Annotated in this window: 52 protein-coding genes and 1 pseudogene (1 of these 53 running past the window's edge); 8 read left to right on the top strand and 45 right to left on the bottom strand. The window is 60.9% G+C overall.

The features are described 5' to 3' along the window. The 3 genes from IFT60_RS08720 to IFT60_RS08710 all read left to right on the top strand — a co-directional run. Positions 1-144: the final stretch of a flagellar protein FlgN gene (locus IFT60_RS08720; protein WP_192051568.1), read on the top strand. 324 nt of this gene lie to the left of the window's left edge; 144 of the gene's 468 nt are visible here — the last part of the coding sequence; its start codon lies beyond the left edge, outside the window; the stop codon is at positions 142-144. A 529-nt stretch (positions 145-673) separates the two neighbouring features. Next, positions 674-1687, top strand: coding sequence for a M35 family metalloendopeptidase (locus IFT60_RS08715; RefSeq protein WP_192051567.1), 1014 nt, complete (start codon positions 674-676; stop codon positions 1685-1687). Between the two features lie 251 nt (positions 1688-1938). Further along, positions 1939-3051, top strand: a complete 1113-nt coding sequence (locus IFT60_RS08710; RefSeq protein WP_192051566.1) for a M35 family metalloendopeptidase — start codon at positions 1939-1941, stop codon at positions 3049-3051. Between the two features lie 37 nt (positions 3052-3088). On the opposite strand, the gene IFT60_RS08705 is transcribed toward IFT60_RS08710, so the two are convergent. The 12 genes from IFT60_RS08705 to rfbB all read right to left on the bottom strand — a co-directional run bounded on the left by IFT60_RS08705 (position 3089) and on the right by rfbB (position 15506). After that, complete coding sequence (locus IFT60_RS08705; RefSeq protein ID WP_192051565.1) at positions 3089-3580, bottom strand: hypothetical protein; 492 nt, start codon at positions 3578-3580, stop codon at positions 3089-3091. Between the two features lie 282 nt (positions 3581-3862). After that, complete coding sequence (gene motD, locus IFT60_RS08700; protein ID WP_192051564.1) at positions 3863-4603, bottom strand: flagellar motor protein MotD; 741 nt, start codon at positions 4601-4603, stop codon at positions 3863-3865. A gap of 1 nt (position 4604) precedes the next feature. Beyond that, complete coding sequence (locus IFT60_RS08695) at positions 4605-5348, bottom strand: flagellar motor protein (protein ID WP_192051563.1); 744 nt, start codon at positions 5346-5348, stop codon at positions 4605-4607. Next, positions 5330-6058 carry an RNA polymerase sigma factor FliA gene (locus IFT60_RS08690; RefSeq protein WP_192051562.1) on the bottom strand — a complete coding sequence of 243 codons (729 nt, stop codon included), beginning with the start codon at positions 6056-6058 and terminating at the stop codon, positions 5330-5332. Before IFT60_RS08690 ends, IFT60_RS08695 begins: the two co-directional genes overlap by 19 nt. 15 nt (positions 6059-6073) lie before the next feature. Then, positions 6074-6895 carry a MinD/ParA family ATP-binding protein gene (locus tag IFT60_RS08685; protein WP_192051561.1) on the bottom strand — a complete coding sequence of 274 codons (822 nt, stop codon included), beginning with the start codon at positions 6893-6895 and terminating at the stop codon, positions 6074-6076. Next, a complete protein-coding gene (flhF, locus tag IFT60_RS08680) occupies positions 6888-8348 on the bottom strand; it encodes a flagellar biosynthesis GTPase FlhF (protein WP_192051560.1) in 1461 nt (486 codons plus the stop codon). The genes IFT60_RS08685 and flhF overlap by 8 nt, the downstream gene beginning before the upstream one ends. A gap of 305 nt (positions 8349-8653) precedes the next feature. Continuing rightward, positions 8654-10762, bottom strand: a complete 2109-nt coding sequence (gene flhA / locus IFT60_RS08675; protein ID WP_192051559.1) for a flagellar biosynthesis protein FlhA — start codon at positions 10760-10762, stop codon at positions 8654-8656. Between the two features lie 12 nt (positions 10763-10774). After that, on the bottom strand, positions 10775-11950 hold the full coding sequence (flhB, locus tag IFT60_RS08670) for a flagellar biosynthesis protein FlhB (protein ID WP_192051558.1): 1176 nt from the start codon (positions 11948-11950) through the stop codon (positions 10775-10777). A gap of 139 nt (positions 11951-12089) precedes the next feature. After that, a complete protein-coding gene (gene rfbC, locus IFT60_RS08665) occupies positions 12090-12653 on the bottom strand; it encodes a dTDP-4-dehydrorhamnose 3,5-epimerase (RefSeq protein ID WP_192051557.1) in 564 nt (187 codons plus the stop codon). After that, positions 12653-13534: a glucose-1-phosphate thymidylyltransferase RfbA gene (gene rfbA / locus IFT60_RS08660; protein WP_192051556.1), complete on the bottom strand. Its 882-nt coding sequence runs from the start codon at positions 13532-13534 to the stop codon at positions 12653-12655. Before rfbA ends, rfbC (IFT60_RS08665) begins: the two co-directional genes overlap by 1 nt. Continuing rightward, a complete protein-coding gene (rfbD, locus tag IFT60_RS08655; RefSeq protein ID WP_192051555.1) occupies positions 13531-14448 on the bottom strand; it encodes a dTDP-4-dehydrorhamnose reductase in 918 nt (305 codons plus the stop codon). The genes rfbA and rfbD overlap by 4 nt, the downstream gene beginning before the upstream one ends. Next, positions 14445-15506, bottom strand: coding sequence for a dTDP-glucose 4,6-dehydratase (gene rfbB / locus IFT60_RS08650; RefSeq protein ID WP_192051554.1), 1062 nt, complete (start codon positions 15504-15506; stop codon positions 14445-14447). Before rfbB ends, rfbD begins: the two co-directional genes overlap by 4 nt. A 432-nt stretch (positions 15507-15938) precedes the next feature. Here rfbB and IFT60_RS08645 point away from each other — a divergent pair, with 432 nt between their 5' ends. Beyond that, positions 15939-16187 carry a hypothetical protein gene (locus IFT60_RS08645; protein WP_192051553.1) on the top strand — a complete coding sequence of 83 codons (249 nt, stop codon included), beginning with the start codon at positions 15939-15941 and terminating at the stop codon, positions 16185-16187. Between the two features lie 264 nt (positions 16188-16451). On the opposite strand, the gene IFT60_RS08640 is transcribed toward IFT60_RS08645, so the two are convergent. After that, a complete protein-coding gene (locus IFT60_RS08640) occupies positions 16452-17615 on the bottom strand; it encodes an MraY family glycosyltransferase (protein WP_192051552.1) in 1164 nt (387 codons plus the stop codon). A 447-nt stretch (positions 17616-18062) separates the two neighbouring features. On the opposite strand from IFT60_RS08640, the gene IFT60_RS08635 reads away from it, so the two are divergent. After that, positions 18063-18338: a hypothetical protein gene (locus IFT60_RS08635; RefSeq protein WP_192051551.1), complete on the top strand. Its 276-nt coding sequence runs from the start codon at positions 18063-18065 to the stop codon at positions 18336-18338. A gap of 108 nt (positions 18339-18446) precedes the next feature. Here the strand turns inward: IFT60_RS08635 and IFT60_RS08630 are convergent, their stop codons facing one another. The 21 genes and pseudogenes from IFT60_RS08630 to IFT60_RS26475 form a co-directional block, all read right to left on the bottom strand. Beyond that, positions 18447-21407 carry a YjbH domain-containing protein gene (locus IFT60_RS08630; protein WP_192051550.1) on the bottom strand — a complete coding sequence of 987 codons (2961 nt, stop codon included), beginning with the start codon at positions 21405-21407 and terminating at the stop codon, positions 18447-18449. Between the two features lie 54 nt (positions 21408-21461). Next, positions 21462-22628 (bottom strand): glycosyltransferase, encoded by a 1167-nt coding sequence (locus IFT60_RS08625; protein ID WP_192051549.1) that lies wholly within the window; start codon positions 22626-22628, stop codon positions 21462-21464. A 102-nt stretch (positions 22629-22730) separates the two neighbouring features. Then, entirely contained in the window at positions 22731-24167 is a 1437-nt protein-coding gene (locus IFT60_RS08620; protein WP_192051548.1) for a phosphomannomutase, read from the bottom strand. 29 nt (positions 24168-24196) lie between these two features. Beyond that, positions 24197-24748 (bottom strand): dTDP-4-dehydrorhamnose 3,5-epimerase, encoded by a 552-nt coding sequence (gene rfbC, locus IFT60_RS08615; RefSeq protein ID WP_192051547.1) that lies wholly within the window; start codon positions 24746-24748, stop codon positions 24197-24199. A 71-nt stretch (positions 24749-24819) separates the two neighbouring features. After that, positions 24820-25965: a glycosyltransferase family 4 protein gene (locus tag IFT60_RS08610; protein ID WP_192051546.1), complete on the bottom strand. Its 1146-nt coding sequence runs from the start codon at positions 25963-25965 to the stop codon at positions 24820-24822. A gap of 39 nt (positions 25966-26004) precedes the next feature. Continuing rightward, on the bottom strand, positions 26005-27450 hold the full coding sequence (locus IFT60_RS08605) for a hypothetical protein (protein ID WP_192051545.1): 1446 nt from the start codon (positions 27448-27450) through the stop codon (positions 26005-26007). A gap of 17 nt (positions 27451-27467) precedes the next feature. Next, a complete protein-coding gene (locus IFT60_RS08600; RefSeq protein WP_192051544.1) occupies positions 27468-28280 on the bottom strand; it encodes a hypothetical protein in 813 nt (270 codons plus the stop codon). A 25-nt stretch (positions 28281-28305) separates the two neighbouring features. Beyond that, positions 28306-29319 (bottom strand): glycosyltransferase, encoded by a 1014-nt coding sequence (locus IFT60_RS08595; RefSeq protein WP_192051543.1) that lies wholly within the window; start codon positions 29317-29319, stop codon positions 28306-28308. A 47-nt stretch (positions 29320-29366) separates the two neighbouring features. Further along, positions 29367-30500, bottom strand: a complete 1134-nt coding sequence (gene wecB, locus IFT60_RS08590) for a non-hydrolyzing UDP-N-acetylglucosamine 2-epimerase (RefSeq protein ID WP_192051542.1) — start codon at positions 30498-30500, stop codon at positions 29367-29369. A 4-nt stretch (positions 30501-30504) separates the two neighbouring features. Continuing rightward, positions 30505-31503 carry a glycosyltransferase family 2 protein gene (locus IFT60_RS08585; RefSeq protein WP_192051541.1) on the bottom strand — a complete coding sequence of 333 codons (999 nt, stop codon included), beginning with the start codon at positions 31501-31503 and terminating at the stop codon, positions 30505-30507. Continuing rightward, positions 31500-32750, bottom strand: a complete 1251-nt coding sequence (locus tag IFT60_RS08580; RefSeq protein WP_192051540.1) for a hypothetical protein — start codon at positions 32748-32750, stop codon at positions 31500-31502. The genes IFT60_RS08585 and IFT60_RS08580 overlap by 4 nt, the downstream gene beginning before the upstream one ends. Positions 32751-33062: 312 nt before the next feature. Next, positions 33063-34121 (bottom strand): NAD-dependent epimerase/dehydratase family protein, encoded by a 1059-nt coding sequence (locus IFT60_RS08575; RefSeq protein ID WP_197986259.1) that lies wholly within the window; start codon positions 34119-34121, stop codon positions 33063-33065. Then, positions 34118-35044 (bottom strand): transketolase family protein, encoded by a 927-nt coding sequence (locus tag IFT60_RS08570; RefSeq protein ID WP_192051539.1) that lies wholly within the window; start codon positions 35042-35044, stop codon positions 34118-34120. Before IFT60_RS08570 ends, IFT60_RS08575 begins: the two co-directional genes overlap by 4 nt. Beyond that, positions 35041-35895 (bottom strand): transketolase, encoded by an 855-nt coding sequence (locus IFT60_RS08565; protein ID WP_192051538.1) that lies wholly within the window; start codon positions 35893-35895, stop codon positions 35041-35043. The genes IFT60_RS08570 and IFT60_RS08565 overlap by 4 nt, the downstream gene beginning before the upstream one ends. Next, positions 35895-37250, bottom strand: coding sequence for a lipopolysaccharide biosynthesis protein RfbH (gene rfbH, locus IFT60_RS08560; RefSeq protein WP_192051537.1), 1356 nt, complete (start codon positions 37248-37250; stop codon positions 35895-35897). Before rfbH ends, IFT60_RS08565 begins: the two co-directional genes overlap by 1 nt. Further along, complete coding sequence (rfbG, locus tag IFT60_RS08555; RefSeq protein WP_192051716.1) at positions 37247-38317, bottom strand: CDP-glucose 4,6-dehydratase; 1071 nt, start codon at positions 38315-38317, stop codon at positions 37247-37249. Before rfbG ends, rfbH begins: the two co-directional genes overlap by 4 nt. A gap of 1 nt (position 38318) precedes the next feature. Next, on the bottom strand, positions 38319-39092 hold the full coding sequence (rfbF, locus tag IFT60_RS08550; protein ID WP_192051536.1) for a glucose-1-phosphate cytidylyltransferase: 774 nt from the start codon (positions 39090-39092) through the stop codon (positions 38319-38321). 21 nt (positions 39093-39113) lie between these two features. Continuing rightward, entirely contained in the window at positions 39114-40109 is a 996-nt protein-coding gene (locus IFT60_RS08545) for an FAD-binding oxidoreductase (RefSeq protein ID WP_192051535.1), read from the bottom strand. Positions 40110-40174: 65 nt separating this feature from the next. Continuing rightward, a pseudogene (locus IFT60_RS27040) lies at positions 40175-40276 on the bottom strand (sugar phosphate nucleotidyltransferase); the annotation flags it as partial. Between the two features lie 222 nt (positions 40277-40498). Next, positions 40499-41701, bottom strand: coding sequence for a GumC family protein (locus IFT60_RS08535; RefSeq protein ID WP_229510751.1), 1203 nt, complete (start codon positions 41699-41701; stop codon positions 40499-40501). A gap of 59 nt (positions 41702-41760) precedes the next feature. Beyond that, complete coding sequence (locus tag IFT60_RS26475; protein ID WP_229510750.1) at positions 41761-43992, bottom strand: SLBB domain-containing protein; 2232 nt, start codon at positions 43990-43992, stop codon at positions 41761-41763. 689 nt (positions 43993-44681) lie between these two features. On the opposite strand from IFT60_RS26475, the gene IFT60_RS08525 reads away from it, so the two are divergent. Continuing rightward, entirely contained in the window at positions 44682-45815 is a 1134-nt protein-coding gene (locus IFT60_RS08525; protein WP_374011016.1) for a hypothetical protein, read from the top strand. Positions 45816-45821: 6 nt separating this feature from the next. Here IFT60_RS08525 and IFT60_RS08520 read toward each other — a convergent pair whose 3' ends face one another. From IFT60_RS08520 to IFT60_RS08490, 7 genes are read right to left on the bottom strand one after another with little or no spacing between them, the layout of a single operon-like run. Next, positions 45822-46775, bottom strand: coding sequence for a fumarylacetoacetate hydrolase family protein (locus IFT60_RS08520; RefSeq protein WP_192051534.1), 954 nt, complete (start codon positions 46773-46775; stop codon positions 45822-45824). Positions 46776-46833: 58 nt separating this feature from the next. Next, positions 46834-47454, bottom strand: coding sequence for an LbetaH domain-containing protein (locus IFT60_RS08515; RefSeq protein ID WP_192051533.1), 621 nt, complete (start codon positions 47452-47454; stop codon positions 46834-46836). Then, positions 47451-48188, bottom strand: a complete 738-nt coding sequence (locus IFT60_RS08510) for an SDR family NAD(P)-dependent oxidoreductase (protein WP_192051532.1) — start codon at positions 48186-48188, stop codon at positions 47451-47453. Before IFT60_RS08510 ends, IFT60_RS08515 begins: the two co-directional genes overlap by 4 nt. After that, the gene (locus IFT60_RS08505) at positions 48185-49207 is read right to left on the bottom strand and encodes an aromatic ring-hydroxylating oxygenase subunit alpha (RefSeq protein WP_192051531.1); all 1023 of its coding nucleotides are present in this window, start codon (positions 49205-49207) and stop codon (positions 48185-48187) included. Before IFT60_RS08505 ends, IFT60_RS08510 begins: the two co-directional genes overlap by 4 nt. Beyond that, on the bottom strand, positions 49197-50261 hold the full coding sequence (locus IFT60_RS08500) for a 3-oxoacyl-ACP synthase III family protein (protein ID WP_192051530.1): 1065 nt from the start codon (positions 50259-50261) through the stop codon (positions 49197-49199). The genes IFT60_RS08505 and IFT60_RS08500 overlap by 11 nt, the downstream gene beginning before the upstream one ends. Continuing rightward, the gene (locus IFT60_RS08495) at positions 50258-50488 is read right to left on the bottom strand and encodes an acyl carrier protein (RefSeq protein WP_192051529.1); all 231 of its coding nucleotides are present in this window, start codon (positions 50486-50488) and stop codon (positions 50258-50260) included. Before IFT60_RS08495 ends, IFT60_RS08500 begins: the two co-directional genes overlap by 4 nt. Before the next feature lie 12 nt (positions 50489-50500). Next, entirely contained in the window at positions 50501-51544 is a 1044-nt protein-coding gene (locus IFT60_RS08490) for a 3-oxoacyl-ACP synthase III family protein (RefSeq protein WP_192051528.1), read from the bottom strand. Between the two features lie 520 nt (positions 51545-52064). Between IFT60_RS08490 and IFT60_RS08485 the strand changes: the two genes are divergently transcribed. Next, on the top strand, positions 52065-53192 hold the full coding sequence (locus IFT60_RS08485) for a hypothetical protein (protein ID WP_229510749.1): 1128 nt from the start codon (positions 52065-52067) through the stop codon (positions 53190-53192). Positions 53193-53322: 130 nt separating this feature from the next. Here IFT60_RS08485 and IFT60_RS08480 read toward each other — a convergent pair whose 3' ends face one another. From IFT60_RS08480 to IFT60_RS08470, 3 genes are all read right to left on the bottom strand, one after another. Continuing rightward, entirely contained in the window at positions 53323-54435 is a 1113-nt protein-coding gene (locus tag IFT60_RS08480) for a DegT/DnrJ/EryC1/StrS family aminotransferase (protein ID WP_192051527.1), read from the bottom strand. Between the two features lie 298 nt (positions 54436-54733). Beyond that, positions 54734-55804, bottom strand: coding sequence for a phospholipase A (locus tag IFT60_RS08475; protein ID WP_192051526.1), 1071 nt, complete (start codon positions 55802-55804; stop codon positions 54734-54736). Positions 55805-56036: 232 nt separating this feature from the next. Beyond that, positions 56037-56759 carry a pseudouridine synthase gene (locus IFT60_RS08470; RefSeq protein WP_192051525.1) on the bottom strand — a complete coding sequence of 241 codons (723 nt, stop codon included), beginning with the start codon at positions 56757-56759 and terminating at the stop codon, positions 56037-56039. A gap of 223 nt (positions 56760-56982) precedes the next feature. Here IFT60_RS08470 and IFT60_RS08465 point away from each other — a divergent pair, with 223 nt between their 5' ends. After that, complete coding sequence (locus tag IFT60_RS08465) at positions 56983-57267, top strand: hypothetical protein (RefSeq protein ID WP_192051524.1); 285 nt, start codon at positions 56983-56985, stop codon at positions 57265-57267. 75 nt (positions 57268-57342) lie between these two features. Here the strand turns inward: IFT60_RS08465 and IFT60_RS08460 are convergent. Beyond that, positions 57343-57671: cupin domain-containing protein (locus IFT60_RS08460; RefSeq protein ID WP_192051523.1), on the bottom strand; the 329-nt coding region annotated here is incomplete at its 5' end.

Here is a 57671-nt window from a genome sequence, read left to right as displayed (position 1 = left end):
ATGCTGCTCAACCGCCAGATGGCGCATAACCAGACGGTCTTGAATGCGCTGCGCACGCCGGCGGCGGCGCCGGAATCGACGCTGTATGGGGCGAAGGGGCAGACGTTTGGTAGCGCGCCGTCGCGGCGGTTCGTGCTGGGGTGAACCGCGTTTGCTTTCTGGATAACGGCCGCCGATGCGGCCGTTGTTGTTTCTGTCGGCTGGGGGATGCTCAAACCCGTAAGGTGGGCGGCTATACCTTGACGCGTGATTGCCCGCTGCCTGGATGCCGCCCACGCGTTCAAACGCACGCTGAAACTTCGCGACAGATCACTGGCTGGTTGAACGCGTGGGCGGCGCAGACGTGCCTGGTTCGCACCCTGAGGAGGTGGAGCCGCCCACCTTACGGGTCTGCGCATCGTTCTCGAAACTGGCTGTGTGGAGGGCAATCTGACGTAGCCCGTGTCGATTTTGTAGGGTGGGCGCCCCGTGCCCACGCGGTACGGGCGTCTGCCCTTGGCCTGCTACCGTGAATGATTACCGAGCGATGCATCCCCGCAACGGACTGTTGCATACACACGTGAACGCGTGGGCACAGGGCGCCCACCCTACGATACATTGCCGCAACGCAAGCATCATCTCTGCCACACAGCGGAAAGTATTCCTGATTGTCATCCACTGACGGAGGAATCCCATGGTCCGCACCACCCTCGCCACCCTGCTGCTCGTCTCTACCCTGCCCGCTCACGCCGACATCGCCGTCACCATCACGCCCGAGCGCGCGATGCTCGGCAAGCGCGACGAGGTCATGGTCAACGTGACGCTCACCAACACCGGCACGGCGCCGGAACGCATCCTGAAAGCCCGTACCCCCTTCGGCCCGGCCGAATTCCCGCTGTTCGAGATCACGCGCGACGGCCAGCCGGTGCGCTATCTCGGGCGCGAGGTGAAACGCCGCGTGCCGGTCGAGGCCGATTACCTAGTGCTGGCGCCGGGCGAAAGCCGCAGCGCGCGGGTCGAACTCTCGCGTTCCTACGACATGGCGGCCACCGGCGCCTATGCGGTCCGCTACCGCGGCACGGCGTCCGCGCTGAGTCTAAAAACCGGCGCCATCATGTCGAATACGGCCGCGCTCTTCATCGAAGGCCGCCTGCCGCGCGGCGCCAGCATGCCGCTGCTGGCCGCCCCCGCCGGGCCGGGACTCTCCTACGCGCAATGCTCGAACGCCCAGCAGGACACGATCGCCGAGGCGGTCGCGGCCGGCAGCGCGATGGTGGCCAACGGCCTTGGCTACCTCGGCAGCGGCAAGGAGCAAGGCCAGCGCTACACGAACTGGTTCGGCGCGCTCGACGCGGCGCGCCAGGCGACGGTCAACAAGAACTTCGCGGCGATCAGGGATGCCTTCGAGACCAAGCCGATAAAAGTCGATTGCGGCTGCGATGAGGATTATTTCGCCTATGTTTACCCGTTCCAGCCGTACACGATCTACGTCTGCAATGCCTTCTGGACCGCGCCGATGACCGGGACCGACTCGAAAGGCGGCACCATGCTGCACGAGATGAGCCATTTCGACATCGTCGCCGGCACCGACGACCACGTGTACGGCCAGCAAGGTGCGGCCGAGATGGCGCGCACGGCGCCGCAACGGGCGATCAACAATGCCGATTCGCATGAATACTTTGGCGAGAATTCGCCGCCGCTGAATTAACGGTCGATTTAACACTCGTCAATACGCGCTAGCACGAGGCGGCAAAGAAATCCAGCACTACTTGAAGAGAATGCATCATCGTGACTTTTTCGCCAAAGAAAGTCACACACGATTCGATTTGTATTGCTGAGAGCTCATGAATTCGCCAGTATGGAACGCGTTTTCCTTGGATTCAAAACAGGTTTCTTGGGAAAACGTGGAGAAAAGATGGCCAAACCGGCCACGACAAACACCATACGGAGAAGACACACATGAGCTCTAACAGCATCTGGAAGTCGGCATTCGGTATCGCAGCACTGACCCTCGCCGTCGGCGCGCAGGCAGGATCGAACGGCGTGAAGGTGGACCTGGTTCTGGACAAGGCCGCGCTCGGCCCCAGCGACGACGTGTATGTAAAAGTTACCCTTACCAACACCTCGTCGGTCCCGCAGTACGTGCTCAAGGCACGCACGCCGTTCGAGGGCTTGTCGGCCCCGCTGTTCGACGTCACCCGCGACGGCGCGCCAGTCGCCTATACCGGCGCCCTGATCAAGCGCGGCAAGCCGACCCAGGCCGACTACTACCTGCTCAAGCCGGGTGCCTCGCACACGGTGAAGGTCGAGCTGTCGTCGCTGTACGACATGAGCGTCAGCGGCGACTATGCGATTGCTTACCGCACCGCCTCGCCCGACCTGTTCCTGTCCACCGACAAAGGCGCCGCCGCGGCCCGCGCCACGTCAGCGGTACGCGACCTCGGCGAGCTGCAGTCGCAAGCGGCCCAGGTCTACATCGAAGGCCGCCTGCCGCGCGGCGCCGAATCGCCGATCATGCAGGCGCTCAAGCAGGGCAACGCCGGTGGCGGCATGGCGACCACGCAAGGCCTGAGCTATGCGTCCTGCACCGCCTCGCAGCAAAGCACGATCGCGTCGGCCATCTCGGCCGCCAAGACGATGAGCAACAGCTCGGTCACCTACATGGCCAAGACGACGATGGGACCGCGTTACACCAAGTGGTTCGGCGCCGTGAACTCGTCGCGCGTGGCGACCGTCAAGGCGAACTACAGCAAGATCAAGAACGCCTTCGACAACCAGAACGTGGTGGTCGACTGCAGCTGCAAGGACAGCTACTACGCCTACGTGTACCCGACCCAGCCGTACCGCATCTATGTGTGCAACGCGTTCTGGTCGGCGCCGATGAGCGGTACCGACTCGAAAGGCGGCACCCTGGTGCATGAGATGAGCCACTTCGACATCATCGCCAACACCGACGACAACGTGTATGGCCAGAGCGGCGCCGCCAGCCTGGCGATCAGCAATCCGGCTGCGGCGGTGAAGAATGCCGACAACCACGAGTACTTTGCCGAGAACAGCCCTGCGCTGAACTAAAACCGAAGGCCGAAGATCCCGGCGTGTCGGGATCTTCTTATTTCAGGGTGGCGATAAAGGAGACGGGCCGCGCGGGAAACTCGACCGGCTTGTCGAGCTGTTTCACGTCCGCCAGCACCGGACCGGTGTAGCCGATGTTGTAGTTGTGGCGGCCCCTGGCGAAGGCATACGTGTTGGTGATGTCGATCGTATTCGTCAGCATCTTGCCGGGTGCGAGCGGCTGGTAATCGGCGGCGGTGAGTGCGGCGCGCTTGACCATCTTGCCGGTATAGGCGATCGGCTTGCCGCCGGCGTCGCGCAGGTCGAAGCGCGCACCCGTCAATTCAGTTCCCGCCGCCATTTCGCGCGGCAGCCAGACCGTGGTCTTGCCCTGGTTGGTGAACGTCATTTCCACCAGCACCTTGCCGGGTGGCGTCTTGATGTCCATGCGGTGTTTCACGCTCACGGTCGGTTCTCCGGCAGCGCCCGCAAACGCGGGCAAGAGGCTCGCCGCGCCCAGGGCGGCCAGCAGGATGATTCTGCGCTGCATACTCAGCTCCATATGGTTGTGTCGTCCATTGTGCGGGCGGAAGCTGGAAAAACCAAGGTTTGGAGGAATATCCTACGAAAGTTGCGCCCCGTACGGGGTCATTGATGTCAATGGCATCAATGACGGGTTCACCGGACTCCCGAGTCCACGCGTTACGCACGGCTGCTGGTCGAAACGCGGTACGTAGCCTGCACACTTTGCCCCGCGTGGACTCAGGAGCGGTTCGCCGCCCGGTCCACCCTACGTGAAACTTTATTTCACTAGCACGGCCAAGATGAAATTTTATTTCACTGCGTCTGGTGTTGTGGCCAGGATCGTCACCACCACCCGCCGGTTCCGCGCCCTGCCCGCCTCATCGCTGTTCGGCGCTACCGGCTGGTTCGCCGCATGCCCGACCGCCGTCAGGCGCCCCGCCACTATCCCGCTGTCGATGAACAGCCGCACTACGCTGCTGGCGCGCACGGTCGACAATTCCCAGTTCGATGGAAACAAGGGATTGGCGATCGGCAGGTTGTCGGTATGCCCTTCGACCTGGATCGCATACGGCTCGCCGCGCAGCAAGGTGGCGACCGATCCGAGTGTGGCGCGCGCCTCGCCGCCGAGCGCGGCCTGCCCTTCCTCGAACAAGGCTTTCACATTGATCTCGACCGTCACCCCGCGCCCGGTCTGTGTCACGCGCACCTGGCCGTTCTGGACCAGCGGCGCCAGCGAAGCGCTGAGGTCGCGCGCCAAGGTGTTCAGGCGCTCGCGCTCGCGCCGCGCAGCGTCCGCGCGCTTGCGTGCGATCAGGTTCGTCAGGGGAAGTTGCTCGACGGTCGAGCTGGCCTGCGGTGTTTCCGGGCGCCCGCCAAAGGCGTCGCCCAGCGCGTCCGACAGCGTCTTGTACTTGCCGGTGTTGACCACCGAAATCGCGTACATGACGACGAAGAAGGCGAACAGCAGCGTGATGAAATCGGCGTAGGAAATCAGCCAGCGGTCGTGGCTCTCGCGGTCTTCCGCTTCTTCGTAACGCTTGCGCGCCATCTCAGCGTTTTACCAAAAGGCTGGCCACGCGCTCCTCGACCACGCGCGCATGGTTGCCGCTGGCAATGTCGTGGAACACTTCGATCAGGATGTCGTATTGCGCGACCTGGTCGGCCACGATGGTTTTCAGCTTATTCGCGACCGGCAGGAAGAACAGGTTGGCCAGCCCGACCCCGTACACGGTCGAGACAAAGGCCACGGCAATGCCGGAACCCAGGCGCGACGGATCGGACAGGTTTTCCATCACGTGGATCAAGCCCAGCACGGCGCCCAGGATGCCGATCGTCGGCGCGTAGCCGGCGGCCGATTCCCACACACGCGCGGCCTGGCGCTCGGCGAATTCGAAGGCGCTGACTTCCATCTCGAGCAGCCCGCGGATCTTTTCGGGCGCGATGCCGTCCACCACCAGGCGCAAGCCCTTTTGCACGAACAGGTCTTTCGTGCCCATGTACTGCTCCAGCGACAGCAGACCGTCGCGCCGCGCGCTATGGCTCCACAGTGCAATTTCGCGCGACAACGGCTGGCGCCGGTTCTTGGGCGGGAAAAATACCCAGCGCAGCATGCGCATGCCGCGCGTAAACGTGCGCGCTTCGGACTGCAGCAGCACGGCGCCGAAGGTGCCGACCACGACGATGGCGAATGCCGCCGGTTGCACCAGCGACGCAAACCGCCCGCCGTCGAGCGTATGCCCGACCAGCAGACCGGCCAGCGCCAGCGCCAGGCCGATCAGGCTGGCGAAGTCCACAGTTTTTCCTTGAGCGAGGCACGCATGCGCGCCACGGCTTGCGTGTGCAGTTGCGACACGCGCGATTCGGACACGCCGAGCACCGCGCCGATTTCCTTCAGGTTCAGCTCTTCTTCGTAATACAGGCCCATCAGGATTTTCTCGCGCGGCGGCAAGGCGTCGATCGCCGCGATCACGGCCGAGCGGAAGTCGGTGTCGAGCAGCGCGCGCAGCGGGTCGTCCTCGTCCACCGCATAGCGGTCGAGGAAGCTATCGTTGCCGTCTTCATCATGAAAATCTTCGTAATACACCAGCTGGTGGCCGCCGCCTTCGAACAGCATTTCCTGGTACTCGGCCAGCGGCACGTCGAGCGACTTCGCCACCTCGAGCTCGCTAGGCGGACGGCCCAGCTGCTGCTGCAGCTTCGTCATCGCCGTCTCGACCTTCTTCATGGTCGAGCGCGTGCTGCGCGGCATCCAGTCATTGCTGCGCAGCTCGTCGACCATGGCGCCGCGGATACGCAGCACGGCATAGGTCTCGAACTGGGCGCCGTGGTTGTCTTCGTAGCGGTTGATGGCGTCGAGCAGGCCCATCATGCCGGCCTGGATCAGGTCGTCCACCTCGACCGACGGCGGCAGCTTCGCCTTCATCTGGTGGGCGAGGCGCTTCACGAGCGGGGCATGCTCGGTGAGCAGGTGGTTCTTGTCGGCTTTTCCTTTGACGGTATACATGCTTGTTCTTTTTTCTCAGGAACCAAAATGCGCGCCGCCGCGCGTCATGCCGGACAGTGCGAAACGCCCAGCCAGCTGGCGGAAGGCCACCGAGGCCCCGGCCAGCGGAAAGGCATCCACCACCGAACGTCCAAGACGCGCGGCGCGCTGCAGGTATTCGTCCGCCGGCACCGAGCCCATCGAACTCAACGTTACTGCCAGGTAACGGCTTGCTGCCGCCGACATATTATCGTAAACCACTTTCGCCTCTGCCTCGCTTGCGCCGGTGACCAGCACGCCGAACGGACGGCGTCCCAGTGCCTGCGCCAGGCGTTTAATGAGGCCATAGGCGTTGGTGATCGAGGTGGCGCCGGTCGAGACCTGGATCACGATCTCGGAATCGGCCAGCAGCGGCACGGCAAAGCCGCCGTCAGGGTCGACTTCGCCATCGACGATGACGATGCCGCCCTGCTTTTTCACCAGCACATCGAAGGTTTTGGACAGACGGCGCGCTTCGTCGGCGTCAACGGCTTCCTGGCCGTCGCGCGCCAGCAGCGCCACATTAAAACCTTGCGGAGCCAGTTGCACCACCTGGTTCAGCGCGCATTCCTGGCGCGCCACCTGCAGCAGGCTGGCGTGGCGTTCCATCTCCAGGCGGCGGGCAACGCCATAATCGCGGCGGCAGGCGTCGACGATCAGCACCTCGTTGCCGGCCTGCGCCAGCGAGGCGCCCAGGTTGACCAGCATCGCACCCTTGTCGTCGCTCGGCGTGGCGGACAGAAACGTGACGATGCGTGGCTTGGGGCCGGCCAGCATGCGGCGCAGGCCTTCGGCCTGGTCGAAATCGAAACTAGACAAAGCGCACCTCGCGCAGGCTCTCGTCCTTGTGCACGTTGCCGGTGCCGGCCATCATCAGCGGCAGGTCGGCATCGTCGAACGCGTTGGCGGCGTCGCGGCGGCTGCGGAAGGCGCGGTCGACCAGCAGCGCGCGGTCGGCCAGGTGCAGGTCTTCCGGCACGCGCTGGCCGTTCGAGATGTAATGCAGGTTCAGCTTCTGACGGATGATGACGTCGAGCACGTTGCCGATCGAAGCCGCTTCGTCCATCTTGGTCATGATGCAGCCGTGCAAGCCGCTGCCCTGGTAGGCGCGCACGACTTCGGCCAGGGTTTCGTTGGTGGACGTTGCGTTCAGGCACAGCAGGCGTTTGACGTCGGCGCCGGCGCCGGTCAGCATCGCCACCTGTTCGGTGACCATCTGGTCGCGCTGCGACATGCCGATGGTATCGATCAGCACGGTGTGCTTGTTCTTGAGCTCTTTCAGGGCGATGCGCAGGTCGGCCTCGTCCTTGACCGAGTGCACCATCACGCCCAGGATCTTGCCGTAGATGCGCAGCTGTTCGTGGCCGCCGATACGGTAGGCGTCAGTGGTGATCAGCGCCAGCTTTTCCGGGCCGTGGCGCATCACGCAGCGCGCGGCCAGCTTGGCGGTGGTCGTGGTCTTGCCGACGCCGGTCGGGCCGACCAGGGCGAACACGCCGCCCTTGTCGAGCAGCGTGTCTTCATCGGCCATGGTGGTCAGGTTGCGCGCGAGCACGGTCTTGATCCAGCGCATCGCCTCGGCGGCATCCTTGTTGGCCGGCATCTTGTCGATCAGGTAGCGCGACAGCGAGGCCGAGAAACCAGCGGCCAGCATTTCGCGCAGCACGACCGCCTTTTGCGGCTCGCGCGCTTGCGTGCCGCCCCAGGACAGTTCGGCCAGTTGCGATTCCATCATGCCGCGCATGGCGCGCAGCTCGCCCATCATGCCGCTCATCTCTTGCACGGCCGATTCCTTGGCCTGGGCGATGGCGGCCGACATCATCGCGGTCATGGCGGCCATATCGAAGGCCGGCTCCGGCTGCGGCGCGCGGCGGTTGGCGTAGCTGTGTTCAGGGGCGAATTCCGGCTCGGCTTGCGGCGCGCGGCGGCTGGCGAACATCGGCTCGGGGGTGTATTCGGGTTCCGACTGCGGTGCGCGGCGGCTGGCGTAGATTTGTTCCGGCGTGGCGGCGGGCGCGGCGGCGCGGCGGTTCACGAAGGCCGGGGCTTCCGGCTCGAAGGCATTCAGGTCCAGGCGCGGCTGCGGCTGGGCCATGGCGGAATCCGGCGCAGGGGCGGCCAGGGAAGCGACGTCGTCGTTGTCGAGCGCCAGGATTTCGACGACGCCGTCGACAGGACGGTTCGAGAGGATGACGGCATCCGGCCCGAGCGCATCGCGCACCTTGCGCAAGGCTTCCCGGGATGTTGCCGCTGTAAATTTCTTCACATTCATCTTATTCTCCGCACTGCTCTATTCGATGGTGGCCGGCACGCACGAGGCCGGTCTATGGAATAGATTATTGACGATGCCGTGGAGCAAGCATCGGCGGAAAAGGATGGGGAAAATGGGTTAATTCGATTTAGATGGGGTTACGCACACATCGGCAGGCGATGTTTATCCGTTATCGGCGCATGGATACGCATGTAACGCGTGGGCACAGGTGCCCACCCTACGGTGCACCACCGTCCGTAGCAAGTTCATGGAACAGTCGTGCACCGTAGGGTGGGCTCCCCGAGCCCACTCGTTACATGCAGCGATTAACCCGCGCCAACGAGACTGGTCACGCGAATCGTCTTGGTCTCCGGAATCTCCGAATGCGACAACACCTTCAGGTTCGGCAACGCCCGGCGCAGGAAACGCGACAGCAGCACGCGCAGCGGCCCCGGCACCAGCAGCACCGGCGTGTGCCCCATCGCTTCCTGCTGCTGCGCCGCATTGTGCGCCTGCTGGGCGATGGTGTCGGCCAGGCCCGGTTCGATGCCGGTGCCGTCGCCGCCGGCGCCCAGCGCCTGCATCAGCAGCCGCTCGAGGCGGTTGTCGAGGGTCATCACCGACAACTCGTTGGTACCCGGGAACAGCTGCTGCACGATCGCGCGACCCAGCGCCACCCGTACCACCGCCGTCAGGTCGCCCGGATCCTGCGTGCCGTTCGAGTGCTCGGACAGGGTCTCGATGATGGTGCGCATGTCGCGGATGTGCACGCCTTCGATCAAGAGGTTCTGCAACACCTTCTGCAGCGTCGACAGCGAGACGACTTTCGGCACCAGGTCTTCGACCAGCTTCGGCGTGTCCTTGCCCAAGTGGTCCAGCAGCGCTTGCACTTCCATGCGGCCCAGCAATTCCGACGCATGCGTCGTGATCAGGTGGTTCAGGTGCGTCGCCACCACGGTGCCGGCGTCGACCACCGTATAGCCCAGGTTCTGCGCTTCGTCGCGCATGCTGCCTTCGATCCACACGGCCGGCAAGCCAAAGGCCGGATCGGTGGTCGCCTGGCCCGGCAGCGTGCCGCTCGCCATGCCCGGATTGATCGCCAGGAACTGGCCGTTGATCGCCTCGCCGGTGCCGACTTCCACGCCTTTCAGCGTGATGCGGTAAGCCGACGGTTTCAGTTCCAGGTTGTCGCGGATGTGCACCGGCGGCGCCAGGAAGCCGACTTCCTGGGCGAATTTCTTGCGGATGCCCTTGATGCGCTTGAGCAGTTCGCCGCCCTGGGTCTTGTCGACCAGCGGAATCAGGCGGTAGCCGACTTCCAGGCCAAGGGTGTCGACCGGCATGATGTCCTGCCAGGTCGCCTCTTCCGCCTCGCTTGATGCCGTTTGCTGCGCACCGGCTGCCGCGTCGCTGGCCGCCGCTTCCGCTTCGCGCTGCGGTGCATTTTTCGCACGCTTGGCCAGCAGGTAGCCGCTGCCGCCGAGCACGCCGCCCAGCAGCAGGAACACCAGGTTCGGCATGCCCGGGATCAGGCCCATGCCGGCGATGATGCCGCCAGTGATGTACAGCACTTCGGGTTTGGCGAACAGCTGGCCGATCATCTGGCCGCCGATGTCTTGCTCGTTGGCCACGCGCGAGACGACCATACCGGCCGCGATCGAGATGATCAACGATGGAATCTGCGCGACCAGGCCGTCACCGATGGCCAGCAGCGTATAGGTTTCGGCTGCCTTGCCAACCGCCATGTCGTGCTGCACCACGCCGACGATCAGGCCGCCGATGACGTTGATCAGCGTGACCATGATGCCGGCCACGGCGTCGCCCTTGACGTATTTCGAGGCACCGTCCATGGCGCCATAGAATTCGGCTTCCTGCGACACCTCGGTACGGCGCTTGCGCGCTTCCGGCTCGCTGATCATGCCGGCATTCAGGTCGGCGTCGATCGCCATCTGCTTACCCGGCATCGCGTCCAGCGCGAAACGGGCGCCGACTTCGGCGATACGGCCCGCGCCTTTCGTGACGACGGTGAAGTTGATGATGGTGAGGATGACGAACACGACAATACCAACCGTGTAGTTACCGCCGATCAGGAAGTGGCCGAAGGCTTCGATGACCTTGCCGGCCGCCGCGCCGCCGGTGTGGCCTTCCGTCAACACAATGCGAGTAGAAGCCACATTGAGCGCCAGACGCAACATCGTGGACACCAGCAGGATCGCCGGGAAAGCCATGAAGTCGAGCGGCCTGACCGTATACAGCGCGGTCAGCAGCACGATCACCGACAGCGCGATATTGAAGCTGAAGAACAGGTCGAGGATGAAGGCCGGCAGCGGCAGGATCATCATCGCCAGCAGCAGGATGATCAGGATCGGCGCCGCCAGAGAGTTACCCTTGGCGCCAATCGCTCCCATCCAGCCTGGCAGTCTCAAACTATTCATTCAACGGCTCCGTTATTCGTTATTCGGTTTTGCAGCAGGCTTCACTTGCGATGCCGGGTTCAGCGGGTCCATCTCCGGCGGCACCTGCAGCCTGGTCGGACGATCCGGATAATGGCCACCGGCCTTGCTGTAATTGCGCAGCTGGAAGACATACGCCAGCACTTCGGCCACCGCCGAGTACAGCTTTTCGGGGATTTCGTCGTCGATCTCGGTGTGCTTCCAGAGGGCACGGGCCAGGGCCGGCGCTTCCAGCAATGCCACCTTGTTTTCGCGCGCCAGCTCACGGATCTTGGCCGCCACTTCGTCGGCGCCCTTGGCAACCACGCGCGGCGCGCCGCCCTGCCCGTCCGTGTACTTCAGCGCCACCGCATAGTGGGTCGGGTTGGTGACCACGACGTCTGCAGTAGGGACATTTTGCATCATGCGGTTGCGCGCCATTTGCCGCTGCATCTGGCGAATCTTCCCTTTAATCTGAGGATTGCCGTCCGATTCCTTCGATTCCTGGATCATTTCCTGGCGCGTCATCTTCAGTTTGTTGTTGTAATGCCAAAGCTGGTACGGCGCGTCGATCAGGGCCACCACGCCGAGCGAACCGACGATGAAGAGAAAGGCATGCGCCATCAGGTCGGCCACGTGGCCGGTGCCCGCGCCCAGCGGCTCGACGGCCAGCCCGAGCACGGCTTCCTTCTGGCTCATGACCACGACCCAGGCGACCGCGCCGACCAGCACCGTCTTGGCAATCGCTTTCAGGAGCTCGATCAGGGCGTTTACGGAAAACATGTTGCCGATCCCGCTGATCGGGTTCAGCTTGCCGAAATTCGGCATGAAGGCCTTGGAACTGAAATTGAAGCCGCCGATGGCCAGCGGCGCGGCCAGCGCGACCAGCATGATGGCAAAGGCCAGCGGCAGGCAGGCCAGCATCACGCCGCCGACGTCGGCGGCGATGCGTTCGATCAGGACGTTCGGATTGTAGATTTGTGCGCGATCCAGCGTCAGGCCGGAGGCGAGCGCGTCCGACAGGCGGCCGGCCAGGCTGCCGCCGGTGATCCAGAGGCCGGCGCCGGCGGTCATCAGGACGGCAAAGGTGGCGAGCTCGCGCGAGCGGGGAATGTCGCCGTCTTCGCGCGCCTTTTGTAGTCTTCTGGGGCTTGCGTCTTCTGTCTTTTCCGCGTCGCTGTCTTCCGCCATGCCAATGCTCCCTCCGTGAGAGCTGACATTATCGACGGAGTTGCCGTAGAGCTATAACGCGAACAGGGAGGGAAAGCGCCGTCAGTTCGGCGCGTGGGCAGGCATGAACGACGCCGCCGGCGCCGTCCGGTTCATACCATCAAGCCAGGAACCTGGCCTCATCGAACACCTCGGCAGACGCGAACGGCGTGCCCTGGGCATCCTTTGCCGACACCGATGGTGTGCCGGTGATGGGCCAGGCGATCGCCAGCTGGGGATCGTTCCAGGCGAGGCAGCGCTCGTGCTCAGGCGCATAGTAGTCGGTCGTCTTGTAGACGAATTCGGCCGACTCGGAAAGCACGACGAAACCATGGGCGAAACCTTCAGGGACCCAAAGTTGTTTCTTGTTCTCGGCGCTGAGGATTTCGCCGACCCACTGTCCAAAGGTAGGCGAGCCGCGGCGAATGTCGACGGCGACGTCGAACACGCTGCCGGCGATCACGCGCACCAGCTTGCCCTGCGCTTGCTTGAGCTGGTAGTGCAGGCCGCGCAGGACCCCCATGGACGACTTCGAATGGTTGTCCTGGACGAATTCGACACGGCGGCCGACCGCTTCCTCGAAGCGGCGGCCATTGAAACTCTCGAAGAAAAAACCGCGCTCGTCGCCGAACACACGGGGTTCAAACAGGACAACGTCGGGAATGGCAAGGCGAATTGCGTTCATCAAAAAACAGTTTCATTAAGGATATGGAACAAATACTGGCCGTAGCCGTTTTTCTTCATCGGCGCGGCCAGTATTTCGAGTTCGCCGCGGCTGATCCACCCCTTGCGGAAGGCGATCTCTTCTGGACAGGCAACCTTCAAGCCCTGGCGCTTCTCGATCGTCGCAATGAACTGGCTGGCGTCGAGCAGGGACTCGTGGGTGCCCGTATCAAGCCAGGCATAACCGCGGCCCATGATTTCGACGTGCAGCCGGCCCCGTTCCATGTACATCCGGTTCAGGTCGGTGATTTCGAGTTCGCCCCGCGGGGAAGGTTTGAGCATGCGCGCAAACTCGACCACGTCGTGATCGTAGAAGTACAGGCCGGTCACGGCGTAGCTCGAACGCGGCACGGCAGGCTTTTCTTCCAGGCTGACCGCCTTGCCGCCGGCATCGAATTCGACGACACCGTAGCGCTCCGGATCGTGCACGTGGTATGCGAAGACGCTGGCGCAATCGGAACGCGCATCGGCGCGGCCAAGCAGGTCATTGAAGTCGTGGCCGTAGAAGAGGTTATCGCCCAGCACCATCGCACATGGGCTGCCGTCGAGGAACCGTTCGCCGATGATGAATGCCTGCGCCAGCCCGTCCGGCGATTCCTGCACGGCGTAGGACAGTTTCAGGCCCCAGCGGGCGCCGTCGCCCAGCAACTGCTCGAAGCGCGGCGTGTCCTGTGGCGTCGAGATGATCAAAATCTCGCGGATCCCGGCCAGCATGAGCGTGGTGAGCGGGTAATAAATCATCGGCTTGTCGAACACCGGCAGCAGCTGCTTGGATATCGCCAGGGTTGCCGGATAAAGCCGGGTGCCGGAGCCGCCGGCGAGGATGATGCCTTTACGATTCATAGGGGTCCTTGTCCTGCCAGTTCGGCAATAAGTCGGTTAACGTGGTGGCGCCAGTCCGGCATTTGCAAGCCGAACGTGGTTTCGAACAAACGCGTGTCCATGCGTGAATTACGTGGACGTGCCGCCGGGGTCGGATAGGCCTCGGTGGCGATCGGCAGCACCTCCTGCGGGCCGGCCCTGAGCTGGGCGCCCTGCACGAGCGCCTCGGCCAGCACATGCTGTGCATAGCTATGCCAGGTGGTCGTCCCGGCCGCTGCGAGGTGATAGGTGCCGGATAGCGGATTGCCCCCGGCGCCCGCCGCCAGGCCAGTGTCGCGCAGGCGGTGCAGCGCAAGCGCGGTGGCATCGGCGATCAGTTCGGCGCCGGTGGGCGCGCCGTGCTGGTCGGCGATGACGTTCAGGCACTCGCGCTCCTTTGCCAGCCGGAGCATGGTTTTTGCAAAATTGCCGCCGCGGGAAGCGAACACCCAGCTGGTACGCAAGATCAAATGGCGCGCGCCGGTGGCACGAATTCGCTCTTCCCCTTCGCACTTGGTGCGGCCGTACACGGACAGCGGGTTGGTCGCGTCGCCTTCGACATACGCGCCTTCTTTCGTGCCGTCGAACACATAGTCGGTCGAATAATGCACGAGCCAGGCGCCGCGGGCCGCAGCTTCCTCGGCCAGCACGCCAGGGGCCAGCGCATTGACATTGTGCGCGGTCGCCGCATCGCTCTCGGCCTTGTCGACAGCCGTATAGGCGGCGGCATTGACGATCACGTCCGGACCGAAGGCGGCGATCGGCGCGCGCAGCGTCTCGGGACGCGCAAAGTCGGCATCGAGGCGGCCGAGTGCGCGCAACTCGCCCAGCGGCGCCAACGCACGTTGCAGCTCCCAACCGACCTGGCCGTCTTTTCCAAGCAAGAGGATCTTCATGCCCGGTACTGCTTGTCGGTCCATTCGCGATAGGCGCCGCTGGTGACGTTCTCCACCCACGCCGCGTTTGCCAGATACCATTCCACAGTCTTGCGGATCCCGGTGTCGAACGTTTCAAGCGGACGCCAGCCGAGCTCGCGCTCGAGTTTGCCCGCATCGATCGCATAGCGGCGGTCGTGGCCCGGACGGTCCTTCACGAACGTCATCTGCGTGGCATACGACTGGCCGTCGCCGCGTGGCCGCAACTCGTCGAGCAGCGCACACAGCGTCCGCACGACGTCGATGTTTGCCTTCTCATTCCAGCCGCCGACATTGTAGGTCTCGCCCACCTTCCCTGCCGCGAGCACGCGGCGAATCGCGCTGCAATGATCGAGCACGTAGAGCCAGTCGCGGATCTGCTGGCCGTCGCCGTAGATCGGCAGTGCCTTGCCAGCCAGCGCGTTGTGGATTACCAGCGGAATCAGTTTTTCCGGGAAGTGATACGGGCCATAGTTGTTCGAACAATTCGTCGTCAGGACCGGCAAGCCGTAGGTATGGTGCCAGGCGCGCACCAGATGGTCCGATGCGGCCTTGCTGGCCGAGTAGGGGCTGTTCGGCTCGAACGGATGGGTCTCGCTGAAGGCTGGCGCGCCAATGTCGAGCGAGCCATAGACTTCATCGGTCGACACGTGCAGGAAGCGGAAGGCTGCACGCTCCTCGCCGTCCAGGCCGCTCCAGTAGCCGCGTACCGCTTCGAGCAGGTTGAAGGTGCCGACGACGTTGGTCTGGATGAAAGCGCCGGGACCATCGATCGAACGGTCGACATGGCTCTCGGCGGCGAAGTTCAGCACCGCGCGCGGACGGTGTTCGTCCAGCAGGCGCGCCACCAGCGCGCTGTCGCCGATATCGCCGTGCACGAAGAAGTGGCGTGCGTCGCCTGCCAGGCTGTCCAGATTGCGCAGGTTGCCTGCATAGGTGAGCTTGTCGAGGTTGATCACCGTCTCGTCGCCGTGCGCGAGCCAGTCGAGGACGAAATTTGCCCCGATGAAGCCGGCACCGCCGGTCACTAAAATGGTCATGCTTGTGGATTCTCCGTCTTTCTACCTAGTTTGAAATTGCCGGCAGCGTTGTGTGAAGCAGCAAGTTTACTGCATTTGCGCTCACGGCTCGTCGTAATTTCGTTTGGCTGACTTGCACCCTGTCGCCATCCTGTTGCACGTACCAGTCTGGAGATGCAAGGCGCTTCTATCTCTTTTGCGTGAAAGTCGCATGCGTTCTTAGGACCTCTGTTCAAAAAATACGATGAATTACGCCCTAAAGATTAAATAGATGTGCGCGCACGCTTGAATTTTTAACAAAAATGCATTGAAACTGTTGTATCTTTGGGAGTAACAAATGATACACAGTTATTGATCTATCGCAAATTCTATAAGAATGTAACGATCTCCGTGCCGGCCGTGCTAGACTCTAATTGAACAAGAATCGACTTTTGGCGCCCTACCTGAGAGGTAATGATGAAATTAAGAATGCCAAAACGCCCGCTGGCGGATTCTTCTCCAGCCGTTGTCATCCTTTCGCATTACTGCGAACGAATCGATCGCGCTGTTCCCCATCTGAGAACGCTTTTCCTGACTGCCGGCGTTCTCGCCGCTGCGCTGCAAGCAGGCATGGTCGCCGACTATTTGTTCGGCGCTGGCCTGCTGCTGCACTGGGCCATCTGGTTCCAGCGCTGGTGGACCAATGCCGAGTGGCGACGCTGATTCACAACATTCGCTTCAATTCGTTCTCAGACGACCCTGTCGTCGTCCCTGCCTTTCTCCTCGCCAAATGGCGTGCGTCACACGCACTGCCGCCCCGGCGGTACTCCCTGATCTATCGATAAACGAACGTTACCGATGCCGCGCTGCGGCATTGTTGACAGGATTGATAGGGGACTCATGGCACGCCACCGCTTGGCGTTTATCCGGATTGACTGGAGGCTTACAGCAAAACGCCGCCTGTAGCGGCGGCGTTCAGAGGACTAATCAGCTAACGGTACTCACGTCGTCGGCTTCGACGGTATCCATGAGTACCGGCCGGCGAGTGCGGACGCTCCAGCGCCCGCGCACCACGCGCCCATATGCCGCCACGTACAGCGCCAATTGCATTGCGACCAGCAGGATCGCGCTCGATACCGAATGTCCCAGGAACACACTGCCGGCGATGCAAAGCGCGACCACCGGGCTGATGAACCAGATGACGCCGGCATTGCGCTTCCACGAACGGACTGGATCGCGACGCACGTGCTTGAACACAACGCGACGGAACACGAGCGTATGCAGGTGCAAAGCATCCGGCGCGCCAGGGCTGACATTCTGGATGAAACGGCGGCGGTAAATACTGAAAAGCACTTCAATAATCGGATAAGCGCACACACCAAGCACTTGCCAGGCATTGATTTCGGCATGGCGTACGAGCAGCAGCACCGCCATTTCGGCGACCCAAAAACCCAGGAAATAAGCACCGCCGTCACCCAGGAACAATTTGCCGGCCGGGTAATTCAACAGGAAAAAGCCGCAAGCCGCACCCCCGCTCAGGGCGGCCAGGGTCATGACGAAAGCGTCGTCGTATTGCCAGGCAATCGCGCCCAGGCCGGCCGACATCAGGATAATCGTGCTGCTCGACAGGCCATTGAAACCGTCGATGATATTCACGGCATTCGCTGCCCCGGCGACAATCACGGCGGTCACCACGATGGCGACCGGTGCAAATACCAGCAGGCTGTCGATGCCCCAGATATTCAGGTCGCTCAAGGTCGCACCGAGCAAGCCGCTGGCCAGCAGCGAACTGGCGACCGTGGCGGCCAGGCGCACACGCACCGATACCCGCTTGGTGAAATCTTCGATAACGCCGGCAATGAACGCAGGCAAGCTGGCGGCAAGCAGCAACAGAATCAGGTTGATCTGCGATTCCTCGATCTGGCCCGGGAACAGCATCCGGAATGCCCACACGCCGAACATCAAGCCTGCAACGACACCAATTCCGCCAATACGAGGGACGGCAACCGTATGCATCTTCTGCACACCACCGAGGTCATGATCATGGGACAGCTTCCCGTGCCAGCGTTGGGAAGCGATGATTGCGGCATTTGCTGCGAAGCTCGCGCCTGCTGTGAGCAGGCCAATCTGTAAGACTTTCTCAAGAAGCATTCTTTTTTACATCCTTATGTTCCGTACTGCCATCACGTGCCGCTTGTGCAGGCAGAGAAAATTTGGGCAAAAAAACGGCGCGCCGCGCCTGAAAATAAATGCCCTTGCTGTGCCCACCCTCTGCTGCCGAATCGGGTTGAGCCTCATCAAAATGTGTGCAGAGCCAAGTTGAGACAATGCAAGATTATACTAGAGTAGCAGACTCGTCCGCCACGATTCGTACCGTGCTGTCCTTTGTTTGTCTTTTTTTGTCATCGCCGCATCCTGCGTACTACTCTGAACAGATTCTATTCCGGTTAAACTCGCTAGCACTTTCTTTGGTCAAGAACAAGAAACTAAAACAACACTTTATGGTTTTTTTGAGGCTCAGCAACTTTCATTGATATAATCATGAAGCAGTTTTTGCATCTGACCGATGTTTTGTTAATCGTAGATAAGGAAATCCCTATGAAGAAGTTTCTCGCCCTGAGCGCCGCCCTGACCCTGGTTTCGGCCCAAGCTTTCGCACAAACCACCACCCCGGCTGCCGGCTCGGCTACCACTGCACCAGCCGCTGCTGCCCCAGCAGCTACCGGTCCTATGGCTGGTCTGTCGGCCGCTACCGGCCTGTCGACCGCAGCGCTGGTCGCTGTTGGCGTCGGCGTTGCAGCAATCGCTGTCGTCGTTGCTGACGACAACGATTCGAGCACCAGCCACTCGACCACGACCCACCACGGTCGTTAATTTCACGGGCGTCAAGCCCGCGAAATGATGAGTAAAAAAGACTGGCCGCGCAAGCGGCCAGTCTTTTTTACGTTGACACGTCAGTTTTCAAGCGGCTGCTTGCTGTGCTCAATACGTCGTGCTCCAGCTGACGCTGAGGGATTTCGAGCCCGGCACCACGGCAAACTGCGAGCGCGAATCATCGCGTTGCGCTTGCCACAGCCAGCTGCCGATCGCATACCCTACCATGCCCCCTGCCACCACGTCGGACACCCAATGCTCGCGCTCGGCAACCCGTCCCATTGAACCGACGGCCGCCAGCCCATACAGCCATGGCGCATCGTATTCCTGCGCAAACGGCGTCACTGCGGCAAAGGCCACCGCCGCGTGATTGGAGGGAAAGGACGCATCCGACCGATTTGCGGTGCGGTGCCAGGTGCCCAATTCCTCGCTTGGCCGCGCGCGTTGCACGATGCGTTTGGTGAGCATCGACAAGCCACCCGAAGCGGCAATCGACTGCAGCGAAATGATGCCGATGTTTTGCATGCGCGCATCGCCAAAGGCAACGGCCGCACCCGCGGCACCGGCCAATGCGACCGGCATTGCCTTGCCCACATTGCCCCAGGCGTCGACGACGCGTGAATCCTGATGTTTCGCGACGAATTTGTCGGCCGGCTTGTCAAGGGCGGCGCCGGCAAGCACCGCGCCGCCGGCCAGCAGCGAGCCCTTGGCCCACTGGGGCAAGGTCGGCGAGTTCGACACCGACTGTTCCAGGCGCCAGCGAAACGCCGGCCACGGGCTTGGCAGCGTGCGCACAGGTGGATTGACGCCCGGGTGGTTCTGCTCGTCCTTGCGTTCCGCGAAATTACCTAACCCGTCCGCGGTGCTCAAGTCGCGGCGCGGGTCTTCCATCAGGTCATACAGGTCGCCGGGACTGGCAACCATCTGGCCGACGTCGCGTGTCCATGGTGCGATGGCGAAGCCGGCGCTGGCCTGCGTATCGCTCAACAGCATGATGTTCAGCGGAACCGAAAGGAAGACGCCCTTGTCGTTGTACGGGTCGGTTGGTGTGCCTGGATTGGTAATGTCCTTGCCGCTGGTCTTGGTGTACCAGGCGCCGATCTCGACGCCAGACGGGAAGCGGCGCTTGAACTCCATGCGCACGCCCTCGTCCCTGGCCAGGAAACGCCCCGCCCTCGCAGTGACGGTCATGTCGTAGGGCAGTTTGTAATGCAGGGCGCCAAGCGCGGTAACCGTGCGGTAGTCGCGCTTGTCGAACAAGCCCTTGAAACCGCGCTGCTCGAGTGCGTCGACACTCAGGTCGACGGCCCAGCGTGAATCCCTCGGCAGATACAGGATCTGTCCGCCGGCGCCGCGGTACATTTCTTCGTACAAGCCGCCGGAGACGCGCGCATACAGGCGCTCGTCGAGCGTCATGTACTTGTTGAGCAATGCGCGGTTGATCTTGAACCGGCTGCCGCGCTTGTACTCGGCGACGTCGGTGCGCACGTGCGGCAGCAGGCTGTTCGATGCCTGGGTCACGCCCGACACGTTTTCGAACAAGTTCAGCTTCAGGGCGCTGTTGAAATACAGGCCTTCGCCGAGGCGCTTGTCGAAGTTCGACACCGCCGCCACCTCGTAGCGCAAGGCGCCGCTCGGGTCGTTGAAGAAGAACGATACGCGCGGCGCGATCCGGAACCGGTTGGACTCGCGGTCTTCCGATCGCAGCTGGATCATTTCGCCATCCTGGTTGACGCGCACGCCAAGGCCGGCGCTTTCGTCGCGCACTGCCGCCAGCAGGCCGCTTTCGTCCTCGCCGACCCGGTCCGCCGGATTGGCATAGCGCACCAGCACGGTTTGCAGGAATGCCTCGCGCTCGACCAGGCCGGTGAAATAATCGGTCAGGCGCTGCAGGTCGAAGAATTCATAGGTCGCAATTGGCTGTTCGAGCCTGGTGTAGGTGACGTGGATCGCCCGCGTGCCTTGCGGCGCAAAGGCCAGCGCGGTACGGGTGGCGCGCCCCACCGCACGGCCCATGTTGGAAATCCGGCTATTTGTCAGGGTCAGCTTCAGCGTACCGCTGTCGAGCTCGACGCGGATGTTCCTGAAGTTTTGCCTGGCCAGCGCCTGTACCAGCTGCGCGCCATGGCCGGCGTTTTTTTGCCACTCGGCGGCGCTGACGCGGTCCGGTGCTTTTTTCGGATCGAAAGGCGCGGGTTCCAGCAACTTTGGCAGGAATTCGCGTTCGGCGAACGGAATGCTGACGTAAGCGTTGGCGCTGAAATGGTCGCGGTGGCGCGCAATTTGCGCGCCGAGCCAGCCCCAGCGATATTCGAGGCCAACGGCCACGCCCTTATCGCGTTGTCCCGCTGCCGTTTCACCGGCACGAAAATCGCGAGGATAATCGTTGGCGTCATACTCCGCAACTGCAGCCCAGCCTGGCATCGAAACAGGCGCCCAACGCACGCCGCCGAAAACGCCGTCCGGCCGTTTGTTGCCATATCCCAAGCTGGCCTCAATGTTTCGTGCCTGGCCAAACGTTTTCGTGGCGACGACATACTGGCCTTTAAACAGCTCGGTTCCCAGCAGGTCGGTCACGCCGACCGCCACCGATGGCATCCAGGTGGACTCCTGGACGAGACGCAGCTTGGCGTCGACCACCTTGTCTTTGTAACGGCCATATTCACTGCCGTACTGGCCTGGTTCGAACGTAAAGCCTGGGATGCCATTGATCGATACGTACCGTCCGGTGATCTGCAGAAAAGGCAGCACCGTGGACGTGACCCAAAAGCTGCCGTATGGGCGATCATGGCCATACCCGACGGAGAGTGTGCTGTCGCGCTCAACGACGGCCGAGGGCATGTTGATATAGCCTGATTGACCGTTGACCGTGGGCGTGGCGCCGAAGGCACTGGCAGCACTGACAACCAACGCGCCGCAGCACGAATATGTGAAGGGGGTCTTAATTAAAGTTAGCACAGCGATTTCTCGGCAGCGGAATGCTGCCTGAACAGGGTGGAGGTTGCGGACGGCGGCGAAAGAAGTCGACCATTCTAACAGCTGAGCCGCACGTATGAATGACGCGCACATCCGCAGCCAAGTAGCCCTGGCTTCCTGAATGGGACGTGCATGATGGTGATAGCCTTACGTGTTGCCGGCCACGGCAGGGTGCTTGTCTCTTTCGATGATCTGATTGTATGCCGACAACATTCTTTTCACCGATACGTCTTCGGTGAATTCCGACAAGAACCTTGCGCGAGCCCCTTCCGCGTAACGCGCGTGCTCCTCGGTCGACGATAGAATCCGGATGCACGCGTCTGCAAGCGCCCTAGGGTCACTGACAGGAACATTCAGCCCCGTCAGACCGTGCTGGTTTACCCACGGTACACCAGAACCCGGGATGTCCGTTGCCACGATCGGCAAGCCGTGCGCCATCGCTTCCAGCAGGACGACGCCGAAAGCCTCGGCTCGGTACGTCGAAGGCATGCAGTACAGAGACGCCCGAACGAACAGTGAATGAAGAGCACTGTCGCTCAAGCGGCCGGCGAGATAAACGGTGTCGGATAAACCTGCTGCGTCAATGGCCGCTTGCAGCGTGTCCCGTAGAGGCCCGCCGCCCACGATAACAACCGCCGTTCCGGGCTGTAGATACTTTGCAGCCTCGATCAGCACATCAAAACCTTTATAGGGAACCAGGCGCCCGACAGCCAGAATCAGCTTTCTCCCAATAATTCCCTGCTCCAGTGCGACCGGAAGTCCGGGGTCGACATCAATACCTGCAGCGAGCGTAGCATCCGGAATGCCGATCGGGACGACCGTTATCTTGTCGCTGAAAGCACGCAAGGTGGCCGATTCGTCGGCATACACCTGGGAAGTCGCGACAATCGAATCAGCCCGTTTCAGCAGCGCTGTCTCCAGAGGGCGCAGCAGTTTGCCCAGTATTCCTTTATTGATGACATCGCTATGCCAGTGAACCAGCAGGCGCGGCCGCTTTCCCATCAATAGGGAACCCAGGGCGCCAAGCATGTTCGGCGCGTGAAGATGGACCACATCAGCGTCGCGCGCCTCGCGCAGGCAACGGGTCAGGTAGCTCAAGCCCAGGGGCTGCGACGCTACCATCTTGGCGATAGGCGCCCGCACCACTCTTACCCCGTCGATCTGCTCATCTCTATTTGCCGCTGTTTTTTCAAAACAGACGACGGTGACGGCGTGTCCCTTCCGGGCCGCTCCCCGTGCCAGACTCCCGGTGACACTTTCAATCCCCCCGGCATCCGGGAAGTAATATTTCCCGAAATGAACAATATTTTTCATTGCTATGGATTCCTGTTTGCCGCAGCCGGCTGCGATCGAAAAATGATGAAAACCGCGCCGCATTGCCTGCAGGTCTTTATATCGCCAAAGTCCCGCATGGGATCAGGCGCTTATCCGTTGCAGGCAACCAAGACATAAAGCCCGTGCATGTGCCTCGGAGCCGGCCTCTGCATAGCAGCGTAACTCGGGCGCGTTGCCCGAGGCGCGCAGGTGCACGATGTCGCCGCCGGCGAAGGTCAAACGCAAGCCGTCGATCGTGCTGGTCTCGACGACAGCTCCCGACGCAGGCGCAAGCAGGCGCGCCGCGTAGTCCAGGTCGGCCGCCAGGCTGGCAAGCAAGGCATGGCTGTCCTCGCTCGCAAAATTCTGCAGCCGGTCGCTCGCGGTGAAGCGCTTCGGAAGATGAGCGGCCAGCTCGGAAACCTTGCGGCCCGTGTTCCGGGCGAGCGTCAGTATCGTCAGGATAGGCAGGACCGCATCGCGCGTAGGCAGCGGATCAAGACGTACACCGTCGGCAACGACCGCACTGCCGAGCAAAAAGCCGCCGTTCGCTTCATACCCGACGATGACCGCGTCCTGGAGGCGAACGGACGAATGGGCCGCTTCCATTGCTGCGATCACGTATGGGGAACCAATCCGGGTGCGGACCACCTGCGTGAAGGCGCCACAGGCCTCGACTGCCGTGTTGCTGCTCACCGGCGTTGCCACCACACTCGCGCCGAGGAACTCGCTGCAGAGCACGCCGACGACATCGCCACGAAGCCAGCTACCCTGCTCGTCGCCGATCAGCGGCCGATCCGCATCGCCATCGGTGGAGACCAGGACATCGAAATCGTATTGCGCCGCCCACTCGCGCGCGCGCGCGACGTCTTCTGGCCGCACTGCTTCGGTGTCGATCGGAACGAAGGTGTCGGTGCGGCCGAGCGACAGTACTTCGGCGCCCAGCGCTTCAAGTATGACGCGCAGGACGTCGCGCCCGACGCTCGAATGCTCGTACAGTGCTACTCGCATGCCGGCAAGCGAGCCGGCCTTGAAAAACTGCGTATATCGGCGGACATAGGAGGCCATTGCGCCGGCCTCGGCCGGCGCCAGTACTTGCGGCACCAGGTTGTCAGGCACGTCGACGTCTGCCGCCAGCATGGCTTGCTCGTCGTCCTTGCTGATTTCGCCGGACGATTTGTAGAACTTGATGCCGTTGCGATCGAATGGAATGTGGCTGCCGGTGATGACGAGCGAAGAGGCGTTGCGCGTGGCAGCGTAGTAGGCGACCGCCGGGGTCGGCATCGGGCCGACGAATACGACCTCGCGGCCCGCATCGCGCACGGCCTGCGCGCAGGCTCCCGCGATGGCAGGGCTACTGGGACGCAAATCGTGGCCGATGATCACCGGGCCCGGTCCGTCGGCCACTGCCTTGAGGAACGCCTGGGCATAGGCGTAGCAGATGGCGTCACTCATCTGTGCTACCAGCCCGCGCGCGCCACTCGTTCCGAATTGCACTCCTGATTGCACCACCAACTGGCGCATTGAAATTTCAGCCATTACAAAATCCTGTTCATTCGTCACATCGTTTACGCATATACCTCAGCCTCGGCAAGTATCTTTGCTGCTGCATCCTTGCCGGCCAACTGGGGCTGTCCCGCCAACGGCCATTCGATACCGACCGCAGGATCATTCCACAGCAAGCTGCGATCATGTTCCGGATACCAATAATCGGTGGTTTTGTAGAGGAATTCGGCCGATTCCGACGTTGTGACGAAGGCATGGGCAAACCCGGGTGGAATCCAGAGCTGGCGCTTGTTGTCTGCAGAGAGCTCGACCCCCACCCATTTACCGAAATTCGGTGAGCTGCGCCGCAAGTCGACCGCGACGTCGAACACACTGCCCTGTGTGGCACGAACGAGCTTTCCCTGCGCATGCTCGATCTGGTAGTGCAAACCGCGCAGCACACCTTTCACTGAGCGGCTATGGTTGTCCTGGACGAAATGGACATCGAGCCCGGTCGCCTGCTGGAACTCACGTTGGTTGTAGCTTTCGAAAAAAAACCCGCGGTTGTCGCCAAACACTTTGGGTTCGAGGATCAGAACTTCCGGGAAGCTGGTTGGAATAACTGAAAATGGCACAGGCAAGACCTTAAGAAATAAGACTGAGCAAATATTTGCCGTAACCGTTATTGCCGGAGCTGACGGCAGTATTATGATTTGAATTTAAGTTGGCATTCGCCATTGATGTTCGCCGGCGTTGCTAACCCCAGCCGCGATAGTTCGCTTAACAGTTGATTTGCGGAAGTATACCAGCTAAATTTTTTTACATGTTCTCGACCGAGGACACTCAGTCTGTCAAGCCAATCATCATCGCGAAGTGCGCGGCCCATCGCTGAACGCATGGATTCGACAGACAAAGGATCAAAATAGGCGGCAGCCTGACCACAAATCTCCGGGATAGAGGCGGCGCGCGCGGCGATCACCGGGCAACCGCAAAGCATGGCCTCGATAGGGGGCAGGCCAAAGCCTTCATAAATTGAGGGAAATACGTAAGCGCGGGCGTAGCTGTAAAGTGATTTGAGTTCGGCATCTGTCAGCCGGCCAGCGCGGATAATGCGTGAATCATCCTCAACTGTTCTGCCGCTGGAGGCGAAGACTGCCGCATTGCTTCCACCAACAACGACTAATCGCGCATCGGGATCGGGCAAACCGGAAAAAGCCTCGACTAATCGCGAGAAATTTTTGGTCGGATTCGCACTTCCGACCGCAAGAAAATAACGTTTCGGCTCGACGCCAAGCCTGCTCAGCACACCTGAATCAGGGGACTGTGTTCGCATGTGATCTGCCGCACCGTACAAAACCCCGACTTTTTCCGAACTCACACCGAGATGATGGCAAATGCGTTCCTTGGAAAACTCGGATACGGTAAGCAGTCGACGGCTCAACTTGGCCTGGACTGAAAAGAGCAGTCGGTACCAGCGAACGAACGCTGGGCTATATGCGTCGGGCATATCGAAGACAGCTGTGTCGTGAAAGGTACAGATCTGCCCGAGCTTGAGCAAGGGGGCGCTGCCTGCCAAGTTGAGCAACATCGCACCGCGAGTCGCCCAAGGCAGGCGGATCTGCTCCCAGTAATGCAGATGACTCCCTGAAATTTCGCGGATTTCGATATGACGATAGGACGGTAGTGGTTGCGTGTGCGAGGATGAAATCAGCAGCACGAGACGGCAATTGGCTACCCAGGAGCCGTCTGCCAGTAACGCGTCCACCGTGTCCAGTATCTGCATCGCATAGCGTTGCACGCCGGTGATAGGTTGGGAAAAAATCTTTCCGTTAATGAAAAGCAAATCAGGCATCTTGTGGAGGGGAAGTCACGCTTAGGGAATTGGAATTTTTCATGGATGTGCGAGGCGTGTTGACACAGAGCTGCCGACGACCAATCGGGTCAAGCGCAGCCAAATCCAGTAGATTGCCATGAGATACAGAATCGTAGCGAATATGTTGCTGTGTATACCTTCGTTAATGAAAGCCATTGGAAAAGTAAAGATCATCAGCGCGAAGGCCTGTCGCTGTAGTGAACCACGCAACAGTGCCTTTTCATAAATTCGCGACAAGCTCGCTACTACCGCGCCAATCAGGAATGGCCCCACCCATAAAAAATTCATGTAGCCTTCAACCATGACGGAGGGGTAAATGTTGACACCATCAGCGAATGCGCCTGGCATGACCATCTCGGTTACGTACGCGGCAGTTAGCAACGGTTTGTCTGGCCAAAAATTGCGCGGCACGGCGTGCAATAAAGCGTAGAGGTAGGACATTCCTGCCTCGATTTTGAGCTTGCCGACTTGCGCGAGTTCAAAAGCTTCGGCCATCTGGGGCAGCATGTCCATGCGCGCCATAAACAGTTTGAAGACGAGCTCGCGTTGGTCGATGAATGTCTCCAGCGCGCCGAGGTAGACTTCTGCACTGGCGAGTTCGATATTTCGCACATAGCCGAAGAAGGTCACGACGAGCACCAGCACTGGCGTGAGCAGCAGCAGGTAGCGGAGGCGCACCTCCCGCACGTACAGATGGCACAGCAGCAGGTTGATAAGGATGGTGGTGACGATGGAATAGCGCGCCGCGCCAACGACGCCTTCTGCAAGGATCCATAACGTCATTGTCAGCGCCGTCTTGCGATAGACGCCATGTTTGTAGGCCAGCAACAGCAGCAGGAAATAGCATGCCTGCGCAAGGCTGGGGATCTTGAAGAGATACGAGGCGCCCTGGTTCTGCGTTGCCTGCGAGACCTCTAGCGCCGTGCCCCCTCCGCCGACGGCCAGCAGCAGCACGTAATTGAGCAGCTTGAAGCCGATGAAGGACAGCAGCAGCCACCAATAGAGGCGCCGCGTCCCGGGCGCGTTCGGCGCAGCCGGCACACGAAGAATGAAGGGCGACGGGTAGACTATCTGGCCAACTAGATAGCCCGCCAGAAACAGCAACGACGCTGCCAAGGCCATTTGCATCGGGACGGGATCAATCTCGTCCGTGACCGCGAGCGCCTTGAGCACAATGTAGAAAAAGAATTCGACCGCTACCCAGAAAGCGCACGAGAATAGGAAACGGTAGGCCGAAGTGACGCTGGCTGCGATCAGCGACATGAGCGCCATGATCGCCCACAGAAAGGCGTGAGTCAGGCTGTCATCGACGCTATTGACAGCATAGTCCAGCAAGGAATAGCCACAACCTGTAAACAGCGCGGCCGCCAGCCACAACATCCACGTGCGGAAGTGGCCAGAACGCGACATGCCTACATCAGGAGGCACGGCGCAAGGCAAAGGATGAGAAGTGTTCGCGGTCATAGGTATCAGGTCCGTTGTCATAGACCTAGTCTGCGCTGCACGCGGTGCAAACGTTCATGAAAGGCAAGGTAAGCGCTCCAGCGCGGACCAGCGTTGCTCGGCAGGAGGCAGCCAGCCTCGCCAATGGCGCCGGAGAGCCGATGTTCGAAGAAAATGCAGCGCGCCTTGCTTCGTAGTTGCGCGGGCGTGTAAGAACCCTCTCGCAATCGATACCATAGATAGGGAGAACGGCGATACGCCAGGTTGGCTTTGAGGAACTGGCGGAAGGCCCCAGGCAGCCTCTCCCCCCAACCGGGGGTATCGATGTCATGCTCATGCGTCACCCCGTCTTCAGCGGCGAAGGCGCGTAGCCGCAGCATGAGCCCCAGCGCCTTCGGGTTCAAAAGGAAGCAAAAGGTGGTCACGTAGCGGTCCAGTCCACTCCAGGGACTGCGCAGGCAAATAGTGGTATAGGGGTCGGCCCTGCCCGCCATCGCGGGTAGTTCGATCTCGTGCAACACACCAAGCTGGCGCCATACTGCCCGGAAGTTCGCTGTGGCCGCGTGATCGGTGAACATCGTGTCGTTCAAGAACAGTACCGGCCGGTCGCTTAGGCCACGCGCCGCCACTGCTTCGGCGCCAGTGAGGTAGGCTGAAAAATCGAAATCGACATTATCAGTCGGTAGCGCAGTCCAGCCGCCACCCAATTCACGCTCCTGCTCCAGTTGGGCCGATACAACAAAGCCGCGTACCGCCACCGTCTGGCTAGCTAGCAATTTCTGTATGCGTCGCATCATTTCTTCTGGCGAGAAGCGGTAGCTGCAAGCAACGATGGCAATCGAGTCAGTCATGGAAAAGTATCTGGCGGGTAGCGCGTTAATGTTTGCTAGGCGCATGCAGCAATTTCTGCAGACGATCCTGATTGGCCTGTGCGGAGGCGATCATCGCCTGCACTGTTACTTGGTTATGGCGCCGCATTGCCTCGGCGGCCTCGGTGTCGGGCAATTCACCGTTCAGAAACTGTGTCAACGTAATGCCGCGCAGCGACTCGGCATCGAAGTCACCGATGCGCGGTGTGATCACAATTGGCAATACGCCCCAGTAGAGGTACTCCACCAGCTTGGTAGGGCAAGCCACGAGATTGACCAGAATCTCATCGCGCAGCACAAAGCCATATTGGTGGGACAGGTAAAAATCCTTGACCTGTACCGGCGCCACCGACTGGCAGATAAACTGTTTCAGACCGCTCTCGCGCAGTCGCGCCTGAAAACTGGTGACGTCGCCGGTCAGGAAAGTATATTGGAACTGTGGCTGGCGGTTGGCGGCGTCGACCATTTTGTCGACATTTTGCCAGGCCTGCATGCCTCCTGCATAGATGACCGTTTCCGGGGAGCGCTTGGCCAGTAGGGCCTGAGCTGCCGTGGTGCTGTCACCAAGGTGCGGGAGGATCGGCAAGACGATCTCTGCACGATCGGCACGTCGGCCGCGCTTACGATAGAAGTGCTCCAACATTGAATGCGTGACGCAGATCAGTGCGTCACAACGCTTCAGGATGAAGCGCTCAGCGGAGGTGAGTATGCGCGCTGCGCGGCTCCGACCCTCTGCTACCAATTCCTCTGGAACAATACCGTGCGCATCGAAGATCATGTACGCTTTGGTCGGGAATGCCATGATACGCAAGGCGTTATACGCAGAATGCACATATACCACGCGCGCCGTGCGCAACAGTCGCAGAATGAGGAGAAAATGGACGAAGACGTTCAGGTAGTAAATCGTCGCTGCGCCCTGGATTCGCACTTGTTTGCGTAAGAAGCGGCGGAATGAGAGGTCCAGATAGCAGCGCGGCGTCGAAGCCATCAGCGCGTCGATGTGGGCGACGCGCTGGATCATACCGTCCTTCTGGTTCTGCTCAGATGGGAAAGAACCGATGACACAGATCATCGGGCCACCTTCAGAAAGGCCTCGATGCGCGCAGCGATACGCTCCGCGGCTCGCCCGTCGCCGTAAGGATTGCTGCGGTTGGCCATCGCTTCATAAGACTCTGGTTCGTCCAGCAATTGGCCGATACCGTTGACTATGTTCGCAGCATTCGCTCCCACCAGGCGCGCCGTGCCGGCATCTACCGCCTCCGGGCGTTCGGTCGTATCACGCATCACCAGCACCGGCTTGCCCAGCGACGGCGCCTCCTCCTGAATGCCACCGCTGTCGGTCAGGATAATGTGGCTGTGCATCATCAAAAAGACGAAGGCCAGATAGTCTTGCGGGGGGATTAGATGGATGTTAGCTTTGTCGCCCAGCGCCGATTCGACGGGGCCCTTGACGTTCGGGTTGAGATGAACGGCATAAACGATCTGGACATCGTCACGGCGCGACAGTGTCAGTAGTGCATCGCAGATCTCCTGCATGCCTCCACCGAAATTCTCTCGACGATGGCCAGTGACCAGCACCAACTTGCGGTCGTCGCGCAAGAACGAGAAGCGCTCGCGCAGCGGCGCGCGCAAGGTTTCGTCGTGAAGCAAGCGTTCGGAGACTTGCAGCAGCGAGTCGATGACGGTATTGCCGGTGACCTCGACAGTATCGGCTTGAACTTTTTCGGCAAGCAGGTTCTGGGCAGAGGCCTGCGTCGGCGCAAAGTGCAGGTGTGCTACCAAGCCTGTGATGCGGCGATTCAATTCCTCGGGCCAAGGGGACCACAGGTTGCCGGTTCGCAGACCAGCTTCAACGTGGCCAACCGGAATGCGTTTGTAGAAACAGGCCAGCGACGCCATGGAGGTAGTCGTCGTGTCACCATGGACCAGCACAAGATCGGGAGTCCATTCCTCTAGCACTTTCGACAATGACTCCAGGATACGTGCGGAAATACCCTCGAGCGTCTGCGAAGTCGACATCAGGTTAAGGTCGAAGTCGGGAACGATTTCAAACAGCGAGAGCACCTGATCCAGCATCGCTCTGTGCTGGGCAGTGACGCAGACCTTGGTGTCAAAGAGTTGATGGTTGCGTAATGTACGCACAACAGGTGCCATTTTGATAGCCTCGGGCCGAGTGCCGAAGACGATGAGTATTTTCTTCACGTCGTTAATCTCTGGAAGCGATAGTTAATGTATTGCGGCGCAGCTTGATGAGCAGCTTCACGAGCCACAGCAGCCTTAGCCTATTCAGGGTTGTCAATGCGCTGAAAATGGACGGGGGGTGGCCGAGCCGGACGAGCACATCCCGGTTATCCATGATGTATTGAAGTCCACCGTTGGCTGCCGTGTAGACCAGTGCTTTAATTGGATAGGAACGCCGGAAAGGCGCGCCCAGTGCATGCCAGTAGCGCTTGTCACCAGCATAGATATCGCTGACGAGTAGTGCCAAAGTGCGGGCATCCAGCGAGACAAACTTTCCTGGTATGGTATTGATCTCATTCGGGTTGCCGCCACGGGCGACCACCATGCACTGATCCAACGATGCCAGCGATGCGCCTGCTGCCAATGCATGGTGCATGGTAAGGGCCTGGACATAGAAAGTTCCCATCCATCCCCGCTGAAGCTCACTACGATTCGTCCACACCGATCGGCGAAAGATAAACGACGACATGAATGTGAACAGTAAACTCATGTTCGCCATGCGTTCGAAGTAGCTCGCCAAATCTCCAGGGGAAACGGAGGTGCGTGAGGCATGGGGGTGAGCCTTGGATATACGATTCAGGTCGATGTCACCCTGCACATAGCCGAAATGGAGAATATCTGGCTGATCCGACCGCAATGTCTGCACGATTGTCTGGAGTGCGCCAGCCTCGACAATGTCATCACTCCCCAGCAGCCAGCAGTACTCGCCGTTCGCTGCGTGGACGACTGCATCGAAATTGCGGTCCGGACCAACGTTTTCGGCCTGGACGACCCAGCGCAGCGGAAGCCGATTCGCAAATTCCTTGAGTACACTGAGGGTATCATCCGTTGACGCATTGTCGCTTACCACGACCTCGATAAGGCCGTCCAATCCGGTCGTTTCAATGGACGAGAGGCACTCCCCAAGATAGCCGGCACGATTATAGGTAGGGATACAAACAGAGAGAAGTGGGCGATCTGTCATTGCGACCTCTGGCGAAATTTTCTATATATGAGGTAGCACCAGGGCGGTGCAACTACGATTGATACGGTTGCATAGGCCGCTATGGTTGCCGTGAGACTGAAACGGGCCATCAGAAAGACGCCAGCCCCGATCAGAATGGCGCAGACAACGGACTGGGCAAGCAACGGTTCTTCCTTGTGAGCGCGAATGTATGCGGCCATCGCGAAGACTCCCGAGTTGGCGACGGTTGTCAGTGCCAGGAGTAGAAGTGCAGGGAACGAGGGAAGCCGGTCGAGGATCTTTGGCTGGACGTAAGCCGCGATCTCGAGAACGACCAGGAACCCGACAGTGCAAATCGCCGTCGCAAATACGGAGCGCCAGGCCTGGTGGTCGAACAGTTTGTTCAACGCTTCTCGCTGCCCACGAGCAATGTGTCCCGCCAGATCGGGCACTTTCGCTGAAATCCAGCTCATCCCGATCGTGGAGATGGCTGTGAAAATCGTCATCGCGAGTCCTAGCTTGCCGGCGGCCTCTGCACCCTGATTGGCGAAGACCACGGGCGTCAGAAAGTTAAAAATGAAATAGCCGCTCGCCCAGCTAATGGCGATTTTCCATTGCAGCGGGAAGATGTCCTTTCGCCAGGTGTAACCCTGGTCGTGATACGCCTGCGCATCGGCAGCGTCGGGCGCGGAAAGTTGCTGCAGCATAGGCTGACGTCGCAGCCAGATCGCCGTCATGATCGCAGCGGAAAGTGGCACGGCAACGACCGCCCACAAACCCAGCCCAGATGCGAGAAGTACCCACAGCAGCACGTAACCGATCATCGACTGGTATAGACGGAGTTTAGCGACTTGCCCAAGCGCTCCCATTCCCTCACAAATGGCGAGCCGAGCGCTAAAGGCCAGATTCAAGGCTGCGGCGAGAATCAGCACAAGCCAGACCGTCAGCCAATCCGCCGTCGGCAGTGCGCCCTTGTGGGAAAAGAAAAACGATCCCCCCGTCATTAATGACAGGAAGAAAATAGTGGCCATGATCCCGTTCCATTTGCGGGACAGCGCCAGCAGCGACCGTATTGCATTCCTCCATTGGCCTGCGCCTTCCAGCCGGCCATCATGGGAGAGGGTGAGGTGCGCGGCAGCGTGGCTCGTCAATTGCGTCAGCACATGATTGAGACCGAGCTCGAAGAAAATCTGGGTAGCGAGGACGGAAGCGAATGTGTAGTAGTAGCCCTGCTGGACGGGCGTGAGGAGGAGTGGGAGCATCAGCATTGTGATGCCTCCGGCAAGAATTCCCCAGCCGCGGAAAACGAGCGTTACCAGTACAGGCCAATCTAGCCCGCTCAATTTTGGTAGGCGGGAGATCGACCCTGTACCGGATCGGGTGCGAGGACCGAGCAACATGCGTTATCTAATCGTAGCGTTAATTTGCGGTGAAGCAAGTGGGCATCAAGCCCTCGAAGACCCGTGAGCTGGTATAGAGCCGCAACGGCGATGGTAGGTAACTACGTCGCGCAGGAACCTCGTGCAAGTGGACGGGACAGTGCTGCGACGGCAGGACAATCTGAAGCCTGGCGAATCCGCTCACGACCGTCCTCCGGCACGATGCCATCTCGCTGTGCGTATGATGGCTTCATCCAGTGTCATCGGCACCGACAAGCCTAACTCGGCGCGCGCCCGGCCACTGTCCGGCACATAGCGCTCGACCGGCCGCGACGGGTCCGGCGTCCCCACGATGCGTACCTGGTCGGGCACGCCCAGCACCTCGCAGACACGGTGTGCGAGGCCGGCGATCGACGTTGCCTCTTCCGCCCCGACATTGTAGGCGGCGCCCGGTTTTCCTATCAGCAGGACGGCCCACAACCAGGCAGCCATGTCGGCGGCATGCAGGTAGCTGCGCACTGGCGTGCCGTCGCCCTGGATGACGATCTCGCGCCCATCGAGTGCGGCACCGATGAAGTTGCCGATGGCAAAATGCTTATCCAACGGTAAGTAGGGGCCGACGAAAGCGAAGCAGCGCGCGGAGCGTACCCGCAGGTTCGTTCGGGCGCCGGCCGCGGCAACGAGCCATTCCGACGCCCGCTTGCCTTCGCCGTACGCCGAGCCCGGTAACAGCGGATCGGGTGCGCCGGGATAGCTTTCAGGAACCCGCGGCAGATCGGCGGGCTGGCGGCCATACACGGCACCCGAGCTGATCAGCAGAAAATCCTGCGCCTGTGCCTGCAGCGCGAAGTCAAGCACGTGCCGCGTGCCTGCGATGCAGGTGTCGAAGATCTCTTCCGGTGCGGCTTTGGCGACGACGTCGGTGGCGGCGTGGATGACGGTGTCATACTCGCCTGCCGGAAAGACGAAGTCACGCACGTCGCCACGCAGCCAATCGACGCCATCGATTTGCGCCAGCATTGGCGCCGCCGCGCGAAAAGCCTCAGGATCGCGGCTCAACACAGTGGCGCGCACGCCCAGGGCGAGGCGTCGGTTTGCCTCGGCGAGCGTTACAAGCAACCACTTTCCGACGAAACCAGTGCCACCGGTAATGAAGATCCGGCGACCCGCCAGACCACGCCAGAGCTCGTCCGACAGCTGTCGGAAGGCGTGCTCCAGATCGTCGGCGGGCGGCAGGCGCAAGAGTTCGGACGTGCTCACTTCGCCGGTTCCGTGGCGCTGGCGAACGCCGTGATACGCGCGCGGACACTCTCGTTGTCGAGGCCGTGCTCGCGCAACAGGTAAGCGTGGGTCCCGCAGTGTTCCGAGAAGCGGTCCGGCACGCCGATACGCAGCACGCGCACGGGATACTGCTCGCTCGTGATTTCGACGACAGCGGCACCGAGTCCGCCCAGCACCGAGTGCTCCTCGAGCGTGACCAGGCTGCTGCAGGCGCGCGCGGCGGCGCACACGTCGTCGGCCGAAAGTGGCTTGAGCGACAGCGCGCTCCACACCGCAAGGTCGAGCTCCTGCGCGATGTCGGCGGCGCTGCGCACCATCGACCCGGTAGCGATCAGGCCCGGGCGGTCTGAACGGCCATCGCGGATTTTCAGGAGGCGTCCGGACCGCAGCGGGCCGATCGGGCCGGCGTGCACGTCGCCGCGGTCCGACTTGCCCATGCGCAGATACACCGGACGATTGGCCGCGTAGGCGTACTCCATCGTGGCGGTCATCTCGAAACGGTCGGCCGGCGACAGCACTTCCAGGCCGGGAATCGCACGGGTGCAGGCAATGTCCTCGGTCGACTGATGACTGGTGCCAAGGTGGCTATACACGAAACCGGCACCGTCACCCAGCAGGACGACCGGCAGGCAGTCGTGGGCGATGTCGAGCTTGATCTGCTCGACCGTCCGGATCGGCACGAAGGCGGCCAGGCCGTAGACGAAGGGCCGGAATCCGACCCGCGCCAGGCCGGCGGCCATGCCGACCATGTTCTGCTCGGCGATGCCGGCATTGATGTACTGCTCCGGGCAGCGCTTGCGGAACTCGTCGAACAGCGCATAGCCGTGGTCGCCGGTCAGCAGCAGGACCTTCGGGTCAGCCAGCGCCAGCTGCACCAGCGTGTTGGAAAATGCCTCTCTCACTTCGGTGCTCCAGTAACGTCGAGCGCGTTGACCGCCTCGTCAAAAGTCCGCTGGTCCAGGCGCGTGTAGTGCCAGCGATTGTCGGATTCCATGAAGGGCACGCCCTTTCCTTTCACGGTGCGCGCGATCAGCGCTTTGGGCTTGCCGGCGCCGGTCGCCCACAACTGACGGATCGCCGCGTCGACGGCCGCCTCGTCATGGCCATCGACCTCCAGCGTCTCGAAGCCGAACGACGCGAACTTGGCCGACAAGTCGCCCAGTGCCAGGACGTCGTCGGTCGTGCCCATTGCCTGGAAGCCGTTCTTGTCGACGATAAGCATCAGGTTGTCCATCCGGTGATGGGCTGCGACGAGCGCGCCTTCCCAGATCGGTCCTTCGTTGAGCTCGCCGTCGCCGACGATCGCATAGACTTTCTGGTCGGTGCCCTTGCGCTGCAGGCCGGCGGCGATGCCGACACCGACCGAAAAGCCGTGTCCGAGCGATCCGGACGTGACTTCGAGTCCCGGCACGCGCGAGTCGGACAAGCCTTTGAGCTCGCTGCCGTCCTTGAAGTAATTCTGGACGTGCGAGTCGTCAAGCCAGCCCAGTTCGCGCATGCAGGCGTACTGGGCCATGACGCCGTGGCCCTTGCTGAGGATGAGAAAATCGCGGCCCTCGGCGCGCGGCTGGTTGTCCGGATATCGCAGGTGGTTCCGGTAGAGCACCGTCAACAGCTCGATGATCGAGAACGCACAGGCGATGTGCACCGTCGAGCCGGCATAAGCCATCTCGAGCACCGTGCGGCGCATGCGGGCCGGCGCAAAGCGCGCTTCGCCGCCGGTCCGCACGGGAGAGGACGCGAGGTCGGTCATTAGAAGTTCACTCCAAAGAACTCTTCGAGCTTTTCTGCGATGTAGTCCAGCTGCGCCTCGTCGAGCGCCGGGAAGGTGCCCAGCCAGAAGGTCTGGTTCATCACGACGTCGGTGTTGGTCAGCTCGCCGCTAATACGGAAGTTGCGGCCAGCCATGTAGGGCTGCTTCGTGAGGTTGCCGGCGAACAGCAGGCGCGTGCCGATCTTGTTCTCTTCCAGGAAATTGATCAGGTCGGCGCGCTTGACGCCGGCGTCGTTCTTGACGATCAGCGGGAAGCCGAACCACGACGGTTCGCTGTTCGGCGTTGCCTCTGGCAGATGCAGGAACTGGGCGACGCTGGCCAGGCGGTTCTTCAGGTACGCGAAGTTCGCGCGGCGCTTGGCGATGAACTCGTCGACGCGGTCCATCTGCGCCAGCGCGCAAGCGGCCTGCATGTCGGAAATCTTCAGGTTGTAGCCGAGGTGGCTGTAGGTGTACTTGTGGTCGTAGCCGTCCGGCAGGTCACCGCCCAGTTGCTCCTTGTTCCAGCAGAAGCGCTTGTTGCAGGTGTTGTCCTTGCCGGGCGGGCAGTAGCAGTCGCGGCCCCAGTCACGGAACGATTCGGCGATCAGCTTCAGCTCGGGATTGTTGGTGAACACCGCGCCGCCCTCGCCCATCGTGATGTGGTGCGCCGGGTAGAAGCTGAGCGTGCCGATATCGCCGAAGGTGCCGACCAGTTGGCCGTTGTAGGTCGCGCCCAGCGCGTCGCAGCAGTCCTCGACCAGCCACAGGTTGTACTTCTTGCACAGTGCCGTAACGACGTCCAGATTGAACGGATTACCCAGGCTGTGGGCCAGCATGATGGCCTTGGTCTTGGGCGTGATGGCCGCTTCGATCTTGCTCGCGTCGATGTTGTGCGTGGCGAGATCCACGTCCACGAACACCGGCACGGCGCCGAACTGGAGAATCGGGTTGACCGTGGTCGGGAAGCCGGCCGCGACGCCGATCACTTCATCGCCCTGCTTGATCGCGCGCTCGCCAAGCTTGGGGCTGGTCAGCGCGGAAAACGCCACCAGGTTGGCCGAGGATCCCGAGTTGACGGTGATGAGGTATTTCACGCCGAGGAACTCGGCCAGGCGCGCTTCGAACATGGTGTTGAAACGGCCGGTGGTCAGCCAGCCATCCAGGGAGGCATCGACCATGAATTGCAGCTCTTTGGCGCCGATGACCTTGCCCGACACGGGGACGATGCTCTGCCCCGGGACGAATGGCTTGGGTGCGTACGCGATGTCGGCATATTGCTGCACGAGTTCGCTGATCTGGCTGCGCAGCTTGTCCAGCTGCGGTTGGAAGGTAACGGTGGTAGCAGTAGTCATTGTTCGGTTTGGTATTGTGAAATTTGTTCAAGGCAAAAAGTGCGCATGTCTGCGCCGCCCAGCCAGGCCCGGTGCCAGTCGGTGATATGCGACAGCGCCGTGTGCAATGGCCAGCGCGGCGCCCAGTTCAAGCGCTGCCGTGCTTTGGAAATATCCAGCTTGAGGTAGCTGGCTTCGTGCGGATGGTCACCCGGTTGCAAAGCCCAGGCGGCGCCCTGCCCCCACGCTTCACAGAGTCTTTCGACGATCCATTGTACGGGTTGGGCGTCCTCGTCGCGGGGCCCGAAGTTCCAGCCTTCCGCGTCGGCCTGGCCGTGTTCGTACAAGCGCTGGGCCAGCACCAGATAGCCGGACAGGGGTTCCAGCACGTGCTGCCAGGGGCGGATCGCGTGCGGGTTGCGGATCTGGACAGCCTGCCCTTCTTCCAGCGCGCGCAGGATGTCGGGTACCAGCCTGTCCAGCGCCCAGTCGCCGCCGCCGATCACGTTGCCGGCGCGCGCGGTGGCCATGGCGATGCCTTCGGACTGCAGGAAGGACCTGCGGTAGGCGCTGCTCACGAGTTCCGCACAGCCTTTGCTATTGGAATACGGGTCATAGCCACCCATGGGTTCGTCTTCACGGTAGCCCCAGACCCATTCCTTGTTTTCGTAGCATTTGTCGGTCGTGATGTTGACGATCGCACGCACGCTGCCGGCCTGGCGCGCGGCTTCCAACACGTGGACCGTGCCCATCACGTTGATGGCATAGGTCTCGATCGGCTGCTGATAAGACAAGCGCACCAGCGGCTGGGCGGCCATGTGGATGACGATTTCTGGCTGGAATTGCGCGATCAGGGTCCGCACGCGCTCGTAGTCGCGGATGTCGGCCACTTGGTGGTCCATGCCCTCTGCCACGCGCGCGACGTCGAACAGCGCCGGCGTTGTTGGCGGCGCCAGCGCGACGCCGCGTAGCTCCGCGCCCATGGCCTGCAACCAGAGGCTGAGCCAGCTGCCCTTGAAACCGGTATGGCCGGTCAGCAGGACGCGCTTATTTCGCCAGAATGCCGGGTTGGTTTGTTGTACCTTCATTTCAGTCCCACTTTTTCCAGGGGGCTTTGCCGCTAATCCATAAATCTTCAAGCAGATGTTTGTCCCGCAAAGTATCCATCGGCTGCCAGAAGCCATGGTGCTCGTAAGCCATCAGCTCGCCCTCTTCAGCCAAGTTGATCAGTGGCTCTTGTTCCCAAATCGTCGAGTCGCCTTTGATAGACTTAAGCACCTTGGGCGCGAGCACAAAGAAACCACCATTAATCATGGCGCCGTCACCTTTCGGCTTTTCTTTGAAGTTCATGACTTGACTATTCCGGATGTCAAGTGCTCCAAATCGCCCTGGAGGATAAGTTGCGGTCAAAGTTGCCGATTTCCCATGCTTGCGATGGAAGTCGATGGTGGCGCCAATATCCATGTCGCCCACTCCATCCCCGTAAGTGAAGCAAAAGGCGTCCTCATTTTTTACATAATCGGCCACACGACCGAGTCGGCCACCTGTCATAGAGTCGTCACCCGTGTCGACCAACGTTACCTTCCAAGGCTCAGCGCGCTTTTCGTGAACGTGCATGCTATTTCCCTGCATGTCAAAAGTAACATCTGACGTATGCAGAAAATAGTTGGCGAAGTATTCCTTGATGACGTAGCCTTTATAGCCGCAGCAAATGATGAAATCATGGATGCCGTGGTGCGAATACATCTTCATGATATGCCAGAGAATCGGCTTGCCACCAATCTCTACCATCGGTTTGGGCCGCGTGGCCGTCTCCTCACTCAATCGCGTACCGAGTCCTCCGGCAAGAATGACTGCTTTCATATATCAATAGTCCTGGTTAGATTAATTTTCTGCCGAACAAACAAATGCGTCGGAGAAGAAACGTTGACGAGGCAGCCCTGCTTGAACCAGAACCTCTCTGGCACTATGAATCATGGCATCCGATCCACAGGCATATACCGCAGCGCTACTCAAATCGGGGCGGATGGCGCCTAAAGCTTCTTGAACATAACCTTTGGCCCCAGTCCAGCCATCTCCCGCACGTGAGAGCACGGGGATGAAATGATGACCTCCTGGCATCCCTCCTACATCAAGGTAGAGATCATCAGGAGTGCGCCCCCCCCACAACACAGTCACCGATTTCGGTCTGTTTTGAATTGGAATATCGGGGATCGATTCTAGAATGGCTTTTACCGGCGCAATCCCGGTGCCGGTTGCCAGAAATATCAAATGAATATCCGCCGCATCGCGCAAAAAGAACGTTCCTAATGGCCCCTTCAAGCGCAGTAAATCATTGGTCTTGGCTTGATTAAACCAGTACTCGCTCATTGCTCCGCCCTTTACGGCGCGAATATGAAGCTCGAGCATCTTATCAGCAGAATTGGCATTGGCAAGGGAGTAGCTGCGTTGAATGCCGCCAGGTCCGATGATGTTGATGTATTGTCCAGGTGCATAAATGAAATCGGCTGTCGGTGGCAGACGAAGATGTACTCGGATGACATCAGATGTCAGGCGCTCAATGGAATTGATCCTGCATGGCAAGGTCTTAGCGACAGGCAATACCGTACCACCGAGGTCGTCTATTTCGAGAACGATATCAGTAACGACAGTGCGGACACAGCTTAAGATCCAACCGTCTGCTTTCTCCTTATCCGTAAGACCACTCTCCGGATTCAAGGCGTAGGTTTCCCCACTAATCACTTTGCACTTGCAGGTGCTACAGCGACCCGTTTTGCAACTGTAAGGCAGCGATACTTGGGCTTTGGCGCCAGCATCAAGAATAGATATCCCTGTTTCAGCGTTGAAACGTGCACCGGAACTAAGTGTGATCTCTTGCATCGCTAAACTCACTGGCGTCCGTAGGTGTTTTCGAAACGCACAACGTCGTCTTCGCCAAGCTTGGCCCCAGAAAGACAGAGGAACTGCTTTGGAAAGCCGGAGCGAGAGAGAGGCGACAGGCGAGCACCGAATCCGCCGCACAGGATTACATAAGTGATTTCGATCATGAATTTTTGGATACTATTTTGTATATGTGCCGATTCCGACTGATTTGCTAATTGCCAAACCGCGTCTTACGGGTCGCCGAAGATGGTCGATCGAAGCGTCGATCAGGCGGACGCCGCTCAGGAATTGGCCATATTGCAGCAAGCAAAGCTTCGGTGCGCTTCGCTAAGCGGCCTTCGCCCTGCGCACCGGAACTTTGCTCGGCCCAAGCGGGACGGCAAAGCTTATCTGGACAGCAGATGATTCTTCAACTCACGCCACTTTTCAGAGCCGCCAGGTTTGCGCAGAGCTCGCTCGCGCGTTTCGAGCAGAAATGCGATGATAGTGGCAATCAAGAGCCCGAACAACGTTGAGAAAATAACGATAAGGGCACGCTTGGGTGTCGTGCGACGCTCGGGCTTAATCGCTGGATCGAGCACTTGAATGATCGTCGAATCTTTCGCCTCATCAAGCCGGGCACCTTCATATTGTTTAGCGAGCAGCTCGTACAGCATCTGGTAGTACTTAACATCGCGCAGCACCTTGATATTCTCAAGCCCGCCCTGCTTACCCTCCGCAGCACCTGCATTGTTGGGGTTGCCATTTTCCAACCGGGACAACTCGGCGCGCAAGCTGCTTAGCTCCTCCTGAACCCTTTGATAATCGGGATTGTGGGAAGTGACGAAGGCTTTCATGGAACCGAGTTCAATCTCCTTCGCAGAAACTTGGGCGCGTACCCGGCCAACCGTTTCGACAATCGCCCGGCTTTCACTGTCCACGCTGATGACGCCGCCATTACTCAACGACCTACGCAGCGTCGTTTCGGCAGTCGCCAAATTGTTCTTGGCCAGTTCCAGTTGCTTTTCAAAAAACATGCGTCGGCGCGACGCTTCGGTCACCGCCAGCACCTTTGTCAGCGTCGAAAGTTCATCGACATAGCTATTCGCGAGGAGAGCAGCGCGCTCGGCATCTCTATCCTTGACATCAATTGTTATCAGCCCGTCCTTCCCAGAGGTGACGATGGTGTTCGTCTCCAGCCTCCTGCGCGCTGCTTCGCCAGTCTCCTCTCCATAAACTCGCTTCAAGTCGAAGCGCCGGACCATGTTATCCGCCACTGTGCGACTCTTCAACATGCCGACATATGTGTCATTTGGACTTTTCAGACCTGCACTGCCGGCGAAGGCGCCCGCCATCCCGCCCAATTGCGACAGTAAAGCAGCAGACGACGACTGCGACTGCGACGGTGGCAACAGTTTGGTACTAGCTTGGTACACAGGAGGCAACAGCATGCTGACGACGACCGAAAGAGCAATGGCTGCCCCGACGATACCAAGCACAAGCTTTTTACGCTTAGCGATAACGATCAGAAACGAAAGGAGGCTAAGGCCATCGTGGCTTTGCTCCGTGGAGTTGTCTGGCAAGTTCATTGAGGACTGGACGTTATTCATGTAAACCGACCTAAAGCAAGGCTAAGATAGTGAGTTTCAATTCGTGAGGGCTCACGCGATCAGTCCCGTAAGGTCTTAATCGCCGCGGCACCGAGGCCGAAGTTGGCGAAGATCTGCGCCCACTCGCGGGTACCCTTGGTGAACTTCGTCCACGAGGTTTCCTTGTCGAACTTCTCCGGAATAACGATGCTATCGCCAGGCATCACCTCCATGCCGCCAATACCCGTCGAGAGCCAGCCGCTCGAACTGTTGGTCATGACCGTACCGTCGACGCGAATCACGAACACGTTGTCGACATCCGCATCCGCCGTCAAGCCGGCGATGCGCAGGTAATCTTTGACGCGGCTGTTTGCCCGCCACAAGGGCGACGCTTCCACGTTCACGGCGCCGAACACGTGCACGAAGTCGGGCCGCGCCGGCACCACCAAACGGTCGCCGTTGGCCAGCTTGATGCGCGGCAGGATTGCAAACGACTTCTCGTCCGGTCGCAGGCCGAACGCAATCCGGCCAGTTGGCTTGAGCTGGCGGAAGCGACGAATCGTCTCCTCGGCAATTTGCATCTCGACCTGGCGCTGCGAAGCGGCCGCGGCTGCGTCGGCAGCGCTGAGGGCGCCGATGTTGGCAATCCCTTTCGCCTGCTGCGAACGTAATTGCGATTCAAGACGCACCGCCGCCTTCTCGAGATTCACCTGCTGTTCCTTGCGCACCTGCTCGCGATAGAACGCGGTGCCGAACAGGTAGGCGTTGCCGGTGGTGCCGCCTGCCTTGGCCAGCAGCGACTGCAACGTTTCGCCGGCGCCCATCTGGTACACGCCCGGCACTTGCACTTCGCCCTCGACGCGCACGAATACGCGGCGCTTGTCCATTGGCACTGCCACGTCTTCGTGCGAGAACACGGTGACGGTGTCGCCCGGCTGCAGCTGGATGTTGTCGGCACCTTGCGGATTGCTGAAGACGTTACCGAGATTGAATGGAATCAGGCTCACGCTCAGGTCGGCGCGGTTGATGCGCTCGACGACGGCATAATCCCAGTTGATTTCGTCGATCAGGCCACCGATCCGCGCGGCGATCGAACGTTCTTCGCCCACGGTCGTGCGTTCGCGCTCGTCCATGGTCGTGCGCTCGCTCATCGCCGTGCGTTCGCCCTCGCCCAGCGCGGCGCCGCGGCTGATTCCCATCCGCTGGCGGTCTTCTTCGGTCAGGAATTTGTCGTTGCGCTGTTCACGGACTTGTTCGCTCGTCGTCACCGCATTGTTCTGGCGCTTGAGCGAGCTGCGGCTGATCAGGTATTCCTTGCTTGGAATCAGGTCGCTGACGCGCATGTTCGACTTGAACGGCACGCGCACGGCCTGGTCGACGTTGCCGCGCAAGATCACGGCATTCGAGAAGTCCGGGGTGATCGAGGTGATATTCAGGACGTCGCCGTTCTTCAGGCTGCGTTTCAGGCCTGCGCCATTCAGGGCAAACTGCTCGACGCTGCGCGGCTGGTTGCGGGTCGGGTCGATGCGCTCCAGGAAAGCGCGGCGCGGGTCGGCCACCACCGGCAAGCCGCCGGCCAGGTCGAGGAGCGACTCGACCGTGTCGCCGCTGCCCTTGACTTCATAGATGGCCGGCGTATTGACGTTGCCGACCAGTGCGACGAAGCCGCCCGCCGGCGGGATCACGATGGTGTCGCCGTCCTGCAGCTTGATGTCGCCGGATTTGTCGCCCTTGGCGATGAAGGCATACAGGTCGAGTTCGGCGGCGATCTTGCCGGCACGCTTGACCTGCACGCGGCGCATGCTGCCGTTGGCGGTCGGGCCGCCGCTTGCGAACAGGGTCGTCACCAGCGTCGACAGGCTCGAGACGGTATAGGTACCTGGACGCCTGGCCTGGCCGACCACGTACACGGTCATCGAGCGCAGCTGGCCGAAGGTGACGTTCACGTTCACGCCCTTGTACAAGCGGCCGATGGCCGTGCGGATGACGCTCTCGGCCGAACCCGCCTTGACGCCGGCCAGCACGACGGTGCCGACGGTCGGGATCGAAATGGTGCCGTTGCGGTCGATCGTCGCGCGGTAGTCGATGTCGATCGTGCCGGTGCCGCGGATGAGCAATTCGTCGCCGGGGCCAAGGGGCTGGTCGGCCGGCAGCGGTCCACCGCCGATCGGGTCGAACTGGGACTGGGCGGACTCGAAGAAGCCGGCGCCGAAGACCGGCAGGATGCGCCCGGTGCTGTCCGACAGGAATTTCTGGAATTCGCTGATCACTTCGGTGTCGCGCATGCGCTCGCCGCCCTGCAGCGCTGCCATGTCGCCCCGCTCCGAGTCGAACCGGCCGGACTGGACGCTCCGGGAAGACTGGGCGCCGCGACGCTGTGCCGATGTGGTAGCGCCTTGCGCCGCACCCGGGCGTTCGCTGTTCGTGATCCGAACCCTGGCAGGCGTACTTGGCGCCGATACAGAACTGTCACTGCTGCTCGGCATATCCTGACCGAACATGTCGTCGCGATTAGGCAAGTTCTGCGCCGACGCGCCGATGCTGGAAGCGGCCAGGGTAACGGCCAAAAAACCGGTGCTAATTTTGAACATTGAGGGTAAGCAGCGCAAGGCGCGATGAGCATATAGGAACAGTCCGCTATCTTAACTGAATTCATTAGTAACGGGAAATGGACCAGTGCGTTCACGGCAGGATATAGGCACCGTTCCGAGCCGGCCTTCAACACATATGCCACACCCTTACATTGCGTTATCTCAACGACAGCGGAAGTTTCCGACGACGTTTCTCCTATGAGACAGGCGCTACGGCCTTGACCGCGAGACTGACATTACGCAGAGGCAACGACTTTAATCTGACCAAAATACCGGTGTACGAATTTTCTCAGGCTTCAAGTTTCCCCAGGATTGAAAAAGTGGGAATTGGAGAGAATTAACCGATCTTTTAGGATAAGCAGTGCATGCTGATATTCAGACAACGTCGCTTTCGGTTTATCCGCGCACTTGTGTACAGCGCTGCATTCCTGCTCAGCCATAATGCGCTGTCCGCGGAACCGGCTGCGGCGGCCAACGCCGACGTCGCACGCGCGCTCGACGAAGCCGAGCTGCGCAAGGCCATCGCCGACGCCGAGCGTGCCGAGATGCTCGCCCGTCTGCCGCCGGCCAGCGCGAAAGCACTGCCGGGCGCCGTCGACACGCGCCAGTTCGGCGCCGCCGGCCTGGTGCGTGCGTTCGACCTGGCGCGCGCGCTGGCGGGCGAGGTGTGCGCGGCGCTGCCGCTTGATGCGCGCACCGCGGTGTACGATCCGGCTACCAGCGCCGGGATAGTTGCCGCCCGCGGCGTCGACGATGCCATCATGCGCCTGGCGGACGACCTGGCGCGCCGTAACAAGGAGATACAAGCGTACATCGATGCCCATACCCCGCCCGGCGCCGTCGGCGGCACGCTGGCCGTTGCCTTGACGGTGGTGCCGGGCGTGCTGCGCGCCGCAGCCGACACCGCGTCCCTGTTCAAGACCGACGTGACCGCGTCAAGCATCGCCTATGGCGAGGGCGCGCGGGCGCTGTTCGTCAGCGCCATGGCCGAAGCCTGCCCGCAGCGCATCGCCGGCCTCGGCGGCGGCTACCTGGGCGAACTCGACGCCGCGCAGCATGCGCGCCTGCTCGGCAAGCTGCGTTCGTTGGCGACCCATCGCGCCGACTACGCGAACCGCATCGCACTGCTGCAAAAGCTGGCCGACGCAGCCAAGGGCGACGAGAAACGCGACATGGCGGCCGTCGCCGGCGCCGCCGGTGCGGTGCTGAAAGCCGTGGACGCCTTTATCGAGTCGCTGCGCGCCGGCGAAAGCGGCGACAGGAGCCCCCTCGCGAATGCCGCGCGCTACCTCGGCTATGCCCAGCGCACCGAAGGCGCGCCCGTGCTCGACTTCGACCTGCGCCTGGAAGGCATGAGCATCGTCAAGGACAACCTGTTCACGGGACAAAAGCTGCGCTTGTCGGCGATCGCCCTGCTCTGGTACCGGGTGCATGCGCCGGACGGCAGCCTGCGCCTGGCGCGCACCGTCAGGAGGATGGCGCGGCCGCTGGAGGTGGATCTGCGCGGGGATGCGGTGGGCGACGGTTTCTGGGAGAGCCCATAGGAAGGCTTACGCCTTCACCACCTTCTGGGCGATCGCCCCGAACACCGATTTGCCCTTCTCTTCGAACATGTCGATGCGGATCGTATCGCCGAAGCGCATGTAGGGCGTGCTCGCCGCCCCATCGGCAATCGTCTCGCTGTTGCGCTGGTCCTCGATGCACGCATACCCCGGCGCGATCGCGCCGCGCTTGGTGCTCGGCCGGTTCGCCACTGGCCCGGCGCCGACGATGCTGCCGGCGCGCAAGCCGCGCGTCTTGCACAGGTGCGCGGCCAGTTGCGGAAAATTGAAGGCCATGTCGGCGCCGGCGTCGGGCTGGCCGACCGGGTTGCCGTTCCAGGCCGTCGCCAGGCGCAAGTGGATCTTGCCGCCGCGCCAGGCGTCGCCGAGTTCGTCGGGCGTGACCGCGACCGGCGAACAACTGGTTGCCGGTTTCGATTGCAGCACGGCGCCGCGTGCGAGCTCGTCCGGCATCAGCCGGCGCAGCGCGACGTCGTTGACGAGCATGAGCAGGCGGATGCGGCCATGCGCTTCGTCGGGCGTCGCGCCCAGTGGCAAGTCGTCGAAAATCGCCGCCACGCCGGCGCCGAAATCGATGCCCCACTCTTCATGGGCCAGCACGATGTCGTCGCAGGGGCCGAGCAGTTCGTCGCAGGCGCCGCGGGTCATGGAGGGCTCGTCCGATGGAACGGCCGGAAGATACGCGGCGCCGACTGTCCAGCCACAGGCGCGCGGCAGCGGCGCCATGCACTGGGCGGAGTCGAAATCGAAGGTACGCCGGGCGGTCCCGGCATTGAGCTGGGCATACAGGCTGTCGAGCTGGGGCGAAATAAAAGCCCAGTCGTCCAGCGCGGCCTGCAGCGTCGGCGCGATGGCGTCGGCCATGTGCGCGGTTTTCAGGTCGCGCGCGACGACGGCAAGCTGGCCGTCGCGGCTGCCGTCCTTGATCGTTGCGAGTTTCATTGACAGGTTTTCCTGTTCCCAAGGTGCATGAATTGCGTGCGATGTTCGACAACGGGGCCTAGCCTCGCGTCACGATGACCTTGGCCGGATTACCAAATACCGTCACGTTGTCGGGAACATCCTTGACGACCACCGAACCAGCGCCAATGATCGCGTTTTGTCCTACCTTGATTCGCGGAAGAATCGTCGCATGCGGATGGACCGTCGTCTTGGCCCCGATTTCGGCGCCGCCGCCAATGAAGGCGTGGGAACTGACCGTCACGCCGTCGCCCAGCGTGACGTCGTGGCCGATGCAGGCAAACCCCTGCACCAGCACGAATTTACCGATGTCAACGTTCGAGGATACGCTGCACATGCCGAGGAAGATCCCGCCGTGCGCGCGCGTCACGTCGGACGCATAATTTCCCATGGGCGACACGACGACGCCGAAGCGGGCGCCGCGCGCTTCCAGCAAGGCGCCCACTGCCATGCGGCCGTGACCGGTACCGAGGCACGCGATATAACCGGCATCGGCCACGATGTCGTGCTCGCGCAGCGGGCCGATGATGCCGTCGCCGGCGACGGTGTCATCGACGAAACCTTGCACGACATTCGCGGATGAATAGGTTTGCAGCCAGGCCTTGATCTCTTTGCCGAATCCGCCGGCACCGACCAGGACAAATTTTTGTTCGATCGTCATTGAATGCAGTAGCCGCCATCGACGGTCAGGTTCTGGCCCGTCATGAATGAGGAATAATCGGAAATGAGGAAAGCGACGACACCGGCGACTTCATGCGGTTCCGCATAGCGCCCGCCCAAGGGGTATTTCATCATGTCGGCCTTCTTTGCTTCTTCCGAGATATAGGTGGCGTTCGCCACTAGCTCGGTGTTCACCATACCGGGGGACACGCAATTAACGCGGATCAGTTTTGGAGCCAGCTCGAGCGCCAGCACCTTTGCAATGCCCAGCAGCGCCGCTTTGCTTGCCGCGTACGCCGCGATTCCTTTCATGCCGATCGAGGTGCCCGTGATCGAGGCCAGGAAAACCACCGATCCTCCCTGGTTGATCTTGGCTGCCCGCACCAGTTCGGCCGTCAGCAACAGCGGCGCGCTCTGGTTGGTGGCGACGATGCGGTTGTACTTCTCCATCGAGAAATATTTCAAAGGGCTGTTCTCGACCACGCCGGCTGAGTGGAGAATGGCGTCCATCTTCGGCAGGCCGCCGACGAATTCGCGGTAGGCATCGAATTCGAGCATGTCGAATGCCAGCGCCTTGCCGCCGCCCAGTCCACGCTGCTCAAGCTCGGCCAGTTTTTCGCCGTTGCGTCCCAGCGCCCATACCTCGGCGCCCATCTCAACCAGTTTCAGGGCCGTTGCCTGGCCAATTCCCGATGTTGCGCCCGTCACCAGGACGCGCTTTCCGCTTAGATTCATGACATCATCTTCGAATAAATGTGGTGGAACTGCGCGATTCGCCCTTCGATCTCCTGGATCTGGTGGGCGCCACGCGCATATCTGGTGCCGATCTGGGAATTGTTCAGGACCACGAGGTCTTCACCGAGTACCTTGCGGGTAAATTCGATGGCATTTTTCTTGATATAGCTTCGCACGACAGCCTTTTGCGACTGCAACAAGGGAGTCTCGAACAACTGCCATTCCAGCAAGGTCCGGCCAGGCGCTTCCGGCTTGAAATGCGAAACGAATCCCACCAGCCCACCCGTGATCGAAATGAACAGGTTGGGAAACACGAACGCATGGACGTAATCCGAACTGGCGCCCGGAATCACCTTGTCCTTGCCGCTGCTGCCGGCTTTGTTCGTAATGGTGAAACAGGAGTCGTTGCCGTGGTATTGGTTGGCGAACTGCGAGGTCGACGTAATACCTGTCGGGACGAAGCTGTCGCCATGGACGAAGGACAGGTGGTAGGACTCCAGCACATTTTCGACCAGCAGCTTCCAGTTTGCCTCGTGTTCGAGCGTTTCGCTGTGGAAGGCTTCGCCCATCTCGAATCCGATTGCGCCAAGCGCTGCCTCGCCCGGCACCACGCCGGCGAAATCGTTATCGATCGACGCGAAAACAAGGCCGCGGTTTTCAACCGTGGCGTAGGACTGCAATTGTTTTCTCGAAATGCACTTGTCGTTGGCCAAAGGCGAACGCATCAGGGTGCCGCCGGCGCCGTACTGCCAGCCGTGGTAACCGCAGCGAAACGGCCGATTGCCCTGCCCGATCGGGTCGATCAGGTTGGCGCGGTGCAGGCAAATATTATCGAAAGTTCCTACCGTACCGGCAAGGTTACGCGTGACAAACGGCCTGCCGCAGACACGATAGCTGACATAGTCGCCCTCGGCACGCAGGCTGGCCGCGGTGCCGACATAGAGTGAGCGAGAAAAGATGCGTTCGTATTCTTTTTCCAGGTGCTCTTCTTGCCAGTATGCCTTTGGATCAATAGACATTTTCAGTTTCGAACAGATGAAGGACAGTATCCGGTTTCAGCGTCACGTTGCAGGTAGCCCATGACAGGCCGACGCCGAAGCCCGACAGGATCATGCGCCCGCCCTGCCGCAATTGCTCGGCACTTGCCGACAGCGTCAGCGGGATCGATACCGAACTGGTATTACCGTAATGCTTCAGCGTACTCAAGGCGGTGCCGGCGTCATAGCCGACTTTCTTGCGAATGAAATCATTGATCATTTTGTTTGCCTGATGCAAAACAAAATAATCCACATCGGCCACGCTCCAATCGGCGGCCCCCAGGCAGCGCTTGATACTTGGCGGCACCGCACTGATCGCGAAACTGAAGATGTCGGCGCCCTTCAATTGCAGATTCGAGCTGTTGCGGGCAATCCCGGCGCTCACTTCCATTTCCGCGAAATTTTCGGGCGTTGCCGGACTCTTCGAGGCCAGTCCGCCCGACGCGATAATGATGGCGTCCTTGCCGCTGCCGTCAGAGTTCAGGTCGAAATGGATCGGACCCGCGCTGTCGTCGAGTTCGAGTGCCGTTGCTGATCCGGCGTCGCCGAACAATGGCCAGGCCGATTTGTCGTTGTACGAACACAATCTGCTCGACACGTCACCGACCAGCAGCAGGGCGCGTTGCAGGCCGAGGGTACGCATGAATGAACCAAGCACGGCCAGACCATACGGGTAGCTCGAGCACCCGAGATTGATATCGAAGGCTGCGCAGTTCTTGGGCAAGCCCAGCTTGTGCTGGATGATGATCGAGGTGGCCGGCACCGGGTGGTCGCCGGTCTGGGTGATCATCACCAGGGCTTGTACGCTGCTTTTATCCCACTGCAGCTTTTCCAGCAGGTCTTCCGCCGCCAAGATGCAAAGATCCGAGGTGCACTGGTTACCCGCTACGATACGCCGTTCCTCGATCCCGGTTCCAGCGCTGAACTTTTCACGTTCCTGCTCTGAAAGCACAGTATAGTCGGCCACCTTGGCTATGCGTTTCGGCACCGCCGTGGAAACGCCGCGGATCTCAACTCCCGTAAGCGGCATCATCATGCCATCCGTTGCGACACGAGGTCCCACAGTTCCTGCACGGTGCGCGATTTTTCGATATCGTCGCCGCCGATCGACACATTGTAGTTTTCATCGATCATTGCAATCACCGACAGTGCCGCCAGCGAATCCCAGCTTGCCAGTTCCTTGTATTCGGTTTCCGCGGCCAGTTGGGTAGTTTCGATTTCGAGTGCTTCTGCGATATCGGTAATAAATTTCTCGATTTTCATTAATATTCCTGTTTAAAAATTAATTACTGCTGCTGCCCACGAATATCCGACACCAAAACCAACCAGCATCAGCCGGGTGCCGGATACGAGTTTTCCTTCATTACGCATCTGTATCAGCGTCAGCGGAATGGTCGATGACACCGTATTACCGTAATTCTCAATACAAACAGGCATTTTTTCCGTGTCGACCGCGATCTTTTTGCGCAAGGCGTCGAGCATGAAGCGATTGGCCTGGTGCAGCACGAAAAAATCGATATCGTCGCGGCTCAAACCGGCCTTGTCGAGCAGGCCATTGACTGCGAGCGGCACCTCTTTGAGCGTGAACGAAAAAACCTCCGCGCCATTCATATAAAGGTGTTCGGCGGTTCGCACATTACCCGAAGAATCGCTGGTCTCGAATGCCGTTTGCGGCGTGCAGGGCTGGCGGAATCCGCCCGCCTCGACAATCAGGTTCTTGGCGCCACTGCCATCGGTGCCGAATACAAAGGGGCCGATACGTTCGCTCTCGCCCTCTTGCGCAGCCACCACCGTCGCGACCGCGCCATCGCCGAACAGGGTCCTGACGCTCTTGTCCATCGGGTGAATCAGCTTCGAATAGGTATCGGCCGTCAGCAGCAATACGCGGCGTGCGACACGCGTCTCGATCAGGCCTTTGGCCAGCGAAAGTCCATAGACGAATCCGGAACAGCCGAGATTGATATCGAGCGCCCCGGCGCTGCGGCGGACACCTAGGCGATGTTGCAGGATACAGGCGGAAGTCGGCAGGGAATGGTCCGGCGCCTGCGTACACAGGATGATGAAATCGATGTCCTCCGGCCCCACTGCCCCTTGCGCGAACAAGGCGCGCGCAGCTTCATACGCCATGTCGGAGGCGGTTTGTCCAGGCGCGGCCACGTGGCGCGATCGGATACCGGTCTTGGCGAGAATTTTTTCGGCCGGCCACTCGGGGTACAGCGCAGCCAATTCCTCGTTCGATAATATCTGCTCGGGCAGGTAGGCGGCCAGGTCCAGAATGCGCGCGAATTGTTGCCTCTTGAACGACCCTGTGTTCGTCATCCTACTTCTCCATTCTCGTGCACGTGACGAACATTCATGCCATCGGCGCTCGACATTTTACAGCCTGCCATCTTGCCGACAATGCATTAGCATCTTCCGCAAAAACAGTCAAGCGATCGAAGCCCGGCATTGTAGTGCATTCCTAAGCTTATATCTGTCCATAATTTTCCACAGTCGCTGCACCGGTACTGGCGGCGCTCCTCAATAACGAAATAGAACACCAATAATGCATTGGCTCTCATTGTCGTTTTAATACCTGGCCAGGGAGCGGTTCAGGCAGCGTACGCGCTGCAACCGGCAGTGCCGTTCTGACATCGCGCCATTTCGCAGTAATGATACTTAACAATATTCTGCGGCGAATTCTATCCAGAATATGCAGTTACCCGACAGACGGACCCGCCCTGTCTGGAATGGCAGGTGTCTTGAAGACGTTCACCTTCATCCGATCCAGGAAATCCCCATGCTAAAACACCTCGGCGCCAGATCACGTTTTCTTTCCATTCTGATCATCGGATTCATATTGTTACCGGTACCTGAAAACGCGACGGCCGCGGCCGATGTTCAGCTGAGCGCGGCGGACGCCGAGGTCGCGCGCGCGCTCGACGAAGCCGAACTGCGCAAGGCAATCGCCGATGCCGAGCGCGCCGAGATGCTGGCACGCCTGCCGCCGGCCAGCGCGAAAGCACTGCCGGGCGCCGTCGACACGCGCCAGTTCGGCGCCACCGGCCTGGTGAGCGCGTTCGACCTGGCGCGTGCGCTGGCAGGCGAGGTCTGCGCGGCCCTGCCGCCTGAAACGCGCACCGCGGTGTACGATCCGGCGACCAGCGCCGGCATCCTTGCTGCCCGCGGCGTCGACGATGCCATCATGCGCCTGGCGGACGACCTGGCGCGCCGTAACAATGAGATACAAGCGTACATCGATGCCCATACCCCGCCCGGCGCCGTCGGCGGCACGCTGGCCGTCGCCTTGACGGTGGTGCCGGGCGTGCTGCGCGCCGCGGCCGACACCGCGTCCCTGTTCAAGACCGACGTGACCGCGTCAAGCATCGCCTATGGCGAGGGCGCGCGGGCGCTGTTCGTCAGCGCCATGGCCGAAGCCTGCCCGCAGCGCATCGCCGGCCTCGGCGGCGGCTACCTGGGCGAACTCGACGCCGCGCAGCATGCGCGCCTGCTCGGCAAGCTGCGTTCGCTGGCGACCCACCGTGCCGACTACGCGAACCGGATCGCGCTCCTGCAAAAGCTGGCCGATGCAGCCAAGGGCGACGAGAAACGCGACATGGCGGCTGTCGCCGGCGCCGCCGGCGCGGTGCTGAAAGCCGTGGACGCCTTTATCGAGTCGCTGCGCGCCGGCGAAAGCGGCGACAGGAGCCCCCTCGCGAATGCCGCGCGCTACCTCGGCTATGCCCAGCGCACCGAAGGCACGCCCGTGCTCGACTTCGACCTGCGCCTGGAGGGCATGAGCATCGTCAAGGACAAGCTGTTTACGGGACAAAAACTGCGCCTGTCGGCGGTCGCCCTGCTCTGGTACCGGGTGCATGCGCCCGACGGCAGCCTGCGCCTGGCGCGCACCGTCAGGAGGATGGCGCGACCGGTGGAGGTGGATCTGCGCGGGGACGCGGTGGGCGACGGTTTCTGGGAGAGTCCATAGGAAGACATGCGCTGTAACGCTTTTCTGCGATTACCTCGAACACCGACTGCGCTTTTCGTCGACCATCTCGATGCGGATCGCATCGCCCCAATGCAATTGAGCCGCGTTTCGAGACTCCCGGTTTCACCTGTTACTCGCCGGCGATGATCCGGACCACGCGTTGCACGACCTGGTCGTCCAGGTTGGGATAAATCGGCAGGCACAGGACCTGCTGGGCCGCACGCGTGGCCACCGGCAAGTTCGCGGCATGCGCGGACGGCAGGCCGCGATACATCGGAAAGTCGGTGATGAGCGGATAGAAATAGCGGCGCGTGATGATGCCGTGCTCCTTCAGCTTCTGGAACAATTCGTCGCGCTTGAGTGGATACCCATCCTCGACGAGAATCGGGAAATACGAATGATTCGATACTTCCTGACCAGCGTCGGCCAGGCAATGGATGCCGGGTACGTCCGCCAGCAGCGCGCGGTATAGCTGGTCGATTTCACGCCGGCGCGCGATTGCGCCATCAATATGTTTCAGCTGGATCACGCCGAACGCGGCATTCATTTCGCTCATCTTGCCGTTGATACCGGGCGCAACGACCGTCAATTCGTCGACGAAGCCAAAATTCTTCAGATGGTCGATACGCAGCTTGGTTTTCGCATCCGGGCAGACGATGGCCCCACCCTCAAAGGTATTGAATACTTTCGTTGCATGGAAACTCAGCACCGACAGGTCACCATGGCGCAGCACGCTGCCGCCTTTGGTCTCGACGCCGAACGCGTGCGCCGCATCGTAGATGACGCGCAAATTGTAATTGTCGGCGATTTTCTGGATCGCTTCGACGTCGCACGGATTGCCGTAGCAATGCACGGGCATGATCGCCGTGGTCTGCGGGGTGATGGCCGCCTCGATCTTCGCGGGATCCAGGTTCAGGGTCACCGGATCGACGTCGACAAATACCGGCTTGATGCCGTTCCACAGCAGCGAGTGCGCCGTCGCCACGAACGAATATGGCGTGGTAATCACCTCGCCGGTAATGCGCAGCGCCTGCAGCGCGGTAACGAGCGCAATCGTCCCGTTGGAGAACAGGGCCAGGTGTTCCACCCCGAGGTACTCGCACAGCGCTTTTTCGAGCTGTTGATGGAACGGTCCGCCATTCGTGAGGATCTTGCTATCCCAGATCTGCTGCAGATACGGATAGAACTCGTCCAGCGGAGGCAGATAGGGCTGGGTGACGTAGATCGGTTTCTGATTGCTCATGGATGCCTCGTTACGCGCAGCAATCGGCACGGTGGGTTAGTCGGGCTACGCTCGGTGTTTTAGATGTACGAAGGCGCAACAAGTCATTCAGGCTGACCCGGTACGTTCGTAATGAGGAGTAATTCATTAAGACAGGCGCTTGTCAAGGGAGCGACACGTTTCGAGTCCTTGCGCATGGCGGCGGCGCCATACACTGTGCGGAATGAAATTGAAGGCAGCACGGCTGCCGTCCCTGATCGTTGCGAGTTTCATTGGCGGGAAGAAAAGTTTTCAAGCCCGCCATTGTAGAGGGAGGCGATCAGAAGGTGGCGAGCACGCCCACGCCGATCGAGCGCTGGAAGTAGTTGTAGTCGATCAGGCTCTGGCCATAGCCTGCGAAGGCCTGGGCATAGCCCTTGACGTTGCCGGCCAGCGGAAAGGCCCAGCTCGCCTGAATCGACCCGCGATCGGTGTGCGTGTTGTAGCGCAAGGTCGACGAATAGATGTGGCCGTCGCGGCGGTAGGCCAGCGCCAGGTCGCCGCGGCCCATGTAGTCGACCAGGTCCGGATTGTCGTCCTCGTCGGCGCTTTCGTGCAGGCGTTTCCAGACGCGGGCGGTGGCCGAGAAGCCATCCTTTTCGATGCCCAGTTGCGCATACACGCGGTTCCAGCTGCGCGACAGGGTACCGGACTGGCCGTTCGACTGGTGATTGAAGCCGAGGCCGGCATGGGTCAGCTTGACGCCGCCGAGGTCGAAAGCCAGCGGCGCGATCGCCATGAATTCCGGCTGGTAGTTGGTCTCGCGGAAGGGGCTGGACGCCTTGCTGTTGGCCGCCTGCCAGAAGCTGTTCTGGGTATAGCCGAACCACAGGTCGACCGGCTTGCCGAATGCGCCTTCGATCATTTTCATCTTGAAGCTGAGCTGGAACGCCAGCTCGGCCTTCGACAGCCCGCCGTCGCTGTCGGTCAGGTCGCGGTAAGGCCGGTAGGGCTGTTCGTTCGGCCGGTAGCTGCGGGTGGCGATCAGGTAGCTGGCGTTGTGCGGGCGGAACTTGAAGACGCCGCGGCGGTAGGGCTGGTCCAGCTCCCAGTGGTCGAGCTGGCTGAACTTGGCGCTGCTCTCGGCCGATGGCTGGGCGGTGACGACGGCGACGGTGGCCACGGCGGGCACGGCCTCGCCCCCGGGCGCGGTGGTGGCCGGATTGACGACGACAGCGGCTTCGGTGCGGGGCGCAGGCGTGGCGGCCAGCTTGTCGAAGCAGGCCAGGCGCGCGACGCTGTCGCCGATATTGGCGCAATCGCCGAGCACCTTGGGTGCATCCTGGGCGCCAGCGTTGGCGGCGTACAACAGGGGAAGGGAGAGCAGGAGGGAGCGGTAGGAATGCGGCATCTTGGGCAGTGGATCGGTTGCGAAAATACGCCGTCGCGTCCGACTGCATGCATGCGCGCCGACCACGATCTGACGCGAGTCAATACGCATTTTGCTGGAGAACCGATTTTGGGGTCGCACGTTAAAAGCTATGCATAAGGCCTGCGCCAACTTCCCCCCCGTGGAGTCGGGACTCCACCCTACGAACATTGGTATACGTAGGGTGGAGTCCCAACTCCACGGGTTTTAGCTCTTAAGCTTGCGACGGCACCAGCAAATCCAGCTGCGCCTGCTCCAGGAAACACCACTCGCCCTCCTTCAGCCCCAGCGATTCCAGCGTCAAGCCCCCGATCGCCGAACGATGCAAGGCGCTGCAATGGTTGCCTGCAGCCGCCAGCATGCGCTTGACCTGATGGTACTTGCCCTGCTCCAGCACGATCTCGATGCCGTGCTCGCCGTGGGCGACGCAGGACACGGCGCGCAGCGGCGCCGGCTCGTCGTGGAGTTGCACGCCGGTCAGCAGTTGCTCGACCAGTTGCGGTGTCACCGGCTCGGCCGTGGTGGCCTGGTAGACCTTCGGCACGTGGCGCTTGGGCGAGGACTGGGCGTGGATGAAGGGGCCGTCGTCGGACATCAGCAGCAGGCCGGTGGTGTCGTGGTCGAGGCGGCCGACCGGCTGCACGTCGCGCCAGCCGAACTGTTCCGGCAGCAGCGTCAACACGCCCGGATGGTGGCTGGGTTTGCGCGAACACTCGAAATTGGCCGGCTTGTACAGCGCAATGTAAACGCGCTCGCGGTAGATCCACTCCTCGTCGAATACGGTGAGGACCAAGTTGTCGGTGTCGACCGTCAGCTTGTAGTTGTCGACGATGTTGCCATTCACGGCGACGTCGCCGTCTTCGATCAGGACGCGGCAATACTTGCGGGTACCGAAGCCTTGCGATTGCAGGATACGGTCCAGGGATAATTTACTCATGGGCGAGACTTTAACAGAAGGGAGCGGGACTTTCACGGTAGCCCTTGCCGGCAGCGAAGGTGCACTGTTTCCACAAGGATCGGAAGTATGCACGCCTTTGCGCTAGATCAATCGGAACAGGAGAACCATTGATAGACTTCAACCCTATTAGGAATCGCCCTACAGCGTGTTCAGAACAGATGAGGAACCGCTAGGACAAATCACCCAACAAAAAGAGGACAACATGCAAGCAGTGAAATCTACGCCTTACGATGCCGCCATCCCTACCGTCGCCTCCGCATCGGTCCGGGCCGCGCGCCTGTCGCTGGCGCGCTCACAGTGCGCGCAGTTCCCTACCCGCCTGGCGCTGGCGCGCTGGACCCGCGGCGGCAATACTCCCCATCTCCAGGGTCCCGCCAAGCTTCCCTTGCGCGCCGCCTGGTTCGACCGCGCCCAGCGCGATTTCCAGGCCTGGCTGGAACAGGGTGGGTTCGTGCAGCATGACGAGGTGGAAGAATCGATCGAATGACGCGACGTTCAGCACGTACATGCCGTGCGTCACGGCCTCACGCGGGCTGGCATCCGATCAATTCGAACGGCGCCATCACGAACGCTTGTAGATGTCTTCGAAGCGGACGATATCGTCCTCGCCGAGGTAGCTGCCGGACTGCACTTCGATGATGTGCAGCGGCAGTTTGCCCGGATTCTCGAGGCGGTGGTTCATGCCGATCGGGATATAGGTCGACTCGTTTTCCGACAGCAGAGTAACCTTCTCGCCGCAGGTCACGCGCGCCGTGCCCGAGACCACCACCCAGTGTTCGGCGCGGTGATGGTGCATCTGCAGCGACAGCTTCTCGCCCGGTTTCACGGTGATGCGCTTGACCTGGAAACGGTCGCCGGCATCGATGCCCTCGTAATGCCCCCACGGACGGT

The organism is Massilia sp. CFBP 13721 (assembly GCF_014842025.1).
GTDB lineage: Bacteria > Pseudomonadota > Gammaproteobacteria > Burkholderiales > Burkholderiaceae_D > Telluria.
This window is presented reverse-complemented; position numbering and strand designations above follow the sequence as displayed.

Excerpts from the sequence above, each read along its gene's own strand:
- IFT60_RS08470 (WP_192051525.1), bottom strand. The coding sequence starts at position 56,759 with ATGAGTAAATTATCCCTGGACCGTATCCTGCAATCGCAAGGCTTCGGT.
- rfbG (WP_192051716.1), bottom strand. The coding sequence starts at position 38,317 with ATGAAGGTACAACAAACCAACCCGGCATTCTGGCGAAATAAGCGCGTC.
- IFT60_RS08585 (WP_192051541.1), bottom strand. The coding sequence starts at position 31,503 with ATGACAGATCGCCCACTTCTCTCTGTTTGTATCCCTACCTATAATCGT.
- flhA (WP_192051559.1), bottom strand. The coding sequence starts at position 10,762 with ATGAATAGTTTGAGACTGCCAGGCTGGATGGGAGCGATTGGCGCCAAG.
- IFT60_RS08580 (WP_192051540.1), bottom strand. The coding sequence starts at position 32,750 with ATGCTGATGCTCCCACTCCTCCTCACGCCCGTCCAGCAGGGCTACTAC.
- IFT60_RS08610 (WP_192051546.1), bottom strand. The coding sequence starts at position 25,965 with ATGCCTGATTTGCTTTTCATTAACGGAAAGATTTTTTCCCAACCTATC.
- IFT60_RS08500 (WP_192051530.1), bottom strand. The coding sequence starts at position 50,261 with ATGATGATGCCGCTTACGGGAGTTGAGATCCGCGGCGTTTCCACGGCG.
- IFT60_RS08495 (WP_192051529.1), bottom strand. The coding sequence starts at position 50,488 with ATGAAAATCGAGAAATTTATTACCGATATCGCAGAAGCACTCGAAATC.
- rfbC (WP_192051557.1), bottom strand. The coding sequence starts at position 12,653 with ATGAACGCAATTCGCCTTGCCATTCCCGACGTTGTCCTGTTTGAACCC.
- IFT60_RS08490 (WP_192051528.1), bottom strand. The coding sequence starts at position 51,544 with ATGACGAACACAGGGTCGTTCAAGAGGCAACAATTCGCGCGCATTCTG.
- IFT60_RS08630 (WP_192051550.1), bottom strand. The coding sequence starts at position 21,407 with ATGTGCGCGTCATTCATACGTGCGGCTCAGCTGTTAGAATGGTCGACT.
- IFT60_RS08645 (WP_192051553.1), top strand. The coding sequence starts at position 15,939 with ATGATGAAATTAAGAATGCCAAAACGCCCGCTGGCGGATTCTTCTCCA.
- flhF (WP_192051560.1), bottom strand. The coding sequence starts at position 8,348 with ATGAATGTGAAGAAATTTACAGCGGCAACATCCCGGGAAGCCTTGCGC.
- rfbA (WP_192051556.1), bottom strand. The coding sequence starts at position 13,534 with ATGAATCGTAAAGGCATCATCCTCGCCGGCGGCTCCGGCACCCGGCTT.
- IFT60_RS08710 (WP_192051566.1), top strand. The coding sequence starts at position 1,939 with ATGAGCTCTAACAGCATCTGGAAGTCGGCATTCGGTATCGCAGCACTG.
- IFT60_RS08565 (WP_192051538.1), bottom strand. The coding sequence starts at position 35,895 with ATGACCGACCTCGCGTCCTCTCCCGTGCGGACCGGCGGCGAAGCGCGC.
- IFT60_RS08625 (WP_192051549.1), bottom strand. The coding sequence starts at position 22,628 with ATGAAAAATATTGTTCATTTCGGGAAATATTACTTCCCGGATGCCGGG.
- IFT60_RS08640 (WP_192051552.1), bottom strand. The coding sequence starts at position 17,615 with ATGCTTCTTGAGAAAGTCTTACAGATTGGCCTGCTCACAGCAGGCGCG.
- rfbH (WP_192051537.1), bottom strand. The coding sequence starts at position 37,250 with ATGACTACTGCTACCACCGTTACCTTCCAACCGCAGCTGGACAAGCTG.
- IFT60_RS08520 (WP_192051534.1), bottom strand. The coding sequence starts at position 46,775 with ATGAAACTCGCAACGATCAAGGACGGCAGCCGCGACGGCCAGCTTGCC.
- flhB (WP_192051558.1), bottom strand. The coding sequence starts at position 11,950 with ATGGCGGAAGACAGCGACGCGGAAAAGACAGAAGACGCAAGCCCCAGA.
- rfbD (WP_192051555.1), bottom strand. The coding sequence starts at position 14,448 with ATGAAGATCCTCTTGCTTGGAAAAGACGGCCAGGTCGGTTGGGAGCTG.
- IFT60_RS08510 (WP_192051532.1), bottom strand. The coding sequence starts at position 48,188 with ATGAATCTAAGCGGAAAGCGCGTCCTGGTGACGGGCGCAACATCGGGA.
- IFT60_RS08600 (WP_192051544.1), bottom strand. The coding sequence starts at position 28,280 with ATGACTGACTCGATTGCCATCGTTGCTTGCAGCTACCGCTTCTCGCCA.
- IFT60_RS08515 (WP_192051533.1), bottom strand. The coding sequence starts at position 47,454 with ATGACGATCGAACAAAAATTTGTCCTGGTCGGTGCCGGCGGATTCGGC.
- IFT60_RS08545 (WP_192051535.1), bottom strand. The coding sequence starts at position 40,109 with ATGCAAGAGATCACACTTAGTTCCGGTGCACGTTTCAACGCTGAAACA.
- IFT60_RS08465 (WP_192051524.1), top strand. The coding sequence starts at position 56,983 with ATGCAAGCAGTGAAATCTACGCCTTACGATGCCGCCATCCCTACCGTC.
- motD (WP_192051564.1), bottom strand. The coding sequence starts at position 4,603 with ATGGCGCGCAAGCGTTACGAAGAAGCGGAAGACCGCGAGAGCCACGAC.
- IFT60_RS08620 (WP_192051548.1), bottom strand. The coding sequence starts at position 24,167 with ATGGCTGAAATTTCAATGCGCCAGTTGGTGGTGCAATCAGGAGTGCAA.
- IFT60_RS08480 (WP_192051527.1), bottom strand. The coding sequence starts at position 54,435 with ATGAGCAATCAGAAACCGATCTACGTCACCCAGCCCTATCTGCCTCCG.
- rfbB (WP_192051554.1), bottom strand. The coding sequence starts at position 15,506 with ATGACCATTTTAGTGACCGGCGGTGCCGGCTTCATCGGGGCAAATTTC.
- rfbF (WP_192051536.1), bottom strand. The coding sequence starts at position 39,092 with ATGAAAGCAGTCATTCTTGCCGGAGGACTCGGTACGCGATTGAGTGAG.
- IFT60_RS08475 (WP_192051526.1), bottom strand. The coding sequence starts at position 55,804 with ATGCCGCATTCCTACCGCTCCCTCCTGCTCTCCCTTCCCCTGTTGTAC.
- IFT60_RS08605 (WP_192051545.1), bottom strand. The coding sequence starts at position 27,450 with ATGACCGCGAACACTTCTCATCCTTTGCCTTGCGCCGTGCCTCCTGAT.
- IFT60_RS08715 (WP_192051567.1), top strand. The coding sequence starts at position 674 with ATGGTCCGCACCACCCTCGCCACCCTGCTGCTCGTCTCTACCCTGCCC.
- IFT60_RS08505 (WP_192051531.1), bottom strand. The coding sequence starts at position 49,207 with ATGTCTATTGATCCAAAGGCATACTGGCAAGAAGAGCACCTGGAAAAA.
- IFT60_RS08595 (WP_192051543.1), bottom strand. The coding sequence starts at position 29,319 with ATGATCCAGCGCGTCGCCCACATCGACGCGCTGATGGCTTCGACGCCG.
- IFT60_RS26475 (WP_229510750.1), bottom strand. The coding sequence starts at position 43,992 with ATGGCAGCGCTGCAGGGCGGCGAGCGCATGCGCGACACCGAAGTGATC.
- IFT60_RS08705 (WP_192051565.1), bottom strand. The coding sequence starts at position 3,580 with ATGCAGCGCAGAATCATCCTGCTGGCCGCCCTGGGCGCGGCGAGCCTC.
- IFT60_RS08635 (WP_192051551.1), top strand. The coding sequence starts at position 18,063 with ATGAAGAAGTTTCTCGCCCTGAGCGCCGCCCTGACCCTGGTTTCGGCC.
- IFT60_RS08535 (WP_229510751.1), bottom strand. The coding sequence starts at position 41,701 with ATGAATAACGTCCAGTCCTCAATGAACTTGCCAGACAACTCCACGGAG.
- IFT60_RS08690 (WP_192051562.1), bottom strand. The coding sequence starts at position 6,058 with ATGTATACCGTCAAAGGAAAAGCCGACAAGAACCACCTGCTCACCGAG.